Source organism: Amycolatopsis sp. NPDC004747, from assembly GCF_053601335.1.
Map to the genome: position 1 here is coordinate 1 of NZ_JBSGBQ010000016.1, position 53191 is coordinate 53191.

The 53191-nt window shown below is 71.7% G+C and carries 58 protein-coding genes, 3 tRNA genes and 2 pseudogenes; 24 read left to right on the forward strand and 39 right to left on the reverse strand.

Features of this window, described 5'->3' with window-relative positions; translation table 11 throughout:
• The 8 genes and pseudogenes from ACWEGE_RS25115 to ACWEGE_RS25150 all read right to left on the reverse strand — a co-directional run.
• Window positions 1–347: pseudogene (locus ACWEGE_RS25115) on the reverse strand (M15 family metallopeptidase); the annotation flags it as partial.
• A gap of 105 nt (window positions 348–452) precedes the next feature.
• Window positions 453–1016, reverse strand: coding sequence for a cadmium resistance transporter (locus ACWEGE_RS25120; protein WP_449662899.1), 564 nt, complete (start codon window positions 1014–1016; stop codon window positions 453–455).
• Between the two features lie 35 nt (window positions 1017–1051).
• Window positions 1052–2500, reverse strand: coding sequence for an aromatic amino acid lyase (locus ACWEGE_RS25125; protein WP_449662900.1), 1449 nt, complete (start codon window positions 2498–2500; stop codon window positions 1052–1054).
• Entirely contained in the window at window positions 2497–3504 is a 1008-nt protein-coding gene (locus ACWEGE_RS25130; protein WP_449662901.1) for an ornithine cyclodeaminase family protein, read from the reverse strand. The genes ACWEGE_RS25125 and ACWEGE_RS25130 overlap by 4 nt, the downstream gene beginning before the upstream one ends.
• On the reverse strand, window positions 3501–4043 hold the full coding sequence (locus tag ACWEGE_RS25135) for a YbaK/EbsC family protein (protein WP_449662902.1): 543 nt from the start codon (window positions 4041–4043) through the stop codon (window positions 3501–3503). The genes ACWEGE_RS25130 and ACWEGE_RS25135 overlap by 4 nt, the downstream gene beginning before the upstream one ends.
• A gap of 13 nt (window positions 4044–4056) precedes the next feature.
• The gene (locus tag ACWEGE_RS25140; protein ID WP_449662903.1) at window positions 4057–4350 is read right to left on the reverse strand and encodes a DUF2516 family protein; all 294 of its coding nucleotides are present in this window, start codon (window positions 4348–4350) and stop codon (window positions 4057–4059) included.
• Window positions 4351–4434: 84 nt separating this feature from the next.
• Complete coding sequence (locus ACWEGE_RS25145; RefSeq protein WP_449662904.1) at window positions 4435–5124, reverse strand: hypothetical protein; 690 nt, start codon at window positions 5122–5124, stop codon at window positions 4435–4437.
• Window positions 5121–5540, reverse strand: a complete 420-nt coding sequence (locus tag ACWEGE_RS25150; RefSeq protein ID WP_449663095.1) for a helix-turn-helix domain-containing protein — start codon at window positions 5538–5540, stop codon at window positions 5121–5123. Before ACWEGE_RS25150 ends, ACWEGE_RS25145 begins: the two co-directional genes overlap by 4 nt.
• Before the next feature lie 146 nt (window positions 5541–5686).
• On the opposite strand from ACWEGE_RS25150, the gene ACWEGE_RS25155 reads away from it, so the two are divergent.
• Complete coding sequence (locus tag ACWEGE_RS25155; RefSeq protein ID WP_449662905.1) at window positions 5687–6841, forward strand: methyltransferase domain-containing protein; 1155 nt, start codon at window positions 5687–5689, stop codon at window positions 6839–6841.
• On the opposite strand, the gene ACWEGE_RS25160 is transcribed toward ACWEGE_RS25155, so the two are convergent.
• The 3 genes from ACWEGE_RS25160 to ACWEGE_RS25170 are packed head-to-tail and all read right to left on the reverse strand — an operon-like array spanning window position 6838 to window position 8201.
• The gene (locus ACWEGE_RS25160; RefSeq protein ID WP_449662906.1) at window positions 6838–7449 is read right to left on the reverse strand and encodes a nucleoside kinase; all 612 of its coding nucleotides are present in this window, start codon (window positions 7447–7449) and stop codon (window positions 6838–6840) included. The two genes, ACWEGE_RS25155 and ACWEGE_RS25160, sit on opposite strands and share 4 nt — an antisense overlap.
• A gap of 1 nt (window position 7450) precedes the next feature.
• Window positions 7451–7825: a TFIIB-type zinc ribbon-containing protein gene (locus ACWEGE_RS25165; protein WP_449662907.1), complete on the reverse strand. Its 375-nt coding sequence runs from the start codon at window positions 7823–7825 to the stop codon at window positions 7451–7453.
• A gap of 7 nt (window positions 7826–7832) precedes the next feature.
• Window positions 7833–8201, reverse strand: coding sequence for a VOC family protein (locus tag ACWEGE_RS25170; RefSeq protein ID WP_449662908.1), 369 nt, complete (start codon window positions 8199–8201; stop codon window positions 7833–7835).
• An 83-nt stretch (window positions 8202–8284) separates the two neighbouring features.
• Here ACWEGE_RS25170 and ACWEGE_RS25175 point away from each other — a divergent pair, with 83 nt between their 5' ends.
• Entirely contained in the window at window positions 8285–8746 is a 462-nt protein-coding gene (locus ACWEGE_RS25175; RefSeq protein ID WP_449662909.1) for a CGNR zinc finger domain-containing protein, read from the forward strand.
• Between the two features lie 213 nt (window positions 8747–8959).
• Here ACWEGE_RS25175 and ACWEGE_RS25180 read toward each other — a convergent pair whose 3' ends face one another.
• Window positions 8960–10258 (reverse strand): DUF445 domain-containing protein, encoded by a 1299-nt coding sequence (locus ACWEGE_RS25180; protein WP_449662910.1) that lies wholly within the window; start codon window positions 10256–10258, stop codon window positions 8960–8962.
• A gap of 29 nt (window positions 10259–10287) precedes the next feature.
• On the opposite strand from ACWEGE_RS25180, the gene ACWEGE_RS25185 reads away from it, so the two are divergent.
• Window positions 10288–11463 (forward strand): pyridoxal phosphate-dependent aminotransferase, encoded by a 1176-nt coding sequence (locus tag ACWEGE_RS25185; protein ID WP_449662911.1) that lies wholly within the window; start codon window positions 10288–10290, stop codon window positions 11461–11463.
• Window positions 11464–12216: 753 nt separating this feature from the next.
• Entirely contained in the window at window positions 12217–13635 is a 1419-nt protein-coding gene (locus ACWEGE_RS25190) for a hypothetical protein (RefSeq protein ID WP_449662912.1), read from the forward strand.
• Between the two features lie 496 nt (window positions 13636–14131).
• On the opposite strand, the gene yczR is transcribed toward ACWEGE_RS25190, so the two are convergent.
• Window positions 14132–15580 (reverse strand): MocR-like transcription factor YczR, encoded by a 1449-nt coding sequence (gene yczR, locus ACWEGE_RS25195; RefSeq protein WP_449662913.1) that lies wholly within the window; start codon window positions 15578–15580, stop codon window positions 14132–14134.
• A 61-nt stretch (window positions 15581–15641) separates the two neighbouring features.
• On the opposite strand from yczR, the gene yczE reads away from it, so the two are divergent.
• The gene (yczE, locus tag ACWEGE_RS25200; protein WP_449662914.1) at window positions 15642–16268 is read left to right on the forward strand and encodes a membrane protein YczE; all 627 of its coding nucleotides are present in this window, start codon (window positions 15642–15644) and stop codon (window positions 16266–16268) included.
• On the opposite strand, the gene ACWEGE_RS25205 is transcribed toward yczE, so the two are convergent.
• A complete protein-coding gene (locus ACWEGE_RS25205; protein ID WP_449662915.1) occupies window positions 16265–16792 on the reverse strand; it encodes a Clp protease N-terminal domain-containing protein in 528 nt (175 codons plus the stop codon). The genes yczE and ACWEGE_RS25205 overlap by 4 nt on opposite strands.
• The gene (locus ACWEGE_RS25210; protein WP_004559389.1) at window positions 16792–17001 is read right to left on the reverse strand and encodes a sigma factor-like helix-turn-helix DNA-binding protein; all 210 of its coding nucleotides are present in this window, start codon (window positions 16999–17001) and stop codon (window positions 16792–16794) included. The genes ACWEGE_RS25205 and ACWEGE_RS25210 overlap by 1 nt, the downstream gene beginning before the upstream one ends.
• A 91-nt stretch (window positions 17002–17092) precedes the next feature.
• On the opposite strand from ACWEGE_RS25210, the gene ACWEGE_RS25215 reads away from it, so the two are divergent.
• Complete coding sequence (locus ACWEGE_RS25215) at window positions 17093–17863, forward strand: protein phosphatase 2C domain-containing protein (RefSeq protein ID WP_449662916.1); 771 nt, start codon at window positions 17093–17095, stop codon at window positions 17861–17863.
• 51 nt (window positions 17864–17914) lie between these two features.
• Window positions 17915–18475: pseudogene (locus ACWEGE_RS25220) on the forward strand (DUF998 domain-containing protein); the annotation flags it as partial.
• A gap of 84 nt (window positions 18476–18559) precedes the next feature.
• Here the strand turns inward: ACWEGE_RS25220 and ACWEGE_RS25225 are convergent.
• A complete protein-coding gene (locus ACWEGE_RS25225) occupies window positions 18560–19588 on the reverse strand; it encodes a D-cysteine desulfhydrase family protein (RefSeq protein WP_449662917.1) in 1029 nt (342 codons plus the stop codon).
• A 102-nt stretch (window positions 19589–19690) separates the two neighbouring features.
• Here ACWEGE_RS25225 and ACWEGE_RS25230 point away from each other — a divergent pair, with 102 nt between their 5' ends.
• From ACWEGE_RS25230 to ACWEGE_RS25240, 3 genes are read left to right on the forward strand one after another with little or no spacing between them, the layout of a single operon-like run.
• A complete protein-coding gene (locus ACWEGE_RS25230) occupies window positions 19691–21067 on the forward strand; it encodes an amidase (RefSeq protein ID WP_449662918.1) in 1377 nt (458 codons plus the stop codon).
• Window positions 21034–21609 carry a TetR/AcrR family transcriptional regulator gene (locus ACWEGE_RS25235; RefSeq protein WP_449662919.1) on the forward strand — a complete coding sequence of 192 codons (576 nt, stop codon included), beginning with the start codon at window positions 21034–21036 and terminating at the stop codon, window positions 21607–21609. The genes ACWEGE_RS25230 and ACWEGE_RS25235 overlap by 34 nt, the downstream gene beginning before the upstream one ends.
• Window positions 21609–22475 (forward strand): oxygenase MpaB family protein, encoded by an 867-nt coding sequence (locus tag ACWEGE_RS25240; protein WP_449662920.1) that lies wholly within the window; start codon window positions 21609–21611, stop codon window positions 22473–22475. Before ACWEGE_RS25235 ends, ACWEGE_RS25240 begins: the two co-directional genes overlap by 1 nt.
• Before the next feature lie 504 nt (window positions 22476–22979).
• Here ACWEGE_RS25240 and ACWEGE_RS25245 read toward each other — a convergent pair.
• Window positions 22980–23555: a CGNR zinc finger domain-containing protein gene (locus ACWEGE_RS25245; RefSeq protein WP_449662921.1), complete on the reverse strand. Its 576-nt coding sequence runs from the start codon at window positions 23553–23555 to the stop codon at window positions 22980–22982.
• 54 nt (window positions 23556–23609) lie between these two features.
• On the opposite strand from ACWEGE_RS25245, the gene ACWEGE_RS25250 reads away from it, so the two are divergent.
• From ACWEGE_RS25250 to ACWEGE_RS25270, 5 genes are all read left to right on the forward strand, one after another.
• A complete protein-coding gene (locus tag ACWEGE_RS25250) occupies window positions 23610–24464 on the forward strand; it encodes an alpha/beta fold hydrolase (RefSeq protein ID WP_449662922.1) in 855 nt (284 codons plus the stop codon).
• 95 nt (window positions 24465–24559) lie between these two features.
• Window positions 24560–25972: a hypothetical protein gene (locus ACWEGE_RS25255; RefSeq protein ID WP_449662923.1), complete on the forward strand. Its 1413-nt coding sequence runs from the start codon at window positions 24560–24562 to the stop codon at window positions 25970–25972.
• Window positions 25969–26361, forward strand: a complete 393-nt coding sequence (locus ACWEGE_RS25260; protein WP_449662924.1) for a FixH family protein — start codon at window positions 25969–25971, stop codon at window positions 26359–26361. Before ACWEGE_RS25255 ends, ACWEGE_RS25260 begins: the two co-directional genes overlap by 4 nt.
• A 10-nt stretch (window positions 26362–26371) precedes the next feature.
• A complete protein-coding gene (locus ACWEGE_RS25265; RefSeq protein WP_449662925.1) occupies window positions 26372–27514 on the forward strand; it encodes a hypothetical protein in 1143 nt (380 codons plus the stop codon).
• The gene (locus tag ACWEGE_RS25270) at window positions 27507–28052 is read left to right on the forward strand and encodes a hypothetical protein (RefSeq protein ID WP_449662926.1); all 546 of its coding nucleotides are present in this window, start codon (window positions 27507–27509) and stop codon (window positions 28050–28052) included. Before ACWEGE_RS25265 ends, ACWEGE_RS25270 begins: the two co-directional genes overlap by 8 nt.
• 111 nt (window positions 28053–28163) lie before the next feature.
• Here the strand turns inward: ACWEGE_RS25270 and ACWEGE_RS25275 are convergent, their stop codons facing one another.
• Window positions 28164–28418, reverse strand: coding sequence for a DUF397 domain-containing protein (locus ACWEGE_RS25275; protein WP_449662927.1), 255 nt, complete (start codon window positions 28416–28418; stop codon window positions 28164–28166).
• 460 nt (window positions 28419–28878) lie between these two features.
• Here ACWEGE_RS25275 and ACWEGE_RS25280 point away from each other — a divergent pair, with 460 nt between their 5' ends.
• Window positions 28879–29133 (forward strand): hypothetical protein, encoded by a 255-nt coding sequence (locus tag ACWEGE_RS25280; protein ID WP_449662928.1) that lies wholly within the window; start codon window positions 28879–28881, stop codon window positions 29131–29133.
• Between the two features lie 80 nt (window positions 29134–29213).
• Here the strand turns inward: ACWEGE_RS25280 and ACWEGE_RS25285 are convergent, their stop codons facing one another.
• The 4 genes from ACWEGE_RS25285 to ACWEGE_RS25300 all read right to left on the reverse strand — a co-directional run bounded on the left by ACWEGE_RS25285 (window position 29214) and on the right by ACWEGE_RS25300 (window position 32451).
• Window positions 29214–29831, reverse strand: coding sequence for a class I SAM-dependent methyltransferase (locus ACWEGE_RS25285; RefSeq protein WP_449662929.1), 618 nt, complete (start codon window positions 29829–29831; stop codon window positions 29214–29216).
• Window positions 29828–30676: an SAM-dependent methyltransferase gene (locus tag ACWEGE_RS25290; RefSeq protein ID WP_449662930.1), complete on the reverse strand. Its 849-nt coding sequence runs from the start codon at window positions 30674–30676 to the stop codon at window positions 29828–29830. Before ACWEGE_RS25290 ends, ACWEGE_RS25285 begins: the two co-directional genes overlap by 4 nt.
• The gene (locus ACWEGE_RS25295) at window positions 30648–31499 is read right to left on the reverse strand and encodes an SAM-dependent methyltransferase (protein ID WP_449663096.1); all 852 of its coding nucleotides are present in this window, start codon (window positions 31497–31499) and stop codon (window positions 30648–30650) included. The genes ACWEGE_RS25290 and ACWEGE_RS25295 overlap by 29 nt, the downstream gene beginning before the upstream one ends.
• A gap of 88 nt (window positions 31500–31587) precedes the next feature.
• Window positions 31588–32451 carry a helix-turn-helix domain-containing protein gene (locus tag ACWEGE_RS25300; protein WP_013222333.1) on the reverse strand — a complete coding sequence of 288 codons (864 nt, stop codon included), beginning with the start codon at window positions 32449–32451 and terminating at the stop codon, window positions 31588–31590.
• Window positions 32452–32686: 235 nt separating this feature from the next.
• On the opposite strand from ACWEGE_RS25300, the gene ACWEGE_RS25305 reads away from it, so the two are divergent.
• Window positions 32687–33607 carry an MBL fold metallo-hydrolase gene (locus ACWEGE_RS25305; protein ID WP_449662931.1) on the forward strand — a complete coding sequence of 307 codons (921 nt, stop codon included), beginning with the start codon at window positions 32687–32689 and terminating at the stop codon, window positions 33605–33607.
• A gap of 86 nt (window positions 33608–33693) precedes the next feature.
• Window positions 33694–35133, forward strand: a complete 1440-nt coding sequence (gene gndA / locus ACWEGE_RS25310) for an NADP-dependent phosphogluconate dehydrogenase (protein ID WP_449662932.1) — start codon at window positions 33694–33696, stop codon at window positions 35131–35133.
• Between the two features lie 96 nt (window positions 35134–35229).
• Here the strand turns inward: gndA and ACWEGE_RS25315 are convergent, their stop codons facing one another.
• Genes ACWEGE_RS25315 through ACWEGE_RS25330 form a run of 4 tightly spaced genes read right to left on the reverse strand, consistent with a single transcriptional unit; the run spans window position 35230 to window position 39243 of the window.
• On the reverse strand, window positions 35230–35967 hold the full coding sequence (locus ACWEGE_RS25315) for a Clp protease N-terminal domain-containing protein (protein WP_449662933.1): 738 nt from the start codon (window positions 35965–35967) through the stop codon (window positions 35230–35232).
• Window positions 35968–36019: 52 nt separating this feature from the next.
• Window positions 36020–37189 (reverse strand): 4-hydroxybenzoate 3-monooxygenase, encoded by a 1170-nt coding sequence (locus tag ACWEGE_RS25320; RefSeq protein ID WP_449662934.1) that lies wholly within the window; start codon window positions 37187–37189, stop codon window positions 36020–36022.
• Window positions 37189–38403: an NAD(P)/FAD-dependent oxidoreductase gene (locus ACWEGE_RS25325; protein WP_449662935.1), complete on the reverse strand. Its 1215-nt coding sequence runs from the start codon at window positions 38401–38403 to the stop codon at window positions 37189–37191. Before ACWEGE_RS25325 ends, ACWEGE_RS25320 begins: the two co-directional genes overlap by 1 nt.
• 57 nt (window positions 38404–38460) lie before the next feature.
• On the reverse strand, window positions 38461–39243 hold the full coding sequence (locus tag ACWEGE_RS25330; RefSeq protein ID WP_449662936.1) for an IclR family transcriptional regulator: 783 nt from the start codon (window positions 39241–39243) through the stop codon (window positions 38461–38463).
• Between the two features lie 115 nt (window positions 39244–39358).
• Here ACWEGE_RS25330 and ACWEGE_RS25335 point away from each other — a divergent pair, with 115 nt between their 5' ends.
• Entirely contained in the window at window positions 39359–39823 is a 465-nt protein-coding gene (locus tag ACWEGE_RS25335; protein WP_449662937.1) for a hypothetical protein, read from the forward strand.
• 40 nt (window positions 39824–39863) lie between these two features.
• Here the strand turns inward: ACWEGE_RS25335 and ACWEGE_RS25340 are convergent, their stop codons facing one another.
• Window positions 39864–40181 (reverse strand): NIPSNAP family protein, encoded by a 318-nt coding sequence (locus ACWEGE_RS25340; RefSeq protein ID WP_176173514.1) that lies wholly within the window; start codon window positions 40179–40181, stop codon window positions 39864–39866.
• Window positions 40181–41320: a 5-methyltetrahydropteroyltriglutamate--homocysteine S-methyltransferase gene (locus ACWEGE_RS25345; protein WP_449662938.1), complete on the reverse strand. Its 1140-nt coding sequence runs from the start codon at window positions 41318–41320 to the stop codon at window positions 40181–40183. The genes ACWEGE_RS25340 and ACWEGE_RS25345 overlap by 1 nt, the downstream gene beginning before the upstream one ends.
• 131 nt (window positions 41321–41451) lie before the next feature.
• On the opposite strand from ACWEGE_RS25345, the gene ACWEGE_RS25350 reads away from it, so the two are divergent.
• Window positions 41452–42774: a nucleobase:cation symporter-2 family protein gene (locus tag ACWEGE_RS25350; RefSeq protein WP_449662939.1), complete on the forward strand. Its 1323-nt coding sequence runs from the start codon at window positions 41452–41454 to the stop codon at window positions 42772–42774.
• On the opposite strand, the gene ACWEGE_RS25355 is transcribed toward ACWEGE_RS25350, so the two are convergent.
• Window positions 42761–43300 carry a TetR/AcrR family transcriptional regulator gene (locus tag ACWEGE_RS25355; protein WP_449662940.1) on the reverse strand — a complete coding sequence of 180 codons (540 nt, stop codon included), beginning with the start codon at window positions 43298–43300 and terminating at the stop codon, window positions 42761–42763. The two genes, ACWEGE_RS25350 and ACWEGE_RS25355, sit on opposite strands and share 14 nt — an antisense overlap.
• An 87-nt stretch (window positions 43301–43387) precedes the next feature.
• Between ACWEGE_RS25355 and ACWEGE_RS25360 the strand changes: the two genes are divergently transcribed.
• Window positions 43388–43834: a pyridoxamine 5'-phosphate oxidase family protein gene (locus tag ACWEGE_RS25360; RefSeq protein WP_449662941.1), complete on the forward strand. Its 447-nt coding sequence runs from the start codon at window positions 43388–43390 to the stop codon at window positions 43832–43834.
• Here ACWEGE_RS25360 and ACWEGE_RS25365 read toward each other — a convergent pair whose 3' ends face one another.
• Entirely contained in the window at window positions 43835–44371 is a 537-nt protein-coding gene (locus tag ACWEGE_RS25365; RefSeq protein WP_449662942.1) for a hypothetical protein, read from the reverse strand.
• 169 nt (window positions 44372–44540) lie between these two features.
• On the opposite strand from ACWEGE_RS25365, the gene ACWEGE_RS25370 reads away from it, so the two are divergent.
• Window positions 44541–45269, forward strand: coding sequence for a rhomboid-like protein (locus ACWEGE_RS25370; RefSeq protein ID WP_449662943.1), 729 nt, complete (start codon window positions 44541–44543; stop codon window positions 45267–45269).
• A 65-nt stretch (window positions 45270–45334) separates the two neighbouring features.
• Window positions 45335–47656: a sensor domain-containing protein gene (locus tag ACWEGE_RS25375; protein ID WP_449662944.1), complete on the forward strand. Its 2322-nt coding sequence runs from the start codon at window positions 45335–45337 to the stop codon at window positions 47654–47656.
• Here the strand turns inward: ACWEGE_RS25375 and ACWEGE_RS25380 are convergent.
• The 4 genes from ACWEGE_RS25380 to ACWEGE_RS25395 form a co-directional block, all read right to left on the reverse strand.
• On the reverse strand, window positions 47650–48441 hold the full coding sequence (locus ACWEGE_RS25380) for an arylamine N-acetyltransferase family protein (protein ID WP_449662945.1): 792 nt from the start codon (window positions 48439–48441) through the stop codon (window positions 47650–47652). The two genes, ACWEGE_RS25375 and ACWEGE_RS25380, sit on opposite strands and share 7 nt — an antisense overlap.
• 33 nt (window positions 48442–48474) lie before the next feature.
• Complete coding sequence (locus ACWEGE_RS25385) at window positions 48475–48825, reverse strand: YciI family protein (RefSeq protein ID WP_449662946.1); 351 nt, start codon at window positions 48823–48825, stop codon at window positions 48475–48477.
• A 137-nt stretch (window positions 48826–48962) separates the two neighbouring features.
• Window positions 48963–49532: a class I SAM-dependent methyltransferase gene (locus tag ACWEGE_RS25390; RefSeq protein ID WP_449662947.1), complete on the reverse strand. Its 570-nt coding sequence runs from the start codon at window positions 49530–49532 to the stop codon at window positions 48963–48965.
• Window positions 49529–49849 (reverse strand): EthD family reductase, encoded by a 321-nt coding sequence (locus tag ACWEGE_RS25395; RefSeq protein ID WP_449662948.1) that lies wholly within the window; start codon window positions 49847–49849, stop codon window positions 49529–49531. Before ACWEGE_RS25395 ends, ACWEGE_RS25390 begins: the two co-directional genes overlap by 4 nt.
• A gap of 252 nt (window positions 49850–50101) precedes the next feature.
• On the opposite strand from ACWEGE_RS25395, the gene ACWEGE_RS25400 reads away from it, so the two are divergent.
• Window positions 50102–50404, forward strand: coding sequence for a putative quinol monooxygenase (locus tag ACWEGE_RS25400; RefSeq protein ID WP_449662949.1), 303 nt, complete (start codon window positions 50102–50104; stop codon window positions 50402–50404).
• A 255-nt stretch (window positions 50405–50659) separates the two neighbouring features.
• Here ACWEGE_RS25400 and ACWEGE_RS25405 read toward each other — a convergent pair.
• The 5 genes from ACWEGE_RS25405 to ACWEGE_RS25425 all read right to left on the reverse strand — a co-directional run bounded on the left by ACWEGE_RS25405 (window position 50660) and on the right by ACWEGE_RS25425 (window position 52233).
• Window positions 50660–50733, reverse strand: a tRNA-Phe gene (locus ACWEGE_RS25405).
• 31 nt (window positions 50734–50764) lie between these two features.
• Window positions 50765–50838 (reverse strand) — tRNA-Asp (locus ACWEGE_RS25410).
• A gap of 22 nt (window positions 50839–50860) precedes the next feature.
• Window positions 50861–50933, reverse strand: a tRNA-Glu gene (locus ACWEGE_RS25415).
• A 117-nt stretch (window positions 50934–51050) separates the two neighbouring features.
• A complete protein-coding gene (locus tag ACWEGE_RS25420; protein ID WP_449662950.1) occupies window positions 51051–51827 on the reverse strand; it encodes an SCO6745 family protein in 777 nt (258 codons plus the stop codon).
• A 151-nt stretch (window positions 51828–51978) separates the two neighbouring features.
• Window positions 51979–52233 (reverse strand): hypothetical protein, encoded by a 255-nt coding sequence (locus ACWEGE_RS25425; RefSeq protein ID WP_086838175.1) that lies wholly within the window; start codon window positions 52231–52233, stop codon window positions 51979–51981.
• Between the last annotated feature and the right edge of the window lie 958 nt (window positions 52234–53191).

Below are 53191 nucleotides of genomic sequence, written 5' to 3' on the forward strand. Positions count from 1 at the left end.
GCGACCTCGGTCGCCCGGTCGGCGTTGACGACCAGCTCACCCCGGTGCACCGCACCGTCGAAACCGAAGTGGCTCAAGCTCACCAACCGCAGCTGGCCGGGCCCGACAGGACACCCCTGGTGCCAGCTGTTCCCCAGCCGCTGAGCGCTGACCGGCGTGATCACGGCGATGTAAGGCGCAAGGCCGCTGCCCGCCGGCGCGGCGACCTCGACGGTCTGGGCCGAGGTAGCCGCAGGCGCCGGCCCGGCGACGGTCGGCACCGCGGACAGGGCGAGCGTGACGATGGCAAGAACTCTGGTTCTGAGATTCATGATCACCACACGCGCCGCCCCACCGAGCGGCTGCACCGGAGTCGGATGGGCCACAAGGGATAAACCCCGGAGCGCACTCGGCCGTCCGCCTGCGTTCGGCGCGCAGACCACGCGCCCGCTGCGATGTCATCCAGGAGGCTCTTAGAAAGCGCCGGCCAGGATCAGTGCGCCGAGGGTGATCAGCACCAGCGGTAGCAGCACGTGGCCCCACCGGGCGAGCACCCGGGCGATGCCCGGCCGGGTGGCCAGGAAGCGGCCCGCCGCGCACCACACCGCCACGCCCGCCAGGAACACCGCCACGTAGCCCACCAAGCCCGTGGGCCCGGTCGCAGCGAACGCCGGGACGTACACGCCGACGTTGTCGCCGCCGTTGGCGAAGCAGACCATTGCGATTCCGAGCACGCCGGCCGCCGGTGGTGGTTCGTCGTCTTCCTGGCGCCACGCCTGCCGTGCCGCGCGAACTCCCAGCAGCACCGGCAGCACGCCCAGCCAGCGGACCGCGCCGTCCGGCAGCAGGCCGGCTCCGAGCGCTCCCGCGACCGACACCGCCAAGATCGCCGCGAAGCCCAGGAACTGCCCAGCCACGACCCTGAGCTCGCCGCGCCGGCCGGCCGCCTGGCCGAAGAACACCGCGAGCAGGACCAGGTCGTCGACGTTCGTCACCGCGAACATCGCGGCCGCACGACCGAGCAGGCCGACGTCCACATTCACCTCCGCGGTACTCGATAAGCCCTGCGGATTCAGGTAAGCGTCGCCAGGTCGTCGAAGAAAGCCGCCCGGCAAACCGTGATCAGCCGCTCGGCTTCGGGTCCGAGCGGGCGGTCTTCGTCCACCGGCGGCACCACCGACCGCACCCACCGGTAGCCCGCGCGAAGCCCCGGCACGCCCTCCCCGCCGGCCAAGAAGCGGGCCTGGGACGCCGTGATCAGCTCGCACGCCGTGATCGCGAAAAGGTGCGAAGCCGCGGCGCGCAGCTGCTCGCCGGCCGCCGGCGCGAACGCTTGCACGTCCTCCTGGCCGGCCGACGTGTCGATCGAACCGAGCGTCGCCGGTGTCGCGAGCCGGCGCAGCGCGTGCAGTTCGCCCACCGCTCGCTTGTGCAGCGGGACCAAGCCCGCGCGCGGCCCCGGATCGGCCGTGAGCTGCGGTGGCAGCCCGCTGAACCGCTCGTCCAGCAACCGGTGCGTCCGCTGCACCGAGACTTCGCCGAGGTGCACCAGCGCGGCCGTCACCGCGTCCATCCGCAACCCCAGGTCCACCGCGTGGTACCCGGTCCCCGGAACGAACGAACCGTCGACGAAGGACGGCGAATCGCCGGGCATCGTCCCCCAGCGCCGCCGCGCTTCGTCCAGGTCGTCGTTGACGCGGGAAGCGTGCGCCAGCGCCCGCGGCGCGACCCGCACCGAAAGCGGGGCCTGCACCACGCCCGGCCGCACCGGGCCGATGCCCACCAGCTCGGTCAGCTCGCGCAGCAACGCACTCAGGTGGTCGTCGCCGCCCGCCGTGACCGGCGAGAACACTTCCCGTGGCGCGCCGAGCACGTCGATCGACATCGCCGTGGCGAGCGTCTGCAGGTCGATGAGCTGCCGAGCTTCGGTCCAGCCCCGCGCCGCGTGCACCACCGCCAGCGGAGAGCCTTGCAGCAGGGAGGCGCCTTCCTTCGGCCCGAGCACGTAGGGCGTGGCGCCACGCGCCGCGAGCGCCGAACCGGCCGGCACTTCGACGCCGTCCTCCAGGACCGTGCCGATGCCGAGGAAGGTCTGGAACGCGTGGGAGAGCGCGATGATCTCGCCCGAACTGCCGAGCCCGAAGCGCGGGACAGCGGGCGTGAAGCCGTCGTTCAGGCGGTCCACCAGGAACTGCACCAGCTCGGGACTCACCCCCGACCACGGTTGCAGGAAGTCGCGCAGCCGGACCACGAGCAGCGCGCGGACGTCTTCGGGCGGCAGCCACGGCGGTCCGCCGACGGCGCGGCCGATCAGCAGGTTGCGCTGGTGTTCGGCCTGCTGCCGCGGATCCAGGGCGACCCCCGCGAGCCGCCCCATCCCCGTGGTGACCCCGTAGACCGGCTTCTCCGGGTCCGCCAGGGCCGTCAAGACCGCTTTGCGACGCCGCGACAGCGCTTCTACCAGCGGTTTGTCCAGAACCAACCGTTCACCGTCAGTGAACTCGCTGTCGGAGACGATCATCGGTAGGGCAACATGGTGCCGACGCCGGAAGCGTCGGCACGAGCGAGGATCATGTTCGCCACCGCAACGTCCGTTGTGGACAGTCCGCGGTGCCAGAACAGGATCCGTTCGGCGTCGTGCTCGCGGCCGGGTCTGCGGCCCGCCACGATGTCGCCGATCTCGGCGTGGACCTTGTCCTCGGTGAGGAGGCCGGCGTTGAGCTGCGGGCGCAGGGCGCCGAACCGCGGGTTGCCGGACCGCGATTCGCGCCAGTCGTCGACGACGACCTTGTCGATGTCGTCGAGCAGCGTGAGCTCGAGCGCGCTGATCGTGCCGTAGGGCACCAGGAAGGTGCCCGGCCGGAGGAACTCGCGGCGCACCAGCGCCTCGGGCTCGACGAGCCGGGAGGCCTCGACCTGGATGTCCGCGCCGTCCAGGGTCTCCTCGGCCGTGGCGCAGACGCGGACGTCCTTGCCGAGCCGTTCCGAGAGCCGGCGGCCGAAGTCCTCGCGCGACTCCGGGCGCTTGCTGGTCACGCGGATCTCGGCGAAGTCGAACAAGGAGTCCAGCAGCACGACGTTCCACCAGGCGGTACCGCGGGCGCCGATGTGCCCGAGCACCCGCGACTCCGGGCGCGCCAGGTACTTCGCGCCGACGGCGGTCATCGCGCCGGTGCGGGCCTCGGTGATCATCGTGCCGTCGACGATCGCCCGCGGCATGCCGGTGTCCGGGTCCAGCAGCAGGATCAACGCCATTTCCGAAGGGAGGCCCCGTTCGAAGTTGCCCACGAAGTCACCGACGACCTTGACGCCGCTGACCTGCTTCGCGGACAGGTGACCGCGGAGGATGTTGAAGTGGCCCTTGCCGCCGTTGTCCGGCACGAGGTGCGTGCGCGGCTCGAAGACGACCTGACCGCGGCCGTGGTCGGCGAGCACGTCTTCGACCGCGCCGACGATGTCGGCGTCCGTGATGCCGAGCGAATCGATGTCGGCACCGGTCAGGTACCGGAGCCAGACGGACGTCACTTGGCGAGGTCCTCGACGATCTCCGCGCCGGGCAGGGCGGCCAGCGCGGCGCCGGAGATCAGCAGCTTGCTGCCGCGGATCCCGCTGCCGATGACGAGCTCGGGTGCGTCGGCGACGCGGCGGTCGAGCAGGACGGGCCATTCGGCGGGCAGGCCGACCGGCGTGATGCCGCCGTACTCCATCCCGGTCAGCGAGACGGCTTCGTCCATCGGCGCGAACGACGCCTTGCGGACGTCGAGGCGGCGCTTGATCACGCCGTTGACGTCGGCGCGGGTGGTCGCGAGCACGAGCGCGGCCGCGAAGCGGACCTCGCCCGCGCGCTTGCCGGCGACGACGACGCAGTTCGCGGACGCCTCGAGCGGCGAGCCGTAGGCCTCGCAGAAGGCGGCGGTGTCGGCGAGCGAGGGGTCGATCTCCGCGACGCCGACGGCGTCCGGGTCGGCGAGCCCGGCCAGCGCCTTGGCCACGGGCTCGGCGAGCAGGTCAGTACGCGTGGGGGCGGGAACGACGGTGAGGCTCCCGGCAATCGTCCAGGTCACCCCGCCAGCCTAACTACCAGCTGGAGCCGCCGCGCTGGACCTCGATCAGCTTCGGGCGGACGTCCACGATGTAGACCAGGGCCGCCGCCATGGCGGGCACGTAGAAGATCATTCCCGGGCCCATCACGGGGAACAGCACCATCGCGAGGGTCGCGCCGCCGGTGATCAGCATCCAGATCGGTTTGGTCTTGCGGTCGGCCGCCGAGTACGCGTCGGCGCGCTGGAGCAGCGCGTGCACGAAGGCGAAGAGCCCGACCAGCGCGCTGCCCCAGTGGATGACTTGGAGGATCCAGATGGCGACTAGCACAGCGACAGCTTACGGCAAACCACCCGAACGACCCCGGCCCCGCCGCCGGAGGTCCGGGGACGGGGCCGGGTGTTCACGGCGATGTCACTTGTCGGTCTTCGGCGCGGCCGGCTTCTTCGCGGCGGCCGAAGTGGTGCTCGACGAGGTCGTGCGGCGGGCCGGGGCGGCCGTCTTCGGGGCCGTCTTGTTCGCGACGCGGCGGCTCGCCGAGCGGGTCTCGTGGGCGACGTCGTCACCCAGCTCCTCGATGGCGTCGGCGGCCTCGCCGGCGACCTCGGTCACCTTGCGGGCGGTCTTCTCGCCGACCGAGCGGGTGCGCTTGGTGAAGGTGCCCAGCACGCCGTCGACGCGCTCGCGCACCTCGGCGGTGACGCCCTCGACCTGGCCCTGCGCGGTGGTCAGGGCCTCTTCGAGCTGCTCGATGGCCTTCTTGACCTGCGGCTGCGCGGAGAACTTGTCCCACGCCTGCTCGCCCGACTCGGCCAGCTTGTTGTACAGCTTGAGCGCGGCCTCGGTGTATTCGTCGATGACCTTGCGCAGCTCGGCCGGGTCCAGCTTCTCGCGGAGGCTCTCGACGTCCGTCGGCAGCTCCTGCAGGTTCTTGCGGGCGACCTCGCCGCTCTTGGTCACGTTCTCCTTGGCCTTCGCCACGGCGTCGGTGACGGCGTGGGTGGCCAGGTTGCCGGCGCCGAGCGCGGCGAGCAGCGGGGTGCGGACCTGGTCGAGGGCGGTGGTGACGGCCTTCTTGACGTCTTCGGTCTTGGGGGTGGTCATGCTGACTCCTCGGTTTTCGCGGCTGGTGTGGTGTCTGGGGTTTCCGGGGCGGGAGTGGCGGCCGGCCGTGCCGCGGCGTTCTCCCGGCGGAAGGACTCGTAGACGTCGAGCAGGACCTGTTTCTGCCGTTCGGTCAGCTCGGCGTCGGCGCGGATCGCGTCGCCCACCGGCCCGCCCGTGGGCAGGTCGAGGATCCCGGCCTGCACGTACAGCGCTTCCGCAGAAATGCGCAGGCCCTTGGCGATCTGCTGCAGGATCTCCGCGCTGGGCTTGCGGACCCCGCGCTCGATCTGGCTCAGGTACGGGTTGGACACGCCGGCGAGCTTCGACAGCTGGCGCAACGAGATCTTCGCGGTGTTGCGCTGCTGGCGGATGTACTCGCCGATGTCGGAAGCGATGTCCGCGACCTTCTCCATGGGACTGCCGGATCCTGACGTCCCACCGGTCTCTGCCATCCCGGTCACCTCCTCGCGACACCTTCGACGGTACGCCCGAGTGCTAGCTATTGCAAGCACCCTGCTTGCAACCTTCGGGTGTGACGCTCACCGCTACCGTGGTTGGCATGACGCGCTCGGCCCGGCTGCGGCGACGCCTCGTCGAGCACCTCCTCGACGAGGACGTCCTGCACGCGCCGGAGTGGGTCGCCGCCTTCCGGGCGGTGCCCCGCCACGTCTTCCTGCCGCGGTTCTTCGCGCCGGCGGGCGGGCTGTGGGCGGCGGTCGGCCGCGGCGACCCGGGCTGGCTGGAGACCGTCTACTCCCGCGACGTGCTGGTGACGCAGCTCGACGACGACCCGCTCCGCTGGGAGCTCGCCCGGCGCACCGGCCCGGTGGCGGGCACGCCGACGAGCTCGTCGAGCATGCCCTCGATCATGGCGATCATGCTCGAGGAGCTGCGGGTGCGCGACGGGCAGTGCGTGCTCGAGATCGGCACCGGCACCGGCTACAACGCCGCGCTGCTGAGCCACCGCTGCGGGTCCGGCCGCGTGTCCACAGTGGACATCGACCCGGCGCTCGTCGCGGCGGCGCGCGAACGGCTGGCCGCGGCGGGCTACCACCCGGCGTGCGCGGTGGGCGACGGCGCGCTCGGCTTCCCGGCAGGCACGCTCTTCGACCGGGTGCTGTGCACGGCTTCGGTGTCGGAGATCCCGCTCCCCTGGCTGGCGCAGACCAAGCCGGGCGGGCTGGTCGTGACGACGCTGAACCGCCCGATCGGCGCCGGGCTGGTCCGGCTCGTCGCCGGCGACGACGGCACCGCACAGGGCCGCGTCCTCGCGCGTGACGGCCGGTTCATGCCGCTGCGCGCGCACCGGCTGCCGGAGACCGGGCCGCTGCCGATGCCCTCGCGCGGTGACTGGGGGCAGACGCGGCTGCCGATGTCGACGGTGCTCCAGCCCCGCAAGCAGTTCGAATTCTTCGCCGGGCTGGCACTGCCCGGCGTCCGGCCGGTGCGCGAAGGCGGCGGCGACGCGCCGGGGGTCGCGCTGGTCCACCCGGACGGCTCATGGGTCCGCCACCGCAAGCGCGGCGGCGCGGACGAGGTCGCCCAGGGTGGCCCGCGGGCGCTGTGGGAGCTGGCCGAGGCCGCCTTCGTCGAGTGGTGCGAGCTGGGCAAGCCGGACCGCGACCGGTTCGGCGTGACGGTGACCGGCGACCGCCAGGAGTTCTGGCTCGACTCCCCCGGCGGCCGTACCTGGCCACTGGCACCGAGCGGCTAAGGCAGCCGCGCGCGGATCCACTTCTCCACGTGGTCGGCCGTCGCCTCGCGGGAGACGTCCGTGGTGTCGAAGACCTCGACGCCGAGTTCGGGCGCCGACTTCTGCAGCCAGTCGTTGAACTCCAGCATCTCTTCGATCCGCGGCTCGTCCCACTCCCGCCACGCCGGGCGGGCCCGCAGGCGCGCGCGCAACGACTCCGGCGAGCCGACCAGCGCGAGGTAGTGGATCTCACTGAAGAACGCGCGCTCCGGCAGCGGCTCGAACTCCGGGGGCGCCACCGTCCCGCACAGCACGACCGGGCGGCCGTTCTGGTGCAGCACCGCCGCCATCCGCAGCCAGGCCGAGCGGAACGCCGGGACGTCGTCGCGCAGGCCCCCGATCCAGAGGATGTCCTGCTCCAGCACGACGACGTCGCCGGCGAACCGGGCCGCCAGCAGCGGCCCCATCGTCGACTTGCCGGCGCCGCTGGGCCCGGTCAGCGCGAACAGCGGCAGCTTGCGGAACGGCCGCTCGTGCCCGCACTTCACGCACGAGACGACGGCGTCCGTGACGACCGGGCTGTCCGCCAGCTCCCCGCAGGCCGGGCAGATCCGCAGGTCGAGCCCCATCTCAGTCGAACAGGTTCTCGAGGAAGCTGCGCTTGCGGTGCCCGTGCCCGTACGGCCGCGGCGAGTCCGAGTACCCGCGGTGCGGTCGCGGCGAATCCGCGTAACCACCGCGGTACGCCTTGGGCGAGTCCGGGTAGCCGCCGCGGTAGGGGCGCGGCGAGTCCGGGCGGCCGTAGTGCGCCGCCGGACCGGGCTGGTACTGCGGCGGCTGGTGGCCGTAGAACGAGCTCTCCGCACCGACGATCGCCTCGAGCTCACCGCGGTCCAGGAAGATCCCGCGGCAGCCGTCGCACTGGTCGATGTGGATGCCGTTCTTGTCGACGGTCCGCATCTGGTTCTGACACTTCGGACAAATCACCCCGCCAAGCCTACGCAAAAACGCGTCAGCAGGCGCAGAGGCAGAAGGGGTGCCCGACCGGATCGGCGTAGACGCGGAAGGTCTCCGGGCCGTCGTCGAGCAGCTTGGCCCCGAGCCCGAGCACGCGCTCGTGCGCCGCTTCCAGGTCCGTGACGTTCAGGTCCAGGTGCAGCTGCTGCGGGTTGTCCGCGGACGGCCAGGACGGCGGCCGGTAGTCGGGCACCCGCTGGAACGCGATGCCCGCGCCGCCCGCGGGGTTGGCCAGCGTCACCCAGTGCCCGTCCTCGGCCGCTTCGGGCGCCTCCCAGTCCAGCACCGAGCGGTAGAACTCGGCCAGCGCCGCCGGGTCGGGGCAGTCGAGGGCCACCACACCCAGGGTCGGTACCGCGCTCATCGTCGCTCCCTTCGATCTTGGGTAACCAGCAAAGCGATTATGTGGGTTAGCACACGCGAAGGCAACCGCCGTACACTCGGGAAGTGCACACCGACGCCTCCTTCGTGGTGGAGTTCCTCAACACGGTCAACGTCGAAGAGGGCACCGACCTGCTCGAAGACCCCGGTCAGTGGCGCGAGTGGGCGGCCGCGCACGCACTGGCCGCCAATCCGGCGGAAGAGGCCCGCGCGGCGCGGGACGCCCTGCGCGCGGCGATCGGCGACCCGCGGCTGCCCGGCGGCAGCGTCGACGTGGGCACCCGGATCTCGCTCACCTCGGACGGGCCGGCCCTGGTCGCGGACGACGTCGTCGGCGCGGTCTTCGTCGCCTGCGCCCGCCTGGTCGTGCGCGGTGACTGGATCCGGCTGAAGATCTGCCCCGCCGACACCTGCCTGTGGGCCTTCTACGACGAGTCGCGCAACCGCTCGCGCACGTGGTGCTCGATGCGGGTCTGCGGCAACCGCGAGAAGGCGCGGGGCTGGCGCGCTCGTGCCGCCGCGGGCTGAACGGTCCTCATCCGAGCGGCGGACCCTCGAACGGTTGTGGACAACTTGGGGACGAAGCACCACATATCCACGCCCCGGACGGCCCGGCCACCACACGTTGTGGACAGTCGTTAGGCCATCACCGTGAAAAGCTGTGGATAACCCGGGGGATAACTCAGCTTCCTGTGGACAACTGGTTTGAACGCCCCCCGGGTGTGGTATAGGAATCGGCGGTCAGAACAGCAGCTCCGCGACGGCGTAGATGACCAGGCCGGCGAGCGCGCCCACCACCGTGCCGTTGATCCGGATGAACTGCAGGTCGCGGCCCACCTGGAGCTCGATCTTGCGGGACGTCTCCTCGGCGTCCCATCGCTCGACCGTGTCGGTGATGATCGTGGTGATCTCCCGTGAGTAGTTCTTCACGAGGTACGCCGCGGCCCCCTCGACCCAGCCGTCGGCCTTCGACCGCAGCTGGTCGTCGGTGATCAGCCGCTGCCCGAGCGAGGTGAGCCCGAGCCGGACGCGGCGGCGCAGCTCGCTCGACGGGTCTTCGGCCGCGGTCAGCAGCATCTCCTTCGCCGTGCTCCACGCCGAGCCGATCAGCCGCTGGACCTCCTCGTGGTGCACGATCTGGCCCTTGACCTGCTCGGCGCGGGCCATCACGTCCGGGTCGGTCTGCAGGTCCTGGGCGAACTCGCCGAGGAACTTGTCCAGCGCCAGCCGCATCGGGTGGTTGACGTCGGTCTTGACCGCCCACGCGAAGGCCAGCACCTCGCCGTAGACCTTGTCCGCGAGCATCTCGTCGACGAACTTCGGCGACCAGCTCGGCGCCCGGTCCGACACCACGCGCAGCATCGTCGTGTGGTTGTCGCGGACCCACTCGTAGGCGCGGTCGCACATCAGGTCCACGAGCTTGTGGTGCGCGCCGTCGGCGAACACGCCCTGCAGGATCTTGCCCAGCGGCGGGCCCCACGGCTTGTCGATGATCCGGCGCGCGACGGCCTGCTCCATGATCGCCTGGACGTCCTCGTCCCGGAGCACGCGGACGGCCGCCCGGACCACCGTGGCCAGCTCGGACGTGACGCGCTCGGCGTTCTCCTCCTGCGCCAGCCACGCGCCAAGGCGCCGCGCGATCTCGACGCGCTTGAGCTTGTCGCGCACGACCTCCTCGGACAGGAAGTTCGAGCCGACGAAGTCGCCGAGGCTGTTGCCCAGCGCGTCCTTCTTGTTCGGGATGATCGCTGTGTGCGGGATCTTCAGCCCGAGCGGGTGCCGGAACAGCGCGGTGACGGCGAACCAGTCGGCCAGCGCGCCGACCATGCCGGCCTCGGCGGCGGCGCGCACGTACCCGACCCAGCCCGGCCAGCCGCTCGCCTGCGCCCAGCCGGCCAGCAGGAACACGAGCGTGGCGCCGAGCAGGAACGACAGCGCGACCAGCTTCATCTTGCGCAGCGCGCGCCGCTTTTCCTCTTCACCGGCCGCGCCGCCCGGTGGGTCGGCGGGCGTCACCTTCGCGGGGGTCAGTTGCTCCACATCGCCATTGTCCGTGAGGATGGCTGATCGTGCGCGAACCTGCTCTCGTCCCCCGGCTGCGGCCGTTCACCTCGACCATCTTCGCCGAGATGACGGCGCTGGCCGTCAAGCACGACGCCGTCAACCTCGGCCAGGGCTTCCCGGACACCGACGGCCCGGACGGCATGCTCGAAGCGGCGAAGAACGCGCTGTTCGGCGGGGCCAACCAGTACCCGCCGGGGCCCGGGCGGCCCGAGCTGCGGGCCGCGATCGCGCGGCACCGGCTGCGCTACGGCACCGAGTACGACCCGGACACGGAGATCCTCGTCACCGCGGGCGCCACCGAGGCCATCGCGGCAGCGTTGCTGGCGCTGACCGAGCCCGGCGACGAGGTCATCGTCATCGAGCCGTACTACGACTCCTACGCCGCCGCGGTCGCGATGGCGGGCGCCGAGCGGCGGGTCGTCGGCCTGGTCGAGGGCCCGGACGGCCGGTTCGGGCTCGACGTCGACGGCCTGCGCGCCGCCGTCACGCCGCGGACCAGGGCGATCCTGGTGAACTCGCCGCACAACCCGACCGGGACCGTCTTCACCCGCGCCGAGCTGGAGGCGCTGGCGGCCCTGTGCGTCGACCACGACCTGATCGCCATCTGCGACGAGGTCTACGAGCACCTGGTGTTCGACGTGTCCAGCGGAGTCGAGCACATCCCGCTGGTCACGCTGCCCGGCATGCGGCCGCGGACGGTGAGCATCTCCAGCGCGGGGAAGACGTTCAACTGCACCGGCTGGAAGATCGGCTGGGTCTGCTCGACGCCGGAGCTCGTCGCCGCGGTGAAGGCGGCGAAGCAGTTCATCACCTTCGTTTCGGGCGGGCCGCTGCAGCCGGCCGTCGCGCACGCGCTCGACCACGAGCTGCCCTGGGTCGACAGCCTGCGCGCGTCGCTGCAGGAGAAGCGCGACCGGCTTTCGGCCGGGCTCGCGGACGCCGGCTTCGCCGTGCGGCCGACGGCGGGCACCTACTTCGTCTGCGTCGACGTGCGGCCGCTCGGCTTCACCGACGCGGCCGATCTGGCGTGGGAACTGCCCGGCCGGGTCGGGGTGGCCGCGGTGCCGGTGAAGGTGTTCACCGATCACCCGGACGAGTGGAACCACCTGCTGCGTTTCGCGTTCTGCAAGCGCAACGAGGTCATCGACGAGGCCATCACCCGATTGCGCAAACTGGTCTGATCTCCGCGGTCCGGCTGAGTAGACGACGGCCGCGGCCGTTCCGGCGCCGCACCGGGAGCCGGCCCGGCTCGGCCGGCCCGGCGGAGCCCGGACGGGCCGGCCCGCGCGTCCGCCACTTGCCACTGTTCCTCGTCACTCTCCGCGACGACGTTCACTGCGTCCGGCAACGCCCCGCGACGGCGCCCGAGGCGACGAGGAGGCGGGGCTCCGCCTGCCGGTGCCGGTCCCGGCGGCCGCCCGGCGGGCCGGCCGGCCGGGGCGGTTCGTGCTCACGGAGGGCAGCCGCCACCCGGGCCGGCCGGCGGCGCGTGGTTTCGGCGTAGGGCAAGCGAAGCCGCCCGCGGAACCCGTTCGGCCCAGTGGCGGTCCCACATTACGGGTCAAATTCCGGTCACTTGGCCGAAACCGCGCCGCGCACACCCAGCGGAAGCGGCTCGACACAAAGCGCGTCCGGGCGCGGGGAAACATCAGGTCATCCCGGGAGTGTGCAAATTGCAGAACTCGTCCGAATGGCCGTAAGAAGACACCCGAACGGCACTGAGAGTGATCAACTTGTCGGCCGCAGATGCCTTGACCGGCAGGGCCGCTCGGTCCTACGGGCTGGATCGAACGCGGGAGAGATGAAAGACTTCCGAGCGGTGCTAGAACGAGGGCAGCCCCGGGGGAACTGCGACCTGGCCGGAGAAAGACCCCAGCAAGAACAGGCTCGAGCGGAGATCGCGGAAGCCTCAGGCGCGGACGGTGGTGGTGGCGGTGAGCAGCACGGCGAACGCGCGCCGCGACGCTCCCGTTCGGCCTGCGCTCACGCCGGGTGAAACCGAAGCCCCGTACGCGCGCGTGCGCGTGCCGCGCCCGTGGACGGCCTCGCTGCAGCGGCCCGCCGCCAAGATCCTGGTCGCCGGCGGCCTGACCCTCGCGGGCTGGCTGCTCGGCGCCGCGCTGTCCGGCAGCACCGCGTCGGCGGCCGAGCGCCCGGCGTGCCCCGAAGCACCGGTGGTTTCCACTGTGGACCACGTCGAGAAGCCGATCTGGCACGCCCGGCACCGCAAGAACCACCACGGGACCGGCGAGAGCACCTGCGTGCTGCAGCCGAAAGCCGACAGCACCGACGGCAGCGACAGCACCGAGCCCGCCCCCGCGGACGAGGCGCAGCCCCGGCCGGACGAACCGGCCCCCGCGCCGGAGACCACAAAGGACGGCTCCGCCGGCGAGCCGGCCACCACCACGGCGGACAGCGCGCCCGCCGAAGAGCCGGCCCCGGAAAGCTCTTCCGCCGACGAGCCCGCCACCCCGGAGAGCTCGTCCACCGCGGAGCAGCCGGGCGGCTCGCCCGCCGAAGAGCCCGCGATCACCACCAAGGCCACCCGGAAGACCACCTCCACCACCGGCGCACCGAAGGCCACGTCGTCCGGCGGGAACCTGCTCGGCAGCCTCGTCGGCGGCACGCTCCAAGCGGTCAGCACGGTGACCACAAAGGACACGACCGAAGCGCCGGTCAAGACGACCTCGGCCGGCGGCGACCTGCTCGGCGGCCTCGTCGGCGGTGTCGTCGACGTGGTCGGCGGCACGCTCACCACCGTGACGAACACGGTCGGCGCCGTCACGGACACGCTTTCCCACACCGTGCTCGCCCCGCTCACCCAGCCGCCCGCGGGCCACCCCGACGGGCCCGTGCTGCTGCCCATCGACGACATCCTCGGCCCGCTGTTCGGCGGCGGCTCGAACTCCGGCGGCGTCATCGCCACCGTCCCGGGCCTGATCACCGTGACCACCGCCGGCACCCAGGCGCCGGCCGCGGTCCTCGAGACCGTCCCGGCCACGACGGCGGCAGCGCAGGCGCAGCAGCAGACCACCCGGGTGGTGACGCTCGCGCGCCTGGTCGTCCGGCAGTCGCCGTCGCTCCCGGCGGTTCAGGAGCAGCCGCGCGACTCCGGCATCCACGCCTCCGGCGGCAGCTCGACGCCGGGCCTGCCCGGCGGCACCACCGCGCCGAGCGCGCCGGCCCCCACCGCCGCCCCGGGCCACGACGGCTCCGGCGGCGCCCGCCACACCTTCGCCGTCCACACCGACGACGTCACCACCACGCAGCTCAAGCTGATCGGCACCAGCCGCGACCACGAGGTCGACGGCGCGGGCCGGGAAGCCGCCCTGCCGACCACCTCCCCCGACTGACGCCCGACCGGGCCGCCGGGGACAAGTGCGTCCAAATCAAGATCGTCAAGGCGCACCCGCACGCCGTTGAGGCGTGACGTTTCCCCTGCTCCAGCCAGGAATCCGTGGCTCTTTCACGTCTCGTGACGCCGTGGCGCGTCCGACGTACCCCAGGGGCGAAAAACCATGCGAACACACCAGCTTTCCGACCGGCCGACCGCGCCCGGCCGGGTCGGATCCCGGTCCCGGCGCCGCGCTGCCCCCGCGGCGCCGGGACCCACACCGGGTGCGCTCCGGGAGCCCTTGCTCACCGCGCCGAGCGAGGACTCGCAGTACCGCGAGCGCACCTGAGCCGCCGGCTTCCCGGCACGTCGAGGGGCTGTGCCGGGAAGCCGCGGCACCCGCGAACGGGGTCACGTCCGTGAGCGGGTGTGTGGAACGACGGACCGGTGCGCTGGATGCACATGAACGCCGCCCATCCCTGGGAGCAGGCACGCATCCAGCGCACCGGTTCGTTCTACGCGATGGACGCGTCCAGGGACGCCGGCGTGCCGCGAACCGACGCTTCGGCCGCGCTCAGCCGCCGGATCGCCTCGTCGATCCGGTCCGGTGGCAGCGAAAACGGCAGCCGGATCCAGCGCTCCAGCCCGCCGTGGACGCCGAAGCGCGAGCCCGGCGCCACCTGCACGCCGTGGCTCGCCGCCGCTACTGCCAGGCGGGAACTCACCGGTTCCGGCATGCGGCACCACAGCGACAGGCCGCCCGACGGCAGCGTGAACGTCCAGTCCGGCAGGTACCGGTGCACCGCGCCGGCCAGCGCGTCGCGGTAGCCGCGCAGCTCTTCGCGCCGGCGGTCCAGCAGGCTTTCGTCGGCCATCAGCTCGGTCAGCACCAGCTGCTCGAACACCGGTGACCCGAGGTCGACCGCGTAGCGCGCCGAAACCAGCCGGCCGAGCAGGTCCTCCGACGCGCGGATCCAGCCGAGCCGCAGCCCGCCCCAGTGCGTCTTCGACGCCGAGCCGACGCAGATGGCCAGGTCGCCGGCGAACGCGGCCAGCGGCGGCGGGCCGTGCCGGGGATCGCCCTCGAGGTCCAGCTCGACGAGCGTCTCGTCCACCACGACCGGCGTCCGGGCGCGGGCCAGCACGGTGCCGAGCCGGGCGCGGCCCTCGGCGTCCAGGCGCAGGCCGGTCGGGTTCTGGAAGTCGACGACCAGGTAGGCGAAGCGCGGCGACGCCTGGCGCAGCGCCGCGTCGACCCCGGCGATGTCCCAGCCGCGCCCGCCGCTCGGGTCGAGCGCCACCGGCACCGGGATCGCGTGCGCGGCGCGGATCGCCTCCAGGGCGTTCGGGTACGTCGGCTGCTCGACCAGCACGCGGTCGCCGGGCCCGGCGAGCATCCGCAGGACCAGCACGAACGCGTGGTGCGCGCCGTTGGTGACCATGACCTGCGCCGGCGTCGTCGGCAGCCCGCGCTCGGTGTAGCGCCGCGCGATCCGCTCGCGCAGGCCCGGCAGGCCGCGTTCGGAGTAGCCGTGGTCGCCGAGGTGGCCGGCGAGCCGGACGCGGGCCGTGTCGACCGCCGAAGCCATGCCCGGGACCGCGGGCGAGGACGCGTGGGTGAAGTCGATCGAGCCGTCGCCCGCCGGCGCGAGCGGGCCGCGGCGGCGGCGGCCGGGCGCGGCGATCCACGAGCCCGCGCCGCGGCGGCTCGCGACCAGCCCGGTCTCCCGCAGCCGGTCGAGCGCCGCGCCGATCAGCGTCCGGCTGGCGCCGAGCGCGTCGGCCAGCTCCCGCTCGGCGGGCAGCCGGGTGCCGAGCGGGAGCTGGCCGTCGAGCACCTGCAGCTCGATGGCCGCGGCCAGGTCGGCCGCCCCTTGTCGGGAGCCACCTTGCCGCCACGAGCCCAGCATGACGGCCAATCGTGGTCCTGAGATCCGGCCACCGACCGGGAGCACGGGTTCCATAAGACCAATATCCTGGAATTGGCTATGGTTTACCAGGCCACTGGGCGGTGATAGTGGAGACGTGGCTCAGATCGACCTCCGGCCCGTCCGGATCTCCCGCGACCCCGTCCGCCGCAGCGTGCAGCTCCTGGCCGGCCTCACGCTCTACGGCGCCAGCGTCGCCCTCGTCACCCGCGCCGGCCTCGGCCTCGAGCCGTGGAGCGTGCTGGCCGAGGGCGTCATGAAGCACACCGGCCTGACTTTCGGCACGGTCACCGGCCTGATCTCGGTGGCCGTGCTCCTGCTGTGGATCCCGCTGCGCCAGCGACCCGGGATCGGCACCATCGCGAACGTCGTGATCATCTCGGTGGTGGTCGACGTGGTCCGGGCGTTCCTCCCGGACCAGCACGAACTGGGCTGGCAGATCGCGCTGCTGGCCGGCGGCGTCGCGCTCAACGGCGTCGCGACCGCCACCTACGTCGGTGCCCGGCTGGGCCCCGGCCCCCGCGACGGCCTGATGACCGGGCTCGCCGGGCGCACCGGCTGGTCGGTCCGGCTGGTGCGCACCGGCATCGAGATCACCGTGGTGGCGGCCGGCTTCCTGCTCGGCGGAACCGTCGGCGTCGGCACGGTGCTCTACGCGCTGGCCATCGGCCCGCTCACCCAGGCGCTGCTGCCGCTGACCACCTGGCGCGAGCGGACCGCCTAACCCGCCTTGCGCTGCTGGACGGCCCGGCGCAGCGTCAGGTAGTCGGCGCCGCGCCGGGCGAGGACGTCGTCGGTGCCGCGTTGCTGGGCCAGCGCGAGCAGGATGTGCTCCTGGCCGAGGTGCTTGTCGCCCAGCCGGACGGCCTCCTTCAGGCTCAGCTCCAGCGTCTTCTTCGACTGCGCGGTGAAGGGGATGTGCCCGCGCTTGGCCGGGCCGAGCCGGCCGGACAGGGCCCCTTCGCCGTGCGTCTGCTCGACGCGTTCGACGATCTGCTCGACGTCGATGCCGAGCTCGGTGAGCGCCTCGGCGTCGGCGTCGCTCACCCCGCCGCGGCGCCGGGTGCGGGCCAGCTCGGCCGCGATGTCGTCGGTGGACACGCCCAGCTCGGCGAGCACCGGCGCGGCGGTTTTCACCAGGCCCGCGAGCAGGTGGGCGGGCCCGATCTCCACCGAGCCGGACTCCCGCGCCACGATCTGCGCCTCGATCACCGCGAGCCGCGCGTCCGCCGTGAACCGCTCGAACATCAGTGCCTCCCGTACTTCTTGTGCACGGCCTGCCGGCTGACCCCCAGCTCGGCGGCGATCTCCTGCCACGACCAGCCGTGCACCCGCGCGCTGCGGACCTGCACGGCCTCCAGCTGTTCCAGCAGCCGCCGGAGCGCGGCGACCGCGCGCAGCCCCACCCGGGGATCGCGATCACCCGCCCGGGCGGCCAAATCCGTCGCTTCCGTCATGCTTGTCAACCTACGTTGACATCACGACCCTGTCAACCTCAGTTGACACGCTCAGCGCGAACGCCCGGAACGGGCGACGTACAGTCGGGTGATGCCCGAGATCGCGATCGCCGAACGGGCCGGGGTGGGCGCCGACGGCCACCCACGCCCCACCGAGGACCACGTCGTCGTGCTGCCCAACGCGGTGCTCGTTCTGGACGGCGCCACCTCGGCGGACCCCTCGCAGCCCCCGGGCGGCTGGTACGCCGAGCGGCTGGCCCGGCGCCTCGCCGCCGACCTCCGCGCGGCACCGGAAGCCGACCTGGCCGAGCTCCTGACCAGCGCGATCGCCGCCCTCGCCGCCGAGCACGACCTGCGGCCGCAACGCTCGCCGTCGAGCACGGTCGCGGCCGTGCGCTGGCTCGAAGACCGCGTCGACGCGCTGGTGCTGGCCGACAGCCCGGTGGTCGGCTTCGGCGGCTTCGGCGTGGACGTCGTCTCCGACGACCGGCTGACCCGGCTGCGGCGGCGCGGGATGCTCCAGACCGGCGCCGACGTCCGGCGCCGGCGCAACGCCCACGACGGCTTCTGGGTCGCCGAAGCCGTCCCGGGTGCCGCCGCGCACGCGGTCCGGCGCAGCTGGCGGCGCGCGGACGTCGACGCGGTCCTGCTGGCCAGCGACGGCGTGTCCATCGGCGTCGACCAGTACGAGCTCTTCGACTGGCGCGAGGTGCTGGCGGTCACCCGCGGCGACGGGCCCGACGCCGTGCTCGACGCCGTCCGCACCGCCGAGAAGCAGGATCCGGACGGCGAACGCTGGCCCCGGCCGAAGCGGCACGACGACCAGGCGCTCGTCCTGGTCGACTTCGAATCAGGGGGTTAATCAGGGTCTTCCCTGATCACGGGCGGTCACGTTCCCGAGACCCTGGACGGCATGGGGATCGAAGCGGGGACGCGGACGAGGCCGTGGCGGCTCGTCGCGCTGGGTGCGGTCGGGTGGGGCCTGTTCACCGCCGTGGTGCTGCACATCGTCAGCTCACGCAATCCGGTGTACGACACGTTGTCCAGCTACACGGTGACCGACCGCGGCGAAGGGATGCTCGCGGCGAGCGTGCTCTCACTGGCGATCGGGTCGCTGGCCGTGCTGGGCGCACTGCAGGTCGCGGGGGTGCCGCTGTCGCGGACGACCCGGCTGCTGCTCGCGTTGTGGGCGCTCGGGCTGGCCGCGGCGGCGGTCTTCCCGGCCAGCTACCCGGAGGCGCCGAACCCGGTGAGCGGCGAGATCCACCTCTACGCGTGCCTGGTCGCGTTCTGCAGCCTGCCGGGTGCGGCGGTCTCGCTGCTGGAGCCGTTGCGGGGCCGGCCGGAACGCGTCGCGCTGGTCCGGGCGATCCGGCTGACCGCGGGCGCCTTCGCGCTCTTCGCGCTGAGCTTCGTGTTCGTGCGGCTCAGCGAGGCCGGGGTGGCGCCGTTCCACGAGATCTCCGTCGCGTTCCCGATCGGCGTCATGCAGCGGCTGCTGCTGCTCGCCGACGTCGCGCTGCTGATGACGCTGCTGGGGCTCGCGACCCGGCTGGAATCAGCCTTCGACGGCCGCCGCGAATTCGGGCGCGTAGCCGTACAGGCCGGGCATGCCGCCGGTGTGCAGGAACACCACGTGGTCGTCCGGGGCGAAGTGGCCCGCCCATTCGATCAGCGCGGCGGCCACCTTGCCGGTGTAGACCGGGTCGAGCACCACGCCCTCGGTGCGCCCGAAGAGCCGTAGGGCGGCCCAGACCGCGTCGGTCGGGATGCCGTAGCCGGGGCCGAGGGTGGAATCGCCCAGTCTCGCGTGCGTGAAGGGCGGCGACGCCACGCCGAGGAGCTTGGCCGCGCCGTCGACGAGTTCGTGGAGGTTCTCGGTGGCTTCGTCGAGCGGGTGGCTGACGCAGGCGATGCCGACGCCGAGGTTCCCGAGCAGCGCGGTGGCCAGGACCACGCCGGCGGCGGTGCCGCCGCTGGCGTGCGGGACGACGAGGTGAGCGCGCTCGACACCGCGTTCTTCCAGCTGCTTCGCCAGCTCGTGGGTGGCGCGGACGTAGCCGAGCGCGCCGAGGTCGTTGGAGCCGCCGACCGGGATGGTGGCGACCTTCCGGCCGTCCTTCCGGGCTTCGGCGACCAGGCGGTCGTAGGTGCGGCCGGTCTCTTCGCCGTCCGCGCAGACGTGGACGGTCGCGCCGAAGAGCCGGTCGAGGGGGAGGTTGCCGCCGTGTTCGTACGCCTCGCCCTCGCGCGGGACCTTGGCGGTGAGCACGAGTTCGCAGCGCAGGCCCAGCTTCGCGCACGCGGCGGCGGTCTGGCGGCCGTGGTTGGTCTGGAGCGCGCCGAAGGTGATCACGGTGTCCGCGCCGGCCGCCTGCGCGGCGCCCAGGTGGTATTCGAGCTTGCGGAGCTTGTTGCCGCCGGCGCCGAGCGGGTGGACGTCGTCGCGCTTCAGCCAGAGGTTCCGCAGGCCGAGGGCTTCGCCGAGCCGGGGCGCCTCGTGCAGCGGGGTCGGCCGGCCACCCAGGTCGACGCGGGGGATCGCCGCCAGCGCGGCGTCGGGGAATCCGGCGAAGTCGAACGTCATCGGCCCTCCAAGCTCTTTCCGCCCACTTTAGAGCGGGAGTAGCCGGAGACCGCCGGTATCCGGTAACGTTCGTTCGAACGAACGAGAACTTCGGGGGCCACCATGACCGCTACGAGCCTCGACTTCACGGGTCTCGCCGCCCAGGCCGCGCGGCTCGCCGCGGGTGAGGCCGGTTCCGCCGAGCTCACCGCGGCCGCGCTCGGGCGCGCGCACGCCAGCCAGCCGACGCTCAACGCGTTCCGCCACCTGCGTGACGACGAGGCCCTCGCCGAAGCCGCGGCCGCGGATCGGCGCCTGGCCGCCGGTGAGCGCGCTCCCCTGCTCGGCGTGCCGGTCGCGATCAAGGACGACGTCGACCTCACCGGCCTGCCCACCTCCTTCGGCTGCCCCGGCGAATTCCCGTGCGCGACGGCCGACGCGCCCGCGGTCGCGCTGCTGCGCGAGGCCGGAGCTGTGATCATCGGCAAGACGAACACCCCCGAGCTGGGTCAGTGGCCGTTCACCGAAGGCCCCGCCTTCGGCGTGACGCGCAACCCGTGGCACACCGGCCACACCCCAGGGGGTTCTTCGGGCGGGAGCGCGGCCGCGGTGGCGTCGGGGGTCATCGCGGCCGCGCTCGGGTCCGACGGCGCCGGCTCGGTGCGCATCCCGGCCGCGTGGACCGGGCTGGTCGGCATCAAGACCCAGCGCGGCCGGATCCCCACCGGCGGCGAGCTGTTCCACGGCCTCACCGTGCTCGGTCCGCTGGCCCGCACGGTCGAAGACGCCGCCCTGCTGCTCGACGCCGCCGCCGGGACGGCCGGGGTGTTCCGCGCGGCCGCCGCGCGCGAGCCGGGGAAGCTGCGGATCGGCCTGTCCACGCGGATCCCGTTCACCGCCACCAAGACCCGCCTCGACCCGGTCGTCGAAGCCGCCGTGCGCCGGCTCGCCGAGTCGCTCGCCGGGCTGGGCCACGAGATCGTCGAGGTCGAACCGGATTACGGGCTGATCGGGCTGACGTTCCTGCCGCGGTCGCTCACCGGCGTCCGCGACTGGACGCTGCGGGTGCCCGACCGCGCCGGGCTCGACCCGCGCACGCGCAGCAACGCCGGCCACGGCCGGCTGCTCGCCGGACCCGCGCTGCGGCTGGCCCGCGCCCTCGAACCGGGGCTGCACCGGCGGATCGGCTCGGTGTTCGGCCGCGTCGACGTGCTGCTGACGCCGACCACCGCGACCCCGCCGCCGCCGATCGGCAGGTTCGACGGACTGTCCGGCTGGGAGACCGACCAGGCCATGATCGCCGCCTGCCCGTACGCTTGGCCGTGGAACGTGCTGGGCTGGCCGGGGGTCAACGTCCCGGCCGGGCAGACGGCGGACGGGCTGCCGCTCGGCGCGCAGCTGCTCGGCCCGTCGCACGCCGAGGAGCGGCTGGTTTCGCTCGCCGCGCAACTGGAAGAGGTCGAACGGTGGCCGGAGCGGCATCCGGAGACAAGCTGGTAAGCACCCGTGAAGCCATCCTGCGCGGCGCGCTGACCGTCGTCGGCGAACACGGCGTCGGCGGGTTGACGAACCGCCGGATCGTCGCCGCGGCGGGTGTCTCGCTCGGTACGTTGACCTACCACTTCCCCAGCCAGACGGCGTTGCTGCGCGAGGCGATGCTGTTGTTCGTCGAGGACGAAACGGCGAAGCTCGGCGCGATCGTGGACGGCCACCGCTCGGCGGGGCTCTCGGTGGAGCAGGCGGCCTCGGTGGTGGAGCACGTGATCGCGCAGCTGCCGTTCGGCGCGGATGAGCTCGGCGCGCACGAGCTGTACCTCCAGTCCGCACGGGACCCGGAGCTGCACGAAGCGTCTTCGCGATGCTTCGCAGCGTACGACGAGCTGGCAGTGACGATCCTGGCGGCGCTGGGCGTCCCGGAGCCGCACCGGCTGGCCGGGCCGGTGGTGGCGCTGATCGCGGGCTTGCAGCTGCGGCGGCTGGCGACGGGTGAGACGGACACGCCGGTGGCCGAGCCGCTGATGATGCTGATCCGCGGGGCTTGATGGCGCGGGCGATCGTCCGCGGCACGGCGGCGTGGAAGTACTTCGGCGACTTCCGCGACGCGTTCCTGGCCGAGCAGGTGCTGGTGCTGCAGGTGGCGCACCCGGTCGTGGCGGCGGGCGTCCGCGATCATTCGGACTACGCATCGGATCCCTGGACCCGGCTGATGCGAACGGTCGCCTCGCTGTCGATCTACGTCTACGGCGGCCCGGCGGGCGCGCGTGTCGAGGCGGCGCGGTTGCGGTCCCTGCACCGGAACTTCACGGGTTCGGCGGACGGACGCCGCTACAGTGCGCTGGACCCGGCGGCGTACGCGTGGGTGCACGCGACCCTGGTGAAGGCTCCTGTTGACGCGCAACGGTTTTTCGGCGTGCCAATGTCCAAATCGGAGCTTGCCGAGTACTACGCGCAGATGTGCGACATCGGGCGGGTCCTCGGGGTTCGCGAACGCGACCTGCCGCGGGACTGGGCGGAGTTCGAGCGGTACTACGACGCGATGGTCGCGGGTTTCGGGACGAACCCGACGATGGAGACGCTCCTCGAGACGATCCGGACGGTGCCCAAACCGGTGCGCTGGCTGCCGGACTCGTGGTGGCGGTGGTTCCGGGAGGGGCAGCTGTTCCTGGTGCGGGCCACGTTGCCGCCTTCGTTGCGGGAGGCGCTGGGTCTCCAGTGGACGGATTCGGACGAGCGACGGTTTGCGCGCTTTGCGGCTTGGGTGCGGGTGGTGGGCAGGCCGATCCCGGCGGGGTTGCGGACGGCGCCTATGCGGTGGACCGGGAAGCTCAACGTCTGGTTTCGCGCGCACCCGCGGGTTTATCGGGTGCTGATCCGGCATGAAGGGCCGGGGGCGAAGCCTCGCCTTTGAACGCTTCCGAGGCGGGCGGCGCGGGTGGCTGAGGGGCGGGCTCTGAGTGGGTGCAGGCCGGACTCGCGTGCTTGAGAGCCGAACTCGCGTGATCGGAGGCGCAACTCGCGTGACTGAGGGCGGAACTCGCGTGAGCAGAGGCGCAACTCGCGTGACTGAAGGCCGAACTCGCGTGACCAGCGGCGCAACTCGCGTGACCGGAAGCGCAACTCGCGTAACCAGAGGCGCAACTCGCGTGACCGGAAGCGCAACTCGCGTAACCAGAGGCGCAACTCGCGTGATCGGAGACGGAACTCGCGTGACCAGAGGCGGAACTCGCGTGATCGGAGGGGCAACTCGCGTGACTGGCAGGGCTTCTCGCGTGATTGGAGGGGCATCACTCGCCACCGGCCGGGGCGGCGCGAAGCGGGCGGAGCGGCCAGTCGCGAGCGAGGGCCCGCGGGGGCGCCCCCCGTCTCCAGCGTATCGGCCGGCTATGACAGAAACCGGGCACGACCGCGCCCGCTAAGCCGGGTTGTGCACATCTCGCCTTGATTGTGGACCGGTGCGGGCGTAGTGGGCTCGGGCCTTGGCTCGGTTGCCGCAGCGGGACATCGAGCACCACTGGCGGTTGCGGCGCGGTGAGGCGTCGCAGAACCTCAAGCCGCAGTCGTCGGCCGCGCAGACCCGGACCTCCGCCTCGCTCGTCGCCAGGTCGATCGCGTCCGCCGCCAGCGCCGCGAACGCCGCCGCCACCGGGTCCTTCGGGGCCGGGACCTCGCGTCGCAGCTCGCCGCCCACCAAGGCCAGGCGGGGTGGGGGCGCCGTGGCCGAAGCCGCCGCGTTGTTGACCAGCTCCACGTCCATCGAAGACAGCTCCTCCGGCGGCAGCAGCACCCGGTCGATCGCCTCCCGCAGCGCCTTCGCCGCCAGCACGTTGCCCGCCGTCACCGGCACCGGGCCCGTCGTGAACCCCGCCAGCGAGAGCCACTCGGCCAGCGCGTCCGGCCCGGTCAGCAGCTCGAAACCCGTCGAGTGCCTGCTGCGCAGCGTGTTGACGAGGTCGAGGCACGGCCGTCCGCCGTCGAAGACCCACTCCATGCCGGTCATTCTAACCCTTGAAGACAGTTAGAAGCAGCGCTACCGTCTAACCCTATGAACCGGTTAGAGAGCATGGCCACCGTGAACGGCATCCGCGTGCACTACCTCCGCGCCGGCGACGGCCCACCGCTGTTCCTGCTGCACGGCTGGCCGCAGACGTCGCACTGCTGGCGCCGGGTACTGGCGCCCCTCGCCGAGACGCACACCGTGATCGCCCCCGACCTGCGCGGCTACGGCCGCAGCGACAAACCGAGGTCCGGCTACGACAAGCGCACGATGGCCGCCGACGTCGCCGCGCTCGCCGAGCACCTCGGCTTCGCGAAGGTCGCCGTCGCCGGGCACGACCGCGGCGGCCGGGTCGCCCACCGCTGGGCCCTCGACCGCCCGGACCAGGTCGGCCGCCTGGCCGTGCTCGACATCGCCCCGACCCGCGCGATGTGGCAGCGCCTCGACGCCGGCGTCGCCAAGGCGTACTGGCACTGGCTCTTCCACCTCCAGCCCGACCTGCCGGAACTCCTCGCGGGCCGGAACATCGCCGGCTACCTCGGCTACTTCTTCGAACGCTGGACCCACCAGCGCCACGCCCTAGACGCCGACGCGCAGGCCGAGTACGTCCGCGCCTTCGAACAGCCCGGCGCCCTCCGCGCCGGCTTCGACGACTACCGCGCCTCCTTCCCCGACGACGCCGACCTCGACGACGCCGACTTCGCCGCCGGAAAGCGCCTCACCCAGCCAGTTCTCGCGCTCTGGGGCGCGAACGGCCTGCTCGGCACCCTGCCGACGCTCGACATCTGGCGGGAGTACGCCGACGACGTCACCGGCGCGGCCCTGGCCGAGTGCGGCCACTTCCTGCCGGAGGAACAACCCGGCGAAGTGGTCGCCCACCTGCGGAAGTTCCTCGACCCCTGAGGTTCCCCGGGCCGGGAGTCCCCCGAACCGGGGATCGGGATTCCCTCGCCGCCGTGACGCCCGCCACCGGTCCCACCGGTTAGGTTCGGCGCACGATGGGGAGCAAATCGATAGCTGCACTGCTGACGCTGCTGGCCGTTTTGGGGATCGCGGCCGGCAGCGGAACCGCGTACGCCGACGGCGCACCGAGCGGCGCCGACGTCCAGGTCGCCCAGACGCTGGGCACGCGCGAGCTGACCGTGATCATCCGCCGCGTCGACACGACGCCGTCGCCGCTGCGGGTCGACGTCGTGACGCACCAGGGCACCGCGCCCGGCACGCTGCAGCTGGCCCTCGCGGCCGACGGCGTCCCGAGTTCACGCGCGGAGGTCGTCCTGGGTGCCGCCCCTGGCGCGTACCCGGGAAATCTCCGGGTCGGCAAACCGGGTCCGTGGGAGCTCTCGCTGGCAGATGACAGCGGGCATCAGGCGACGATCCCGTTCGTCGTGCCCGCGCGGGTGGTCCCGCCGTGGGAAAAGGCGACCTACGGCGGGTTCGTCGCCGCGGGGGCGTTCCTGCTCATCGCCCTGGTGGTCGGGGTGCGGGCGAGGCGGACGGCGTTCGCGCTCATCCCGGGCGCCGGCGTGGTCGCCGCGATCGCCGTCGCGGTCACCGGGGCGCTGCTGTCGGCGGGCACTCCCCCGCCGCCGGCGCCCGGCAGCCAGCTGGACCCGACGTTCGACAACGTCACCGACCCGTACGCGAACGCGCAGCTGTCCACAACGGACTACTCGCGGCCACCGGTGAACCTGGCCGTCCGAACCGGGAACGACGAGCTCGAGCTGCGGCTCACCGACGGCGCCACCGGCCGCCCGGTGGACGACCTGCTGGTGCACGACAACGCGCTGGTGCACCTGGTGCTGGTCTCGCCGTCGGGCAGGCTGAGCCACCTGCACCCGGTGCGTGTCGGCCCCGGCGACTACCGCGTCACCGTCACCGATCCGGAGGCGGGCACGTACGCCGTCGCGGCCGAACTCGCCCGGCGCGGCGGCGGGGTCCAGCTGGCGCGGTCCACTGTGGACTTCCAAGGCACCGCCGCCCCCGCACCCGAGCCGCCCGGCGCCGGCCCACGGACGGTCGACGGCACCCCGGTCGAGCTCACCATCGGCCAACCCACCGCGGGCCAGGGGGCGCCGACCACGATCACCGCGCACTTCCCCGGCCAGGACCTCCAGCCGTGGCTGGGCATGCTCGGGCACCTGATCATCGCCGGGCCGATCACCGGTCCCGTCGGCGAAACCGCCGCGAAGGCACCCACCTGGGCGCACGTCCACGCGATGGTCCCGCCGGTCGCGGGCCAGCGTGACCGTCCTGATGAGACGGTCGCCGCGTACGGCCCGGACGTCGGTTTCACCTACACCTTCGCCCAGCCCGGCCGGTACCGGATCTGGCTGCAGGCCGAACGCGGCTACCGGGTGCTCACCGTGCCCGCCGTGGTCGACGTCCCGGCGACCGGAGCCGGCCGATGAAGCGCCCGACGTTGCTGATCGCCGCCGTCGCCCTGGTCGCCGCGGCCGGAGCCGCCTGGCTGCTCTGGGGTGGCGGTGCCGCGAAACCCACCGCCCAGCAAGCGGTTTCCGGTCCCTACACCGTGCAGTTCTCCGCGGAGCAGCCGCGCATCGGCGGCAACACGTTCGCGGTGGCGGTGACCGGGCCCGCGCCCGAAGCCGTGACGGTCGCGCCGGTCATGGCGCAGATGGGGCACGCGCTCGCGCCGGTGCCCGCCGGACCGGACGGGCCCGGCCGCTTCCGCGCCACCGGCGTCGGGCTGCCGATGGCCGGGCAGTGGGAGATCACCGTTTCGCTGCGCGGCCCCGGCGGGCCCGCGCAGGTCGTCTTTCCCGTGTTGGTCAAGTGAAGGAGGGGGAATGGATCTCACCGCGGCCGGCGTGCGCACCACGTCGGCGACGAAACAGGCGCGGACCGGGTTGCTGCCGGCGAACGTCGTGCTCGGGGGGTCGCTGCTGTCGCTGGTCGGGCTCACCTGGGACATCCAGTGGCACGACGACGTCGGGCCGGACACGTTCTTCACGCTGCCGCACCTGTTCCTGTACGCGGGCAGCGCGGTCGTCGGACTGGCGAGCCTCGCCGTCGTGCTGCTGACCACGGCGGCGCGGCGCGCGGGACGGCCGGTCGACCCGCGGATCGGCGGCCGCGTGATCAACGTCTTCGGCCGGACGTTCGCGGCGCCGCTCGGTTACCTGGTCTCCGGCATCGGCGCGGCGACCTTCCTGCTGTACGGCCTGTGGGACCAGTGGTGGCACGGGCTCTACGGCTTCGACGCGGTCATCGACTCACCGCCGCACATCGGGCTGCTGCTGGCCATCACGGTGGCGCTGATCGGCACCACCGCGGTGTTCGCCGCGGCGCGGGAGCACCGCTGGGGCCGGCTCGGCACGCTGGCCTCGTTGACCGTGCTGCTGACCTTCGGGCCGGTGCTGGCGCTCGGGTTGCAGCAGGTGCCGGACGACTACGCCGACGCCGTCGCGATCGGGACGTCGATGATGGCGGTGCTGCTGGTCGCCGTCGGCGCCGGGTTCCTGCGCCGTCCGGGCGGGGCGGTGGGCACCGCGGCGCTGGCCGCGGCCGTGCAGGCGGTGTTCTGGTGGTTCTCGCCGTGGGCGGCGAAGGCCTACGCGGACATGGTCGGCTTGCCGCTGCGCGACGCGATTTCCGGGGTGCCGGCGATGCCGTCGCTGGCGCCGATGGCGCTGCTGCCGGTGGCCGCGCTGATGGAGCTCGGCTACCTCACCGGGCGGCGCCGGGGGTGGCGTGCGGGCCGGGTTTCCGTGGTCACCGGCGGGATCGCCGGGCTGCTGATCGGGCTGAGCCTGCCCCTGCAGCGGGCGATGCTCTACACCGGCGCGCACGTGCCGCCGGCCTGGTACCTGGCGACGACGGCCGTGCTCAGCGCGGCGCTGGGGCTGCTCGGTGGGTTCGCCGGGTGGCGGTTCGGCGGGATGCTCTGCCTGCTGGCGCCCGCGAAGAAGGGGGAAACCGCTGATGCGTAAGAGTCTGCTCGCGTTGGCCGCCGTCGCCGGGCTGCTGTTCGCGACCGCGGCACCGGCGAACGCCTACGAGCCGGTCAACATCGTGCACACCGAACGGGTGCAGGCCGGGCCGTACGGGCTGACCGTCGGGTTCAGCACCTGGCCGCTGAAAGCCATGCAGTCGCTGGACTTCACCTTCATCCCCGACGGCGGGATCGAGGGCAAGTCCGGCACGCTCACCATGGTCAACCCGGAGGGCGGCCCGAACCGGAAGCAGCCGCTGGTCCGGCACCCGCGCAAGCTCGAGGTGTGGGGGCTCGACGTCCGGTCGATGCCGCGCCCGGGCGACTGGACGTTCCGCTTCACGGTCAACGGCCCCGCCGGCTCCGGCACCGGCGAGCTGCGCGCGTTGCCGGTGCTGGAACAGCCGGGGCCGCCGATGGGCGTGAGCTGGGCGATCAGCACGTTGCCGCTGATCGGGCTCGTGGTGCTCGTCGTGGTGGCCTGGCGCCGGACCCGCAGCCGCCTGCGCGGCGGCGAGCTTCCGGCAATCGGGTGAGATTCCCCTCACATCGGGTGTCCGGACGTACTCCGGCAGTCGCGAAGGCCTCCTTCACCGTAGAGAGCGGGGAAGGAGGCCTTCACCATTTGTCTTCCGCGTAGCGGGCGATCAGGCGGGCAGGTCGAACTGGCCGGCTTTGACGGCGATCAGGAACGCTTCCCACTCGGCGGTGTCGAACACGAAGACCGGGCTGGTCGCGAGCTTGGTGTCCCGGACGCCGATCAGGCCTTCGCGGCCGAGGTTGACCTCGACGCAGCTCCCGCCGTTGGGCTCGCTGGCGAACGACTTCTCCCAGGCGGCCTCTTCGAACAGGGTCACGGCCGTGTTCGGATCGTAATCCGCGAACGACGGATAATCCGCCATGGGTCGTACCTCCGAGGATCGATGGGGGGCGCGGTCGTGACCTGGTCGAAGGCACCCGCTCCCGGCTACTCAGTGTCTCAATGGAGCAAGCCACAGGGCCAAGCGGGTGATCAACTGGGTCCGGCCTCGACATGAAGATTATTCCAGGAGTAGGATTAATCGCATCGGCCGGGGCGCTGGTGTCGGTGAATGACTGCCTGCTCGCGGCGGGCGGTCGACGACACGGGCCGAAGTGCTGAACCGGCCGAGTGCCGGAAGACCAGAGGACCGACCAAGCCAAGCCACCGCAGGACCTCATGGGGGAGGAACAGCGTGATCGCCGAGGACAGTGCGCCACCCGGCGCACTCGCCGTGACCAGGCCCGACGTCTCCGCGGCCGAGCCGGTCCGGACTCCGGGTGCGGAAGCGTTTTCCCTGGGGAACGCCGAGGCACCGCGACGAGAGCTGGGGGTGTAGACGAATGGCCGTCCGGGTGAACTCGCTCTTCTGCCGCGAGGACGAAGGACACCGTGGCCGCCGGGGGATCGGCAACGAGCTGCGGAACCGCTTCGGCTTCAGCCTGATCCAGGCGCCGCTGCGCAAGACCACCACGTGGGCCACGGACCAGGACCTCCCGCTGCGGCGTCACGCCGACGGGGTCCGCACCACCCGCCCGCTGGAAGCCGCGATCGATCTGACGCCGCTGATGCGCGGCCGCATCGGCTCGCGCGCCTGACAACCCGAACTGCTGTACCACCGCGAAAGAGCCCCGGTTTCCTGCGGAACCGGGGCTCTTGTCATGCGTGGCTGCGGTTTTCACAGCAGCGGGGGTTTCCGCAGCAGCAGGCAGCCGTGCCGCATCGGCCGTTCCCCCGCGCCCGGCTCGCGGTACAGCCGCCCCACTTCGGCGAGCCCCGCCGCGGCCGCCAGCTCCGCCAGTTCGTCCAGCGGCCAGCTGTAGGCGGTTGTGACCTTGTGGTCGAACGACGTCCGCGGGCCGCCACCGGATTCGAAGCACCCCAACAGAACGTGACCGCCGGACGCCAACGTTCGGGCGAATTCGGCGAAGTACCCCGGCACCTCCGCTGGTGGGGTGTGGATCACCGAGTACCACGACAGGATCCCGCCGAGCGACGCGTCCGCCAGCTCCAGCGCCGCCATGGACCCGACCTCGAACCGCAGGTCCGGGTGAGCGGCCCTGGCGAGCGCGATCATCGCGGGCGAGAGGTCGACGCCGAACGCGTCGAGCCCCAGCGAACGCAGGTGCGCCGTCAGGTGCCCGGGCCCGCAGCCGAGGTCGGCGACCGGGCCGCGTCCGCGGACGGAATCCGCGAACGCCGCCCACGCGGCCCGCTCCAGCGGGTGCTTGTCCCAGACCTCGGCGGCGAATTCCGCGTACTGGTCGGCGATCGCGTCGTAGGCGGCCGCCGTCACGGCTTGCGGCCGAGGCCGCAGAGGTGGCCGACGAACGCCGGGTCGTTCGCGAGCTTCTTGGTGGCCTTGGACTCGATCTCCTCCGGGTGCCACTGCGGGAGGTAGACGATGCCGGGCTCGACCAGCTCCAGTCCCTCGAAGAACGAGGTGAACTCGGCGCGGCTGCGCAGGTGCAACGGCGTGCTCGACTGGTTGTACTGCTTCATGATCGATTCGCGGCTTTCCGCGTCGGCCATCTCGTGCAGGTCGTCGTCGGTCAGGTGCGAGGACAGGAAGTACGAGCCGGCCGGCAGCAGCGTCAGGTACTTGCGGATGGTCTGGGCCACCGGCTCGTCGGCGCCGAGGAAGTAGAGGACGCCGACCATGATCAGGCCGATCGGGCGGTTCGGGTCGAGGACGCCGGTGTCGAGCGCGCGCTTCCAGATGTCGGCCGGGTCGCGCAGGTCGCCCTGCAGCACCGCGTGGCGCCCCGCGACGCCTTCCTTCTCCAGCAGGATCTGGGAGTGGGCCACCGCGACCGGCTCGTTGTCGACGTACACGCACCGCGCGTCCGGGTTGACCTCCGTCGCGACCTCGTGGACGTTGCCGACGGTCGGGACGCCGGAGCCGAGGTCGAGGAACTGGTCGATGCCGTTGCGCGCCAGGTACCGCACGCCCCGGCCGAGGAAGTCGCGGCCGGCGCGGGCGACGGTCTTGATCATCGGGAAGGTCTTGACGGCCTGTTCGCCGAACTGCCGGTCGATGGCCCAGTTGGCGTCGCCGCCGAGGAACCAGTCGTAGATGCGGGCGGCGTTCGGCCGTTCCAGGTCCACGCCTTCAGGGGCTTCGGGGTCCTGCGTCGTCATTGCGTCCTCCAGGCTTGCGGCCGACACCGCCGACCACGCTCGCGAGGGGGACCGTGGCGGCGCCGGGCTCCGGGCGCCACTCTCCCACAGGCACGATCCCGGGCTCGACGACGTCGAAGGTACCGAAAAACGCGGCGATCTCGTCGAGCGACCGGGAAACCGCGGGCGAGCTCGACCGCTCGGACAGCTTCACGAGCTTCCGGATCTGCTCCAGCTCGTCGCCTTCGACGCCGGACTCGGTCGCGTGCGAAAGCACGTACGCCGACCCGGGCGCGAGGAGCGTCCGGTAGTCGCGGATGGCTTCGCGGACGCCGGTGACGTCGGGCAGGAAGTGCAGCACGGCCACGGTCAGCAGCCCCATCGGCCGGTCCGGGTCGAGCACGCCGGTGGCCAGCGCGGCGTCCCAGACCTCGCCGGCGTCCCGCAGGTCGGCGTGCAGCACCGCGTGGCGTTCGGGGTCGCCGGCCTCCTCGAGCAGCATCCGCCCGTGCGCAACGGCGACGGGTTCGTTGTCGACGTACACGCACCGGCTGTCGTCGACGTGGTCGTCGGCCACCTCGTGCACGTTGCCCGCGGTGGGGATGCCGGAGCCGAGGTCGAGGAACTGCGTGATGCCCTGGGCGACGCAGTAGCGCACCGCCCGGCCCAGGAAGTCGCGGTTGGCGCGGGCCAGGGTCTTCGCCAGCGGGAACACCTTCAGCGCCTGCTCGCCGTACTGGCGGTCGATGGCCCAGTTCGCCGTGCCGCCGAGTGCCCAGTCGTAGATCCTCGCCATGTTCGGCCGGTCGAGGTCGACGGCGTCGGGGAGGAAGTCGGGGTCCACGATGTCCACTTCCGGTGGATTCGAGCGCAACAGAGTGACTCTACCGAAAGTTGTTCACCGGTCGGGACAGCTGACGCCGCCATTCGCCCTATTGGAGCTGCTGCATCTGCGCGCGGTAACCCTCCGCAAGCTCCTTGAGGAACTGACGGGTCTCCTGGCGTTCCAGCGCGGCTCCGCGCAGCCTGTCCCACGAGTCGACGAAGATGTTGAAGTCCTTGACGTCGTCGAGGTAGAGCCCGCCCGCGGAGTGCTCGATGTAGACGAAGTCGCGGGTGCGGTCCGGGAACCGCATGATCGTGAAGTCGTTGGGCACCGCGGCCAGCCGCGCGCCGAAGGGCAGTACGTGCACGTAGACGCGCGGGTGCTTCTCCAGCGAGAGCAGGTGCTCGACCTGGTCGAGCATCACCGCCGGCGCGTACCCGCCCGGGGCCCGGCGCAGCGCGCCTTCGCTGATGATGAAGCGGTAGTACGGCGGCTGCTGCTGCTCGAACACCGCCTTGCGGTCGAGGCGGTTGCGGACCAGCGACGTCACGTCCGTCGCGCCGGCCTCGGTGAACTGCTTGAGCATGTAGTGCTCGGACTGCAGCGGGCCCGGGATGCGCTCGCCGTGCCAGGTGAGGATCTCCGCGGCCGCGGGCTCCAGGTCGGTGAAGGTGCGGAACCAGTGCGGCACCACCGAGCGGTAGCCGGACCAGTGGCCGCGCTGCCCGGCGGCGGCCCGCGCCAGGTTCATCAGCGTGTCGGCCTCTTCGCCGTTGATCCCGAACGCGTTCAGCATGGATCGCACATCCCCGAGCTTCACCCCGACGGCACCGGACTCGATCTTGTTGACCTTGCCCTGGGTGCAGCCGAGGACCTCGGCGACCTGCTGCTGTGTCATCCGCGCCGCGGTGCGGGCATGCCGGAGCTCGTTCCCGAGCTGCTTCCGGCGCGAGGTGACGGTGCTGGCCATCGCCCTGCTCTCCCGGACCACTACCAAGCAACGGCGGCCACCGGCCGCCGTCGCACGCGAACTATCGAACCCACCCAGGTTAGTGCTTAACCTTGCGGATCTCGATGATGACATCGCGCAGCGTTCCAGGAAACGCCGCAGATTGCCAGTCACCTGCGCTATCACTCGCCTGGACCAGCGAAATTCCGAATTATTCGGCCAACCGGCGGAGCCTGCTCTCGGGCATAGTGACCCCGTGACCGATCGTTCGCCCTCCGCCGCCGCCGTCACCCGGCTGGCCGACCGGGTCCACGGCTACGTCCAGCCGGACGGCTCCTGGTACATCAACAACTGCGGGTTCGTCGACGCCGGCGACCACACCGTGCTGATCGACACCTGCTCGACCGAGCGCCGCACGCGCGCGCTGCTCGCGGCGGTCGAGGAGACCACCGGCAGCCCGGTGACGACGCTGGTGAACACCCACCACCACGGTGACCACACCAACGGCAACTACCTCGTCACGAGCGCGGCCGTGGTCGGCCACCGCAAGACGCGCGAGCTGATGGCCGCCGAGGGCATCCAGACCTTCGAGGGCATCTTCGTCGGCAGCGACTGGGGCGAGCTCGAGTCCCGGCCGCCCGAGATCGTCTTCGACGACCGGCTCACGCTGTACGCCGGCGACGTCGAGATCCAGCTGATCCACCCCGGGCACGCGGCCCACACGACCAACGACGTCCTGGCCTGGCTGCCGCAGCAGCGCGTGCTCTACGCCGGTGACCTGGTGTTCCACGGCGGCAGCCCGTTCGCGCTGATGGGTTCGGTGGCGGGGTGGCGCAAGGGCCTCGACGTCATCCGGGAGCTGGAGCCGGAGGTGATCCTGCCTGGTCACGGCGGCCCGTGCGGGCTCGACGTGGTGGACACAGTGGACCGGTACCTGGCCTTCGTCCAGAAGACGGCCGAGCGCGGGAAGGCTGCCGGGTTGTCGCCGCTGGAGCTGGCGAAGGAGACCGACCTCGGCGAGTTCGAGTCGCTGAGCGAGCAGGAGCGGCTGCCGGGCAACCTCCACCGCGCGTACGCCGAGCTCGACGGCGCCGAGTGGGGTACCGACATCGACCTCGTCGCGGCGATCACGGACATGCTCGCGTTCAACAAGGGCCCGATCCGCTGCTTCTCCTGAACTAGGTGAGCTGCTCCTCCGTGCCCTCCCTTGAGGCGTCGATCGGACTAGTGTCTGAATCGAGAGAGTTCTTCGGAAGGATTCGGATGAGCAAGAAGGCGAGCATCGGGGTCACCGGCCTGGCGGTCATGGGCCGCAACCTGGCCCGCAACCTGGCCCGGCACGGTCACACGGTGGCCCTGCACAACCGGTCCGAGGAGCGGACCCGCGCGCTGGTGGAGCAGTTCGGCGACGAGGGCGACTTCATCCCGGCGTACTCCGCGCAGGAGTTCGTCAACGCGCTGGAGCGGCCGCGCCAGGTCGTGATCATGGTCAAGGCGGGCGGCCCGACGGACGCCGTCATCGAGGAGTTCGCGCCGCTGCTCGAAGAGGGCGACGTCATCATCGACGCCGGCAACGCGCACTTCGCCGACACGCGCCGCCGCGAGAAGGCGCTGCGCGAGCGTGGGCTGCACTTCGTCGGCAGCGGCGTCTCCGGCGGCGAGGAAGGCGCGCTGCACGGGCCGAGCATCATGCCCGGTGGCTCGAAGGAGTCGTACGAGTCGCTCGGCCCGCTGTTCGAGGACATCTCGGCGAAGGTCGACGGCGAGCCGTGCTGCACGCACATCGGCGCGGACGGCGCCGGCCACTTCGTGAAGATGGTGCACAACGGCATCGAGTACGCCGACATGCAGCTGATCGCGGAGTCGTTCGACCTGCTGCGGCACGCGGGCGGCTACTCCCCCGCCGAGATCGCCGACGTGTTCCGCACCTGGAACACCGGGCGGCTCGACTCCTACCTGATCGAGATCACCGCCGAGGTGCTCGCGCACGTCGACAAGTCGTCCGGCAAGCCGTTCGTCGACGTCGTCGAGGACGCGGCCGAGCAGAAGGGCACCGGCCGCTGGACCGTGCAGATCGGCCTCGACCTGGGGGTCCCGATCTCGGGCATCGCCGAAGCCGTCTTCGCGCGTTCGCTGTCCGGGTCCAAGCCGCTGCGCGCGGCGGCCCGCGGGCTCGGCGGCCCGTCGGCGGCCCCGCTGTCCGGGTCGTCGCTGGAGCGTTTCGCCGACGACGTCGAGCAGGCGCTGTACGCGTCGAAGGTCGTGGCGTACGCGCAGGGCTTCAACCAGATCCAGGCCGGCGCGACGGAGTACGGCTGGGACATCGACCTCGGCAAGGTCGCCTCGATCTGGCGCGGCGGCTGCATCATCCGCGCGAAGTTCCTCAACGACATCACCTCCGCCTACGCCGAGGAGCCCGCGCTCCCGACGCTGCTGACCTCGGGCGGCTTCCGCAAGGCGGTCGAGGACGCGCAGGACTCGTGGCGTTCGGTGATCTCGACGGCGGTCAAGCTCGGCATTCCGACGCCGGGCTTCTCGACGGCGCTGGCCTACTACGACGGCCTCCGCGCCGACCGGCTGCCGGCCGCGCTGGTCCAGGGCCAGCGGGACTTCTTCGGGGCCCACACCTACCGCCGGGTGGACCGCGAAGGCTCGTTCCACACGGCCTGGGCCGCCGACGGCCGCCCGGAGTCCGACGCCTGAGCCGGTGCTGCTCTGACCGGGAAGACCCCCTGGTCCCTCCCGGTCAGAGCAGCGTCACCAGCAGCAGTGCGAGGAGCGCGGCGGCCAGCAGGAGCCTCACTGGCCTCGCGCGGCGAGGATCTCCGCCAGCACCTCCAGGATCTTCGCCTCGGCCTTGTCCTTCTTGACGCCCAAGCCGTCGAGCACCTCGAAGCCGGTTCCCTCGCCCTGTTCGAGCAGCGCCAGGAGCAGGTGCTCGGTGCCGATGTAGTTGTGGCCGAGCCGCAGCCCCTCGCGCATGGTCAGCTCGAGGGTCTTCTTGGCCGTCCCGGTGAACGGCATCGGGTCCGGGACCGGAACGACGGCCTTGGGCAGCCGCGCCTCGGCGGCTTCGCGGACGGCGTCCAGCTGCACGCCCTGGGCCAGGATGGCCCCGGCCGCCAGGGCGGCGGGCTCGGTGAGCAGGCCCAGCACCAGGTGGACCGTGTCGAGGGCCGGGCTGCCGTGCTCGACGGCGGCCTTCTGGGCCGCCACGACGACGTGCCGGGCCCGGTCGGTGTACCGGCCGTAGACGCGCTCGATCGTGCCGCCCAGGTCGCCGCCGGAATCGACCTTCGGGACGAACCGCTTCTGGGCGGCCTGTTTCGTGACGCCCATGCTGGCGCCGATCTCGGTCCAGGACGCGCCGGACCGGCGGGCCTGGTCGACGAAGTGGCCGATCAGGTGGTCGGCCACTTCACCGAGGTGCTGGCCCACGTAGACCGCGTCGGTCAACTGGGCCAGGGCGTCTGTTTCGTTGTTGCTCTTGATGGCGTTGATGAGGTCGTCGAGCTTGACGTTGAAGGGGAGGGTCATGTCGTCAACTGTAGGTTGACGCCCCTCAGACGTCAACCACGAGTTGACGATCTCAGGCGAACGGCAGTCCCACGTAGTTCTCGGCGAGGCTGGTCGCCGCCGCGCGCGACGACGTCGTGTAGCGCAGTTGCGACAGCTGCAGCTGCCGCGCGAAGCCGTCCGCGTGCGGGTCGGTGTGCAGCATCGTCGTCATGAACCAGGAGAAGTGCTCCGCGCGCCAGACCCGGCGCAGGCAGGTGTCGGAGTAAGCCGCGGCGAGGGATTCGTCGCCGCGCAGCAACGCTTCCAGCGCCCGCGCCAGCACGCGGACGTCGGCGATGGCCAGGTTCATGCCCTTCGCGCCGGTCGGCGGCACGATGTGCGCGGCGTCGCCGGCCAGGAACAGCCGGCCGTGCCGCAGCGGCTCGGCGACGAAGCTGCGCATCGGCGTGATGCCCTTGTCGAGGATGGGGCCCTCTCGCAGGGTGAAGTCGCCCTCGACCTCGAGCCGCGCGGTCAGCTCGGCCCAGATCCGGTCGTCGGACCAGTTCGCCAGGTCGTCGTGGGGATCGACCTGGAGGTAGAGGCGGGTGATCTCCGGCGTCCGCATGCTGTGCAGCGCGAACCCGCGTTCGTGGTGGACGTAGATCAGCTCGTGGTGCGACGGCGGCGTCCGCGCCAGCACGCCGAGCCAGGCGAACGGGTACTCGCGCTCGTACACCGTCAAGTTGTCCGAGATGGACGGACGGGAAACACCGTGGAAGCCGTCGCAGCCCGCCACGGCGTCGCACTCGATGACCTGCGCGTTGCCTTCGCCGTCGCGGTAGGCCACCCGCGGCCGCTCGGTGTCCACATCGGACATTTCGACGTCCGAAACCTCGTACGAGATCGGGTACCCGCGGGCCTCGTGCGCGTCGATGAGGTCCTTGACGATCTCCTGCTGCCCGTAGACGGTGATCGACTTGCCGGTCAGCTCGGTGAGGGCGATCCGGTGGTCGGCGCGGTCGAACCGCAGCGACAGCCCTTCGTGCGGCATGCCCTCGGCCGCCAGCCGCTCGCCGAGGCCCAGCGACGTCAGGAGCTCGACGGTCGGCTGCTCGCAGACCCCGGCCCGCACGCGCTGCCGGACGTACTCGCGGTCGCGAGCCTCCAGGACCACGCAGTCGATCCCGGCCTGGTGCAGCAGGAACGACAGCAGCAGCCCGGCCGGGCCGGCCCCGATGACCGCGACCTGCGTGCGCATCACGCCGCTCGCGACTTCAGGTGTGCCTTGAGGTCGAAGGCACTCGCTTCGAGGTCGGCGTACGCGGGCTGCGGGTCGGCGGCGAACAGGCGGCGCGCGGCGATGTGGTCGGCCGGCCGGTTCACCGACTCGACGGCGACGAGGACGTCGTCGCGGAAGGACAGCACGGAGAACTTGCCCGCGGCCCGGTCGCCCGCGACCACCGTCCGGTCGGCGCCGGACAGGATCCCGGCGATCTGCAGCTTGGCGCCGGCCTGGTCGGTCCAGAACCAGGGCAGGCTGGCGTAGGGCTCGGCCGTGCCGGTGATCGCCGCGGCCACGCACCGGGCCTGGTCGACGGCGTTCTGCACGGACTCCAGCCGGGTCTCGGCGCCGGCCTGCACGCAGGGGAAGTTGGCGCAGTCGCCGATGGCGAAGATCTTCTCGTCCGCCGTGCGCAGGTGCGCGTCGACGACGACGCCGTTGCGCACCGGCAGCCCGGCGGCCTCGGCGAGCGTGGTCTCGGGCACCACCCCGACGGCGACGACGACCAGGTCGGCGGGCAGCCGGGTGCCGTCGGTCAGCTCGACCTCGCGGACCCGCTCGTCGCCGTGCATCGCGGCGACCCCCTGGCCGAACAGCACCGTGTGCCCGGCGTTGCGGTGCAGGCCGGCGAAGTACGCGGAGATCTCCGGCGTCGCGACCCGGTTGAGCAGGCGGTCCTGCATCTCGACGATCGTCACCGGGCGGCCGGCGTGCGAGGCGAACTCCAGCCCGATGAACCCGCCACCGGCCACGACGACGTTCTCGGCCTGTTCCAGCGACTCCCGCAGCCGGTCGGCGTCGTCGCGGGTGCGCAGGGCCAGCACGCCCGGGAGGTCCGCGCCGGGCACCGGCAGCGTCCGGTTGCGGGCGCCGGTGGCCAGGACGAGGAAGTCGTAGTCCAGCTCGCGGCCGTCTTCGAGCCGGACCTTCGCCGCCGCGCGGTCGATTTCCGCGACCCGGCCGGAGACCAGCTCGATGTCCTTCTCGGCGAAGAAGTCCGCATCGCGCAGGTGCAGCTGCTCGAGCCCGGCCGTCCCGGCGAGGTAGGCCTTCGACAGCGGCGGCCGCTGGTAGGGCACGCCCGGCTCGTCCCCGACCAGCACGACCCGGCCGTCGAAGCCCCGGTCCCGCAGCGAAGCCACGGCCTGGAACCCGCTCTGACCGGCACCGACGACGAGCACGGTGGTCATTCCTTCTCCTCACCCCATCCGGTTGCCCTCGACCTCATCCGACCACAACGGGCGCGGTCAGTCGAGGCGCGGCCCACCGGACGGCCGCGGCGCGCCCAGCACCCGCGAGATCCCCCGCGCGGCGGCCCGCACCGCCGGCACCAGCGTCCGCGGATCGGTTCCCTCGGCCGGGACGACCACGGAAATGGCGGCCACGACGTCGTCGGTGGCGTCGCGGACCGGGGCGGCCACCGACAGGGCGATCAGCTCGATCTGGCCGTCGCTGATGGCGTAGCCGTCGCGGCGGACGTCGGCCAGGACCCGCCGCAGCCGCGCGGGCGAGCCGATCGTCTTGGGCGTGAACGTCTTGAGCGGACCGGCCAGGACCTCCTCCTGCGCCTCGGCGGGGGCGTGCGCGAGCAGCACCTGGCCGACGCCGGTCGCGTGCGCGGGAAGCCGCCCGCCGACCCTGGTCAGGACGTTGACCGCGCCCCGGCCGGAGATGCGTTCGACGTACACGACTTCGGGCCCGTCGAGCACCGCGAGCTGCACGTTCTGGTGCGTGGCTTCGTAGAGGTCTTCCAGGAACGGCATGGCGCTCTCGCGCAGCTCCGCGCCGTGCGGGGCGAGGGAGGCGACCTCCCACAGCCACAACCCGACGCGGTAGGCGCCCGTTTCGTCGCGCAGGAGGGCGCCGCGCCGGGTGAGCTCCCCGGCGAGCCGGTGCGTGGTCGACAGCGGCAGCCCGGCCCGCCTGCTGAGCTCGGACAGCGTGAGCCGCGGCCGCTCGGCGGTGAAGGCGCCCAGGAGGTCCAGGACGCGATCCACCACCGATGGCGGCCGCTGCGCGCTGTGTCGCATGGGCTCAGTTTTCGCACCCGGCCGAAAAGCCGCAAGCCGCGGCTAAACCGCCGGCGACATCGGGGCGTGAGGACGGTGCCGCCTCGGCCGAGGCGGCACGACGAGGGGAGAACACGTGAAACTGTGGGCGAAACTGGGCATTTCGGTGGCCGCCGCACTCAGCGCGGCCACGCTCGCGGCAGCACCGGCTTCGGCCGTGGCCAACCCGTACAGCCCGGCGGAGGCGTGCGCCGGCGACTGGGGTGGGTCGTGGTCGCAGGCGTCCGACGGCCACCGCGAGGTGAAGTACGGCTCGGCCAAGTGGGGCGACGTCTACCTCATGTACAACGCCGCGCACGACAACTGCGTCGCCACGATCAAGTCGGTCGACGTCGGCACGCCGACGTACACCAAGGCCTGGCTGCTGGTCCAGGGCACGTCGGGCTGGTACCAGCGGGGTGGGCCTTTCTCGTACTACGAGACGGTCAAGGCGGCGTCGGGCGGCCACTGCGTCCAGTACGCGGGTCAGATCTGGCGCAACGCGGCCGGGTCCGGCGCGTATGCGCTGGGGTCGCGCTACACCTGGGGCAACTGCGGCTGATCCGGCGGGGCGCCCCGGGCCGTCCCGGGGCGCCCCGGCGTCAGAGGTCGTCGTCCGGCAGCAGCGGGCGCATGAACGTGCGCCGGTACCGGACCACGCACCCGCTCTCGTCGCGGATCTTGTCCGCCTCGATGAAGTCCGGGTCGACGCCGAACAGCCCGCGATACCGCTCGTACGCCGCCAGGCTCTCGAAGCTGAACAGCGCCCTGGCTTCGTCGCTCGCCCCCTCCGCCGGCAGGAAGTACCCGTGGTGGATACCGCCTTCCCGTTGCACCAGCCGCATCCACGCCGCGGCGAAGCGCTCGAAGTCGGGGAGCTTCGCGGGGTCGATGACGTAGTCGACGACGCAGGTGATCATCAGTGGCCGCCCCAGACGCGGTCGGCCGTCGACACGATCAGCTCCAGTTTGCGCAGCTGGTCGTCCGTGGTCAGGTCGTTGCCCTCCTCCGTCGAGGAGAAGCCGCACTGCGGGGACAGGCACAGCCGGTCGATGTCGACGTACTGGGCCGCCTCTTCGATCCGCCGCACCAGGACGTCCGGGTCCTCCAGCTCCGGCCGCTTGGTGGTGACCAGGCCGAGCACCACCTTCTTGTCCTTCGGCACGAACCGCAGCGGCTCGAAGCCGCCGGAGCGTTCGTCGTCGTACTCCAGGAAGAACCCGTCGACGGCCAGCTCGCCGAACAACGCCTCCGCGACGAACTCGTAGCTGCCCTCGGCGACCCAGGACGAGCGGAAGTTGCCGCGGCACAGGTGGGTCGTCACCGTGAGGTCCTCGGGACGCCCTTCGAGCGCCGCGTTCATCGTGGCGATGTTGCGCAGGTGCTGGGTGTCCGGGTCGCCGCCCATCCGCGCGACGAGCTCCCGCTGCGCCGGGTCGTTCAGGTAGGCGAGGCTGGTGTCGTCGAGCTGCAGGTACCGGCAGCCGAGGCCGTGCACCCCGCTGACCTGCTGCCGGTAGGCCGCGCTGAGGTCGGCGAAGAACTCCTCGAGGTCCGGGTAAACGCTCTCGCTGACCGCGGCCCGGCCGCCGCGGTAGTAGACCATGCTCGGCGACGGGATGGTCAGCTTCGGCGTCACGCCCGGGTCCACATGGGACCGCAGGAACCGGAAGTGGTCGGCGAAGATCGGCTCGTCGAGCCGCACCTTGCCGTCGACCTGCAGGCCGGGCGGGCTGAACTCGAGGTCGCCCGCCAGGTTGTGGAACTTGACGTGCAGCCGCTCGTCGCTCTTCGAAATCCCGCCGAGGGAGTAGATGAAGTCCATGTGCCACGAGCCGCGCCGGAATTCGCCGTCGGTCGCCGAGCTCAGCCCGGCCGCCCGCTGCATCTTGATCACGTCGCGGATCGCGTCGTCCTCGACCGCGCGCAGCTGCTCCGCGCCGATCTCACCGCTTTCGTGCCGCCGTCGCGCGTCGCGCAGCACCGGGGGGCGCAGCAGGCTCCCCACGTGATCGGCGCGAAACGGCGGGCCCACCTGGGAACTGCCACCCGAAGTCATGCACCGATGGTCACACATTCCCGGCCTTCGCGCCGCCCCCTGAAACCTGATCATCACGCCGCCGACTTGCCACCGTCACCGGCACCGCGTTGGCTGTGACACCGACCAGGCAGCTGCACAGGGGGAAGTTCATGACGAAACACCCGGTCGACCAAGGCCTGCCCGCCGGACGGCTGACGTTGCTCGGCCTCCAGCACATGTCGATCATGTACGCCGGCTCGGTGGCGGTGCCGCTGATCGTCGGCAGTGCGCTGAAGCTGGACACAGCGACGATCGGGCTGCTGGTCAACGCCGATCTGCTGGTCGCGGGCATCGCGACGCTGATACAGGCGATCGGCGTCGGGCGGATCCTCGGGATCCGGCTGCCGGTGGTGGCGGGCGCGACGTTCAGCGTCGTCAACCCGATGATCCTCATCGCGTCGCAGTACGGCCTGCCGGCGGTCTACGGCGCGATGCTCGCGTCCGGGGTGTTCGGCCTGCTGATCGCGAAGCCGTTCGCCAAGATGATCCGCTTCTTCCCGCCGCTGGTCTCCGGGACGCTGCTGCTGGTCATCGGCGTCTCGCTGGTCGGCCCCGGCGCGGCGATGATCGCCGGGCACGACCCGGCGTCACCGGACTACGCGGCGCCGTCGCACATCGGGCTGGCGCTGGGCGTGATCGCGCTGGTCGTGCTGTTCACGCGGGTGCTGCGCGGGTTCGCGAACCAGATCGGGCCGCTGCTGGCGCTCGTCATCGGGCTGGTCGCGGCGATCCCGATGGGGCTGGTGCGCTGGGACGGCATCGGCGCGGCGAGCTGGTTCGGCCTCGCCTCGCCGTTCCACTTCGGCGCGCCGCAGTTCCCGATCGCCGCGGTGTTGTCGATGTGCGTGGTCATGCTCGTGACGTTCACCGAGTCGACGGCCGACCTGATCGCCGTCGGCGAGATCACCGGGCGGCCGCCGACCGACGCGGACCTGGCGCGCGGCCTGGCCACCGACGGCGTTTCGGCGGTGCTCGGCGGCGTGATGAACTCCTTCCCCGACACGGCGTTCGCCCAGAACGTCGGCCTGGTGCAGATGACCGGGGTGCGCAGCCGCTGGGTGGTCGCGGTGACCGGCGGCGTGCTGGCCGTGATGGGCCTGGTGCCGAAGATCGGCGCGTTCATCGCGGCGATCCCGGAGCCGGTGGTCGGCGGGGTCGCGGTGGTGATGTTCGCGATGGTCGCCGCGGTCGGCGCGCAGAACCTCAAGAAGGTCGAGTTCTCCGGCAACCACAACACTTTCGTCGTCGCGGTGGCGCTCGGCGTCGGCCTGCTGCCGGCGTTCGTCCCGGACTTCTTCAAGCACTTCCCGGCCTGGCTGCAGACGATCTGCGGCAGCTCGATCACGGTGACGGCGGTGCTCGCGTTCGCGCTGAACCTGCTGTTCAACCACCTCGGCCGGCGCGCGGAACCGGACCTGCTCAAAGCGCCTTGAGCAGCCGTTCGACGAGCCCGGCCGCGGTGCCCGGCTCGACCGGGCGCCGGAACAGCACGCGCAGGTAGAGCGGGGCCAGGATGTGGTCGAGCACCTCGTCGACCGACGGCACGGGCTCGCCGCGCGCCGCGGCCCGGTCGAGGGTGGCCTGCAGGTCTTCGCCGCGGGCTCGCAGGTGTTCCAGCGGCTTCGCGTCCGGGCGCAGGGTGGCGACGAGCGCGCGCAGCAGGATCTGGCCGTGCCGGTCGCGCATCGCGCGTTCGACGCCCTCGGCCCAGCCGAGCAGGTCGCCGCGCAGCGAGCCGGTGTCCGGGATCGGTGACGTCGACCGCAGGCGCGTCACGGCCGCGTCGAGCAGCAGCGCGTCGCGGCTGCCCCAGCGCCGGTAGATGCTGGTCGGGTTGACGCCGGCCCGCTCGGCGATCTTCGGGATGGCCGCGTCGATCTCGCCGGCGGCGAGCAGCTCGACGACGGCTTCGTGCACCGCGTCGCGGACGCGGGCGCTGCGGCCGCCGGGTCGGGTCATGAGCCCATCCTAAAGCAAAGTCCCTTGCTTTTGCGGCCGGTCCGTGGCTAGCCTTAAGTCAAATCGAATGGCTTTAAGGAGCTCGAGATGGCCCGCAAGATGACCAAGGACGAGCGTGAAGCGTTCCTCGCCGAGCCGCAGGTCGGCGTGCTCAGCGTCGCGGCCGAGCCCGGGCGGGCGCCGCTGACCACGCCGATCTGGTACCGCTACGAGCCGGGTGGCGACGTGGTCATCATGACCTCACCCGGCCTGCGCAAGACCCGGCTGATCGAGGCGGCCGGCCGGTTCGCGCTGTGCGTGCAGCAGCAGGACGGCGTCTACAAGTACGTCTCGGTCGAGGGCCCGGTGGTGGAGTCGTGGCCGATGACGAAGGCCCAGCGGCACGAGATGGCGGCCCGCTACCTGCCGCCGGGCGTGAGCGAGGCCTACACCGACGCGACCGACGAAGCCCACGGCCGCAACATCGCGATCGTGATGCGGCCGGAGCGCTGGAACACCTCGGACTTCAGCGACATCGCGGAGCAGCTGGCCTGATCACCAGCAGATGATGAGGAAACACTGCGTCCGGGGCGCCGGGGTCGGCGTCGGAGTCGGCCGGGGGCTGCCGGAGGTGGGCGGGTTCCCGGTCGGCGTCACGGTCGGGGTGCCCGAGGTGGCGGGAGCGGAGCCGGTCGGCGTGGCGGTCGGGGTCGCGGTTCCGGCGCCGGTGCTCGTGGTGGCCGGGTCGCGACCCGGCACCTCGGTGACGGTGCCGCGGTGCTCGTTGGACGCCGTGACGACGTCGCCGCCGGTGCCGCCGCCGATCCCGCCGTCGGGCGGTGAGTCCGTGGCCTGGTCGGCACCGCCCAGCCCGGTGGTGCGCTGGGGGAACGGGATGACCTGGATCTGGTCGACCGGGGAAGCGTCCTGGCGGTCCTTGCCGCTGAAGGCGACCAGTGCCGCGGCGGCGCCGCAGCCGACGATGACGGCGAGCATCACCGCGACCACCCGCCAGCGCGACTGGCCGGGTCCCGGACGGTCGCCCCAGCCCTCGCGCACGAGCAGCTCGGCGACCGATACCTCGTCGTTCACCCCGACAGACCTTCCCGAGAGGCCTCTCGGCCGACATCGTGGCCGTATTATTACCGTAAAAGCCCCCCGAATGGGTGAAGTAGCGGCAAAAATTCGTCACGTAATGCAAGATCTGACGGTGAGTGACATCCACAGCGTTTTCTAAGCTGACGCTCGTGATACTCCCAGCATGACCACCGAAGCTCGGTCCATGCTGCTGAACGCCGAACGGCCGGTCCCCTCGATCGCCGTTGCGCGCCGCCGCGGCCTGCGGTCGTTGCTCCGGTACGTCCCCAACCCGAAGACGACGCCGTTCACCTTCGGCTACCTGGTCGTCCTGCTGGCCACGACGTTGCTGCTGGAGTTCGCCGACCCGGCGCTGACGACCCGGCTGCTCGAGCTGTCCAGCACCGATGCCCACAACCTGTGGCGGCGGCCGCTGACCTCGCTGCTCAGCAGCGCCATCTGGCTGCCCGGCGAAAACTGGTTCGCCTACGCCCTGATCTTCGCGGTCGCCGTCGCCCCGCTGGAGCGCCGGTTCGGCGCCCGCCGCACGGCGCTGGTGTTCTTCGCCGGCCACATCGTCGCCACGCTCGTCACCGAGCTGCCGGTGATGGCCCTGATCAGCGCGCACGTGCTGCCGAACTCGGCCGGGCACTGGCTCGACATCGGGGTCAGCTACGGCTTCTTCACCACCGCCGGCGCGCTGGTGTTCTTCCTGCCCGGCCGCGCGCGCCTGCTCGCGCTGCTCGCGCTGGAGTCGTTCATCGCGGCGATCTGGCTGAGCGACGACCCGGCGAGCCTGGACTCGCTGGTCACGCTGCTCGGCCACGCGTTCGCCGCGCACTTCGGGCTGCTGGTCTGCGGGCCGTGGCTGCGGGAGCGCATCCGCAGGCCGGCCGCGGATTCGGCCGGGTAGGCAGGGGCCGGAGTCGGTGGTGTAATCGACGGGCCACACGCCGACTTCACGGGGGACGCACGCACATGCAGGCCGACTCGCTCGCCGAACTGGTGGAGCTGAGTCCGGACGCGATCTGCGTGCACGAGCACGGCGTGCTCACCTACGCCAACCGCGCGGCCCTCGAAACCTTCGCCGCGCGCTCGGCCGACGAGGTCGTCGGCCGCCGGTTCACCGACTTCGTCGCCGAGGACGCGCAGGCCGTGGTGCTGGAAGAGCTCGCCCGGCTGACCGAGCCGGGGCAGGCGAGCGAGCCCGTCGAAGCGCTGATGTCCCGGCTGGACGGCAGCAAGTTCGCCGTCGAGACGGTGCTGGTGCACCTCGGCGGAGGCGCGTACCAGGTCGTCATGCGCGACATCACGGCGAAGAAGGCGGCGGCCGACGCGCTGCGCTACCAGGCCGCGCTGGTGTCGCACGTCAGCGACGCACTGATCGCGACCACCGGCGAGGGCGTCGTGACCAGCTGGAACCCGGCCGCCGAGGCGGTGTACGGCTGGACAGCGGCCGAAGCCGTCGGGCGGCGGGCGAGCGAACTCGTCGGCGCCCCGCTCGACCTGCCGGCCATCCGGCGCGGCGGCGGCGTCGCGGAGGCGGTGCACCGGCGGCGGGACGGCGCGCCCCTCGCGGTCCGCGTTTCGGCAGCTGAGATGAACGGCGGGTACGTCCTCGTCTGCGCTGACGAAACCGCACGGCGGCGGGCCGAGCAGAACTACCGCACGGTGGTCGCCTCCCTCGACGAAGGCGTGCTCGTGATGGGCGCCGGTGGGCTGATCGAGGCGGCGAACCCGGCGGCCTGCCGGATCCTCGGCGTCGCCGAAGCCGAGCTGGTCGGCGTCCCGTGCCACACGCTGACGCTGTTCACCGAGTCCGGGCAGTGGATCCCGCCGGACGAGATGCCGTCGGTGCAGACCCGGCGGACCGGCGTCACGCACAACGGCCTGGTCGTCCGCCTGCGCCGACCGGACGGCCGCGACGTCTGGGTGTCGCTGACCTCGCGGCTGCTCGACTCGGACGACCCGCCGGCGACGGCCGTGGTCACGTCGTTCACCGACATCACCGAGACCCGCGCGATCAGCGCGCAGCTGGCGCACGACGCCACCCACGACCCGCTGACCAGGCTGGCGAACCGGACCCTCGTGCTCGGCAGGCTCGACGTCCGCGAGCGCGGCGCGGTCACCGTGCTGTTCCTCGACCTGGACAAGTTCAAGGTCATCAACGACTCGCTCGGGCACCCGGTCGGCGACCAGGTGCTGCGGATCGTCGGGGAACGCCTGCGCCGCAGCTCGGGCCGCGACGACCTGGTCGGCAGGCTGGGCGGCGACGAGTTCGTCGTCGTCACCGCCGAGGTCACCGACCCGGCCGAGGTCCGCGCGCTGGCCGAGCACCTGCGGGCCGCGGTGGCCGAACCGATCGGCGTCCTGGGCAGGCAGCTGCACCTCGACGCCAGCATCGGCGTCGTGTTCGTCGCCTACGACGACCGACGCAGCGCCGAGGACCTGCTGCGCGACGCGGACATCGCGATGTACCAAGCGAAAGCGCTCGGCCGGGGTCGTCACCACGTCTTCAACGTCAGCCTGCGCGAGCGGGTGCAGCGGCGGCTGCGGATGGAGCAGGACCTGCGCGACGCGGTGCACGGCGGCCAGCTCTGGCCCGCCTACCAGCCGGTCGTCGACCTGCGGACCGGCGAGATGGTCGCGGTGGAGGCGCTGCTGCGGTGGACGCACCCGCGGCACGGCGCGATTTCGCCGTCGGAGTTCATCCCGCTCGCCGAGGAGAGCGACCTGATCAACGTGATCGGCAAGGAGATGCTGCGCGCGACGACCCGCGAGCTGGCCGGGCGGCGGGTCCGGCAAGGGCTGGACCTGACGCTGAAGGTGAACCTCTCCACCCGCCAGCTCGACGACCCGCACCTGGTGCCCGCGGTCGAGGACGCGCTGGCGGCCACCGGGCTGCCGGCCGGCGCGCTGTGCCTGGAGGTCACCGAAAGCGCGTTGATGCGCGACCAGGAAGCGGCCGCGGAAGTGCTGGCGTCCCTGCGGTCCTTGGGTGTGCTGCTGGCGATCGACGACTTCGGCACCGGGTATTCGTCGCTCGCGCAGCTGCGCCGGCTGACGCTGGACACGCTGAAGATCGACCGCTCGTTCATCACCGGGATCGCCGAGTCGCGGGACGCGGAGGCGATCGTCACGAGCATCATCGCGATGGCCCACGCGGTGGACCTGACGGTGATCGCCGAGGGCGTCGAGTCGGCGGAGCAGCTGGAGCTGCTCCGCGCGCTCGGCTGCGACCAGGCGCAGGGCTACCACCTCGGCCGTCCGGCGCCGGCGGCCGAGCTGTTCGGTCAGTAGACCTGCTTCAGCCGGTCCAGTTCGTCCGCCGTCAGCTCGATGCCGAGGTCCTTCAGGGTGACGTCGAGCTCGCCGGGCGGGATCGTGGTGGTTTCGCTGCTGCCGTCGGGTTTTTCGACGGTGAGTTCCCGGCCGAGGAGCTTGCGGCCGAGGCCGGGCTCGATCCGCATGACCACCAGCCGCCCGGTGAACGGCGACTTCGGGTGCGTCGAGGTGTAGTGGTGGTAGACCTCGTAGTCGATGGGGTGCATCTCGTTGAGGCGGAATTCGAGGAGGTCCTCGTCGCCCTTCTGCAGGGTCCACCATTCGCCGGTTCGCTTGGTGCGGTGGAGCCAGCCGGCCTGGTCGACCTCGTGCCCGTCGACGAGCGGCATCGGGTCGAGGATCCCGGCGCCGAACCCGACGTCGGCGAGGAACTGCTTCTCGTCGACGTCCACCACGAGCGTCATGTGCGTGTAGGGCCCCGGCCGTCGGGGTTGCACGCGCGCGGAAAGCCGGTGCACGGTGTAGCCGAGCTGTTCGAGGACGGCGGCGAAGAGGCCACTCTGTTCGTAGCAGTAGCCGCCCCGCCGCCGTCCGACGAGTTTCGCGCTGACGACGTCGAGCGAAATCCCTTGGTGCTGCCCGAGAACGACGTCGACGTTCTCGAACGGGATGGTGTTGACGTGCGCCCGCATGAGCTCGGTGAGCGCGCCTTCGGACGGCGCCCGCCGCGGTTGCCCGACGCGCGCGAGGTAGGCGTCGAGATCGACGGCGCCGATGCCCCATTCCCCTTCGGTGGTCATGGGTCCATCATGGACCCTCGACCTTGCTGGAGGTCAACCTTCGTGCACGACCTTCCGCACCTCGACGGCGGTGTACTGGGCGTCGGGGATCTTGGCGGCGAGTTCGACGGCCCGCTCTTCGTCCTTGACGTCGACGACGTAGTAGCCGCAGAGGAAGGAGTCGGCTTCGACGTAGCCGCCGGTCGTGGTCTGGGTGACGCCGTCCTTGACCTGAACCGTCTTGGTCTCGGCGGCTTCGGCGAGCGCTTTGGTCTCGACCATCTCGCCGGACTCGGTGACGAGCTTGATGAAGTCCCCGTGCCCTTCGAAGACGCCGTTCTTCTGCTCGTCGGTGAGGGTGTCCCAGATGGTGGGGTTCATGTGGAGGGTAAGGAGGTAACGCATGACTCGGCTCCCCGCGTTCGGGCGGCGGCCCCGGGTGGGCTGCCTTTCGCCGGGTGGTCGTGGCCGAGCCCCGGGTCCGGACACGGCTTCTTGCGGTTCACTCGTTCGGCCTAATCCAGGCAGTACCCGGCCTCGCCTCAGCTGACGAGCACGTACCTTTCGTCGTCGATCGGCCCGCCCCACAGTGCGGGGTCGTCGAGCCGGGTCACCGTGGCGGTGTTCCGGTGCGCGCGGACAAGGCGTTCGCACTCGTCGGCCGCGATCCCGGCCCCGGTGAACCACCGGCCTTCGACGAGCACCAGCCGGCCGCCGGGCTTCAGCAACCGCACCCAGGCCCCGAGCGCGGCGGCCGGATCGGGCAGGGCCCACAGGACGTGCCGCGCCAGCACGACGTCGTAAGCCCCGGCCGGGCACGGCGGATCGGCGGCATCCCCGGCACGGAAATCGACGCCGAGCCCCGCAGCCTTCTCCTCGGCGACGGCGAGCATCCCGGGCGAGGAATCCACGCCGTGCACGACGTAGCCGGACTGGGCGAGCAGGACGGCCAGACTTCCGGTCCCACACCCGAGATCCACGACGGCCGCGGGAGCCGGCGGCATCAGCGGCAGCAGGAGCCCGGCCCAGGCGGCCCGGACGGCGGGGTCCCGGAGGCCGTGGTCGGGCTGATCGTCGAACGTCGCGGCCTCGGCGTCCCAGACATTCGTCACGGTGCCGACGTAGCGCCGTCCTGCGCCGGGTAGTGGATGACGACCGCACCACCGGTGGCGTAGTTGGCGACGTCGGCGGCCGCCTGCCGGCCTTGCGGAGACGCCCTCGCCGCGGTCATCGCCTCCGCGTCGGCGAACTCGGCTTCGAAGATCGCGAAGTACGGCGTCTGCCCTTGTGTCGCTGCCACGTCGAAGCTGTAGCGCCACGCGAGCAGGCCCGGCATCTGCGTGACCAGCGGGAGGTGGGTGGTGACGTAGTAGTCGCGGAAGTGGTCGCGATCGGCGGGCTCGGGATAAAGGACCACCAGCTTGTGCAAGACAACCTCCGTTGAGCGGCGAACGACCACGCTCGCGGGCATCCGGGCTGGTCACCATGCCAGCGCCGGTCAGGCCACCGCAACCGGGTTTCGCTCCCGGAGCCAGGGCCGAGGTGTGGGAGCCGTCAGCTGAGGCCTGGTCTGGCAGGTCAACAACTCCGCTCGATGTCAGGCCCGGCGGGCTGGTGCGCCGCCCGCCTGCACCGCGCGATGCTGACCTCCGCAGAGATCGACCGACCGCAGGAGGTAGCCATGTCCGTCACGGTGGGACTGCTGGTGACGCTGGAGGCGAAGCCGGGCAAGGAGGCTGACGTCGAAGAGTTCCTCAACGCCGGTCGCTCGCTGGTCGAGGACGAGCCGGCCACCTACCCGTGGTTCGCCGTCAAGCTCGGACCGACGACGTATGCGATCGTGGACTTCTTTCCCGACGACGCCGGCCGCACGGCCCATCTGCAGGGCAAGGTCGGCCAAGCGCTCGGGGCAAGGGCCGACGAGCTGTTCGCGAAGCCGCCGGACATAGCGCAGCTCGATGTGCTGGCCGCGAAGCTGACGTAAAGGCGGGCTGCGGTGCCCGCTCGGAGAGCCGTGCCTTCCTGGCGGCGAGCTCGATCGCGCCGCTGAGGTCGGGCACCGCATCGCCTTGGCGGCGGCGCCGGTACCAGCTCGCGGAGCACCAGACCCGCCGTGCAACACACGTGCAACCAGCGACGGCCAACGGCGGTCAACCAAGGTCAACAACGGCCACGGCCAAGATCGGTCTCAGACACAAGAAAGCCGCCTTGACCTGGGTCAAGACGGCTTCTTCGTGCGTGGCCAGGGCCGGGGTCGAACCGGCGACCTTCCGCTTTTCAGGCGGACGCTCGTACCAACTGAGCTACCTGGCCGGGAACGCCGGCGAGGAGCCGAACGATCTTGCGACCCTGACGGGACTCGAACCCGCGACCTTCGCCGTGACAGGGCGACGCGCTAACCAACTGCGCCACAGGGCCTTGCGTTTACTACTGTACTGCGTACTCCCAACGGGATTCGAACCCGCGTTGCCGCCTTGAAAGGGCGGAGTCCTAGGCCGCTGAACGATGGGAGCCCGGCCGGTTTCGGGTGACCGACCGACCGCGCTCTCAGGTTCCCCTGGGAGCGATTACAAGCATAGGGCACGCCACCACCGCTTTGCACAGGGGGTTCCTTAAGCCATCAGCGAGGCTCAGACCTGCGCAAATGCCGCCAGATCCGCCAGGCGGCGAGCAAGCTCGGCGCGCTCCGGCTCCGCGAGCGCCGACACGAGCAGTTCGCCGACGCGATCATCGGTCAGGGCTTCGGCGTGCCGCCAGCGGTCGCGCAGGTCCGGCTTGCGCTCCGCCGACGCGACCAGCTCGTCGGCCGCGTCCTCCGGCCACGCCGTGCGCAGCAGGCGCGCGCGGCCGCCCTCCGGGTCCGCGATCACCGCCTCCGGGACCGACAGGCCCAGCGCCCGCAGTGCCGCGAAGTGGAGCCCGCCGCGCAGCTCGCGGAAGACCATCAGCGCGAAGCCGAGGCGTTCGACGTCACCCTCGGGACGCTCGGCGTTCTTCCACCCCGCGAAGAGCGCCAGGCCGCTGGCATCCGCAGCGTCCACGACGCGGAACAGCAGCTCCGCCAAGCGGCCGGGCTCCGGTACGGCCGAAAGGCTGACACGCGACCACCGAGCCGATGACTCCGCGTAGGCGCGCACGGCGGCGGGCGCGTCGAGGGCCGCCGTCGCCGGCGGCAGGACGAACTCGAACAGCCAGTGCGGGAAGATGCCGAACAGCTCGGCGGCCACCTTCGGCGGGACGTCGCCCAGCACCGCCGACCGCCCCCGCAGGTACAGCGAACGCGGCGGCAGCCCCGCTTCCGCTTCGACCGCGGCCAGCTCCGGCGAGGTCATGAACTTCCCGCCGAGCACCTGCACCACCGGCCTGATCCGGTTCGCCAGACCCGCCACACCCTCGACCGCCGTCATGTCCGTCCCCTTTCGACACCGCAACCGTAACACTGTTACGAAACCGGGGTCAAACAGTGAGCGACAGCCCTGGCAATTACTTCCCGAAAAGAGCCACAACCTGCGGAAATATCACCGGACGGGCCCGGCGCGACGCGCCGGACCCACCCCCTCAACGCTGAACCGGCGCCTGCCCGTCTTCATCCAGGTTCAGCCCCAGCATCTCCAGCAACTGGACGCAGTCCTCGACCCCCAGCGCACCGTTCGCCACCGCCAGCCGGGCGCGCCGGACCTGGTCGTCCGACACCCGCTGCGCATCCGCCGCCCCGCTCCGCTGCGCCGGCAACGCCCCGGCAAACGGCGCACTCCCCCCATCGGCACCTTCGTACCGAAGGAGGAACTGCCGCACTTCAACAGACCCGCTCATAGCTCCTCCACACGGCTCACAACAACTTGGCCGCGAGGCTAACCAGCGCCGGCCACCACACACAGCCCCCCGGAGAGTGAACCTGAGGCCACGCTCCGCTCAACGCAGCGCAATCGGCAAGGTCGGAGAAGAACCCCACCCGAACGAACGTCACCCGCGCCCCGATGTGACACCACACGGGGAAATTTCCCGCTCTCCACTCGCCCAACCACCCAACTCGTGCAACAATCGAGGTGCTGACACACCCCCGGTCAGCGCCTGTGGAGATCCCCTCCGACCCCCGCGTTCCTCCCCCTGGCGCGGGGGTCCTCCATTTCTGGGCAGGCTCGGGCTTCGCCCTTTGCCTGGCCCATTCATTTCGGTGTGCCGACCCGGGGGCCGAGCCCCCCGGACCCCCCACGGTGCCTCGCGCTCGGGTCCCAGCGTGGTTTCGTCTGCCGGCCCCGCAGCACTGGCTCCTGCCGTGCCTTCACTGCAACCTTGACGCGGTGGGGTTGCCGACCCGCGGCCCCGACCCTGCTGCGCCGGCCCGCGTCTCCGGCCCCACGACGCCTCGACCTCAGCCCGGCTTTCGCCTCGGGCGCTGCGCGCCCTGGCGCGTCGGGCGGTGAGCCAACCGCTCGCGTGCTGTCGCCTAGAAACCTGGCGCCCCTGCGACGACCCGCGCGCGTAAGGGAACCCCCGGTTTTTACGTTACCGGCGACCACCGACAGTTTCGGCCGCCCCGCGTCGCGAACGAGGCTTTAGTGACTCGCGCTCCCTTTCCCAGCCACCGCTGCTTCGCGCCCCACCAGCCACTCACGTCCCTCCATCACCATCAGCCTCAGCACCGGTCGTCTCTCGTAGCGTTCTTTGACCGATGATCGACCCGGTCTGTTAGCGGGGAGTTGCGTTGCGTTTGCAGAGGTTGGGCTGAATGGGTGGCGATTGGGCCTAACGGGGAATACTCTCGGCGTGT

Bases quoted from the DNA above. Each gene is read 5' to 3' on its own strand.
- ACWEGE_RS25125 (WP_449662900.1), bottom strand. From the start codon at position 2,500: ATGATCGTCTCCGACAGCGAGTTCACTGACGGTGAACGGTTGGTTCTG.
- ACWEGE_RS25145 (WP_449662904.1), bottom strand. From the start codon at position 5,124: ATGACCACCCCCAAGACCGAAGACGTCAAGAAGGCCGTCACCACCGCC.
- ACWEGE_RS25150 (WP_449663095.1), bottom strand. From the start codon at position 5,540: ATGGAGAAGGTCGCGGACATCGCTTCCGACATCGGCGAGTACATCCGC.
- ACWEGE_RS25155 (WP_449662905.1), top strand. From the start codon at position 5,687: ATGACGCGCTCGGCCCGGCTGCGGCGACGCCTCGTCGAGCACCTCCTC.
- ACWEGE_RS25160 (WP_449662906.1), bottom strand. From the start codon at position 7,449: ATGGGGCTCGACCTGCGGATCTGCCCGGCCTGCGGGGAGCTGGCGGAC.
- ACWEGE_RS25170 (WP_449662908.1), bottom strand. From the start codon at position 8,201: ATGAGCGCGGTACCGACCCTGGGTGTGGTGGCCCTCGACTGCCCCGAC.
- yczR (WP_449662913.1), bottom strand. From the start codon at position 15,580: ATGGAACCCGTGCTCCCGGTCGGTGGCCGGATCTCAGGACCACGATTG.
- ACWEGE_RS25205 (WP_449662915.1), bottom strand. From the start codon at position 16,792: ATGTTCGAGCGGTTCACGGCGGACGCGCGGCTCGCGGTGATCGAGGCG.
- ACWEGE_RS25210 (WP_004559389.1), bottom strand. From the start codon at position 17,001: ATGACGGAAGCGACGGATTTGGCCGCCCGGGCGGGTGATCGCGATCCC.
- ACWEGE_RS25215 (WP_449662916.1), top strand. From the start codon at position 17,093: ATGCCCGAGATCGCGATCGCCGAACGGGCCGGGGTGGGCGCCGACGGC.
- ACWEGE_RS25225 (WP_449662917.1), bottom strand. From the start codon at position 19,588: ATGACGTTCGACTTCGCCGGATTCCCCGACGCCGCGCTGGCGGCGATC.
- ACWEGE_RS25230 (WP_449662918.1), top strand. From the start codon at position 19,691: ATGACCGCTACGAGCCTCGACTTCACGGGTCTCGCCGCCCAGGCCGCG.
- ACWEGE_RS25240 (WP_449662920.1), top strand. From the start codon at position 21,609: ATGGCGCGGGCGATCGTCCGCGGCACGGCGGCGTGGAAGTACTTCGGC.
- ACWEGE_RS25245 (WP_449662921.1), bottom strand. From the start codon at position 23,555: ATGGAGTGGGTCTTCGACGGCGGACGGCCGTGCCTCGACCTCGTCAAC.
- ACWEGE_RS25250 (WP_449662922.1), top strand. From the start codon at position 23,610: ATGAACCGGTTAGAGAGCATGGCCACCGTGAACGGCATCCGCGTGCAC.
- ACWEGE_RS25255 (WP_449662923.1), top strand. From the start codon at position 24,560: ATGGGGAGCAAATCGATAGCTGCACTGCTGACGCTGCTGGCCGTTTTG.
- ACWEGE_RS25260 (WP_449662924.1), top strand. From the start codon at position 25,969: ATGAAGCGCCCGACGTTGCTGATCGCCGCCGTCGCCCTGGTCGCCGCG.
- ACWEGE_RS25265 (WP_449662925.1), top strand. From the start codon at position 26,372: ATGGATCTCACCGCGGCCGGCGTGCGCACCACGTCGGCGACGAAACAG.
- ACWEGE_RS25270 (WP_449662926.1), top strand. From the start codon at position 27,507: ATGCGTAAGAGTCTGCTCGCGTTGGCCGCCGTCGCCGGGCTGCTGTTC.
- ACWEGE_RS25275 (WP_449662927.1), bottom strand. From the start codon at position 28,418: ATGGCGGATTATCCGTCGTTCGCGGATTACGATCCGAACACGGCCGTG.
- ACWEGE_RS25280 (WP_449662928.1), top strand. From the start codon at position 28,879: ATGGCCGTCCGGGTGAACTCGCTCTTCTGCCGCGAGGACGAAGGACAC.
- ACWEGE_RS25290 (WP_449662930.1), bottom strand. From the start codon at position 30,676: ATGACGACGCAGGACCCCGAAGCCCCTGAAGGCGTGGACCTGGAACGG.
- ACWEGE_RS25300 (WP_013222333.1), bottom strand. From the start codon at position 32,451: ATGGCCAGCACCGTCACCTCGCGCCGGAAGCAGCTCGGGAACGAGCTC.
- gndA (WP_449662932.1), top strand. From the start codon at position 33,694: ATGAGCAAGAAGGCGAGCATCGGGGTCACCGGCCTGGCGGTCATGGGC.
- ACWEGE_RS25315 (WP_449662933.1), bottom strand. From the start codon at position 35,967: ATGACCCTCCCCTTCAACGTCAAGCTCGACGACCTCATCAACGCCATC.
- ACWEGE_RS25320 (WP_449662934.1), bottom strand. From the start codon at position 37,189: ATGCGCACGCAGGTCGCGGTCATCGGGGCCGGCCCGGCCGGGCTGCTG.
- ACWEGE_RS25325 (WP_449662935.1), bottom strand. From the start codon at position 38,403: ATGACCACCGTGCTCGTCGTCGGTGCCGGTCAGAGCGGGTTCCAGGCC.
- ACWEGE_RS25330 (WP_449662936.1), bottom strand. From the start codon at position 39,243: ATGCGACACAGCGCGCAGCGGCCGCCATCGGTGGTGGATCGCGTCCTG.
- ACWEGE_RS25340 (WP_176173514.1), bottom strand. From the start codon at position 40,181: ATGATCACCTGCGTCGTCGACTACGTCATCGACCCCGCGAAGCTCCCC.
- ACWEGE_RS25345 (WP_449662938.1), bottom strand. From the start codon at position 41,320: ATGACTTCGGGTGGCAGTTCCCAGGTGGGCCCGCCGTTTCGCGCCGAT.
- ACWEGE_RS25350 (WP_449662939.1), top strand. From the start codon at position 41,452: ATGACGAAACACCCGGTCGACCAAGGCCTGCCCGCCGGACGGCTGACG.
- ACWEGE_RS25355 (WP_449662940.1), bottom strand. From the start codon at position 43,300: ATGACCCGACCCGGCGGCCGCAGCGCCCGCGTCCGCGACGCGGTGCAC.
- ACWEGE_RS25360 (WP_449662941.1), top strand. From the start codon at position 43,388: ATGGCCCGCAAGATGACCAAGGACGAGCGTGAAGCGTTCCTCGCCGAG.
- ACWEGE_RS25370 (WP_449662943.1), top strand. From the start codon at position 44,541: ATGACCACCGAAGCTCGGTCCATGCTGCTGAACGCCGAACGGCCGGTC.
- ACWEGE_RS25375 (WP_449662944.1), top strand. From the start codon at position 45,335: ATGCAGGCCGACTCGCTCGCCGAACTGGTGGAGCTGAGTCCGGACGCG.
- ACWEGE_RS25380 (WP_449662945.1), bottom strand. From the start codon at position 48,441: ATGACCACCGAAGGGGAATGGGGCATCGGCGCCGTCGATCTCGACGCC.
- ACWEGE_RS25385 (WP_449662946.1), bottom strand. From the start codon at position 48,825: ATGCGTTACCTCCTTACCCTCCACATGAACCCCACCATCTGGGACACC.
- ACWEGE_RS25400 (WP_449662949.1), top strand. From the start codon at position 50,102: ATGTCCGTCACGGTGGGACTGCTGGTGACGCTGGAGGCGAAGCCGGGC.
- ACWEGE_RS25420 (WP_449662950.1), bottom strand. From the start codon at position 51,827: ATGACGGCGGTCGAGGGTGTGGCGGGTCTGGCGAACCGGATCAGGCCG.
- ACWEGE_RS25425 (WP_086838175.1), bottom strand. From the start codon at position 52,233: ATGAGCGGGTCTGTTGAAGTGCGGCAGTTCCTCCTTCGGTACGAAGGT.